Below are 55,362 nucleotides of genomic sequence, written 5' to 3' on the forward strand. Positions count from 1 at the left end.
CATCGACGCCGAGGGCGCGGACACCTCCGAGGAGTGGGTCCTCACCCTCGCCGACCTGGAGGCGCGCGGAGCCGCGTACCTGGAGAAGCACCCCGAGGCGGTCAAGGAGCGGGTCTCCGCGATCACCGCCGAGCAGCTCGCCACCCTCATCTACACCTCCGGCACCACCGGCCGCCCCAAGGGCGTCCGTCTGCCGCACGACAACTGGTCGTACATGGCCAAGGCCATCGCCGCCACCGGACTCGTCACCCAGGACGACGTCCAGTACCTGTGGCTGCCGCTCGCCCACGTCTTCGGCAAGGTCCTCACCTCCGGCCAGATCGAGGTCGGGCACGTCACCGCCGTCGACGGCCGCGTCGACAAGATCATCGAGAACCTGCCGGTGGTCCAGCCGACCTACATGGCGGCCGTCCCCCGGATCTTCGAGAAGGTCTACAACGGGGTCGCCGCCAAGGCCCGCGCCGCCGGCGGCGCCAAGTACAAGATCTTCCAGTGGGCCGCCGGCGTAGGCCGCGAGTACGCCAAGGTCACCCAGGACAACTTCCGCCGCACCGGCACCGCCTCCGCGCCCTTCGGCCTGACCGCCAAGCACAAGGTCGCCGACACCCTCGTCTTCGCCAAGATCCGCGAGGCCTTCGGCGGCCGGCTGCGCGCCTGCATCTCCGGCTCCGCCGCCCTCGCCCCCGAGATCGGCTACTTCTTCGCCGGCGCCGGCATCCACATCCTGGAGGGATACGGCCTCACCGAGTCCTCCGCCGCCTCCTTCGTCAACCCCGGCGAGGCATACCGCACCGGCACCGTCGGCAAGCCGCTCCCCGGCACCGAGGTCCGCATCGCCGACGACGGCGAGATCCTGCTCCGCGGCCCCGGCATCATGGAGGGCTACCACGGCCTCCCCGAGAAGACCGCCGAGGTCCTGGAGGCCGACGGCTGGTTCCACACCGGCGACATCGGCGAGCTCTCCGCCGACGGATACCTCAAGATCACCGACCGCAAGAAGGACCTGATCAAGACCTCCGGCGGCAAGTACATCGCCCCGGCCGAGGTCGAGGGCCAGTTCAAGGCCGTCTGCCCGTTCGTCTCCAACATCCTCGTCCACGGCGCCGACCGGAACTACTGCACCGCGCTCATCGCCCTCGACGAGCCCTCCATCCTCGGCTGGGCCGCCGACCACGACCTCGCCGGCAAGCCGTACGCCGAGGTCGTCGCCGCCCCGCAGACCGAGAAGCTGATCCAGGGGTACGTCGACCGGCTCAACGAGGGCCTCCAGCGCTGGCAGACGATCAAGAAGTTCCGCCTGCTCCCGCGCGACCTCGACATCGAGCACGGCGAGCTCACCCCCTCGCTGAAGCTGAAGCGCCCCGTCGTCGAGCGCACCTACAAGGACCTCATCGACGGGATGTACGCCGGGTCCCGCGAGGTCTGACCGGCACGGAACCCTTCACCTCGGGCGGTGCGGGACAATGGACCCCATGCCTTCCGTACTGCCCGATGGTGAGCCCATGCCCGAGGACGGGGCGCTGCCCGCGCGCGCCCTGGAAGGGGCCGGGGAGCGGCCGCTCGGGTTCTATCTGCACGTGCCGTACTGCGCCACGCGGTGCGGCTACTGCGACTTCAACACCTACACCGCGAGCGAGCTGCGCGGTGCCGGAGGCGTGCTCGCCTCGCGCGACAACTACGCGGGGCAGGTCGTCGAGGAGGTCCGGCTCGCCCGGAAGGTGCTCGGCGACGACCCGCGGCCGGTGCGGACGGTCTTCGTCGGCGGCGGCACGCCGACGCTGCTGGCCGCCGGCGACCTCGTACGGATGCTGGCGGCGATCCGGGACGAGTTCGGGCTCGCCGACGACGCCGAGGTGACCACCGAGGCGAACCCGGAGTCCGTGGACCCCGCCTACCTGGAGGAACTGCGGGCCGGCGGGTTCAACCGCATCTCCTTCGGCATGCAGAGCGCCCGGCCGCACGTCCTGAAGATCCTCGACCGCACCCACACGCCCGGGCGGCCCGAGGCGTGCGTCGCGGAGGCGCGGGCGGCCGGCTTCGACCACGTGAACCTGGACCTGATCTACGGGACCCCCGGCGAGAGCGACGACGACTGGCGGGCCTCGCTGGACGCGGCCATCGGGGCCGGTCCCGATCACGTGAGCGCGTACGCCCTGATCGTCGAGGAGGGCACCCAGCTGGCGCGGCGGATCCGGCGCGGGGAGGTGCCGATGACCGACGACGACGTGCACGCGGACCGGTACCTGATCGCCGACGAGGCGTTCGAGAAGGCCGGGTACGCCTGGTACGAGGTGTCCAACTGGGCCACCTCCGAGGCGGGGCGCTGCCTCCACAACGAGCTGTACTGGCGCGGCGCCGACTGGTGGGGCGCCGGGCCCGGTGCCCACTCGCACGTGGGCGGCGTGCGGTGGTGGAACGTCAAGCATCCCGGCGCCTACGCCGCCGCGCTCGGGGCCGGGAAGTCGCCGGGCGCGGGGCGTGAGCTGCTGTCGGACGAGGACCGGCGGGTCGAGCGGATCCTGCTGGAGCTGCGGCTCCTGGAGGGGTGCCCGCTGGAGCTGCTGCGGGAGCAGGGGCTCGCGGCGTCGCGCCGGGCGCTGGCCGACGGGCTGCTCGACGCGGAGCCCTACGCCGCGGGGCGGGCCGTGCTGACGCTCCGGGGGCGGCTGCTCGCGGACGCGGTGGTGCGGGACCTGGTGGACTGAGACCGGGGCGCGGAGCCCGGGCGGACGAGAGCCGACCGGGCAAGGGCCCGGAGGGCCGGGCGGACGAGAGCCGAGGGCCACGCGGGCCGGGCGGACGAGGGCCGGGCGCACGCGGGCCAGGCGCACCGCGCAGGGGCCGGGAGGGGCGGCGCTACTCCGCCGTCACGAAGTCGATCAGGTGCTCGACCTTGCCGAGCAGTTCAGGCTCCAGGTCCTTGTAGGACGTGACCCGCTTCAGGATGGCCTGCCAGATCGCGCCCGTGTTGTCGGCGGGCCAGCCCAGGGCCCGGCAGGTACCCGTCTTCCAGTCCTGGCCGCGAGGGACCTCCGGCCAGGCGCGGATGCCGAGGACGGACGGTTTCACCGCCTGCCAGATGTCGATGTACGGGTGTCCCACCACCAGCACGTCGGGCGAGCTCACCCGCTCGGCGATGCGGGACTCCTTGGAGCCCGGGACCAGGTGGTCGACGAGGACGCCGAGGCGGGCGTCCGGGCCGGGGGCGAAGTCGGCGACGATCTCCGGGAGGTGGTCCACGCCCTCCAGGTACTCCACCACCACGCCCTCGACGCGCAGGTCGTCGCCCCAGACCCGTTCGACCAGCTCGGCGTCGTGGCGGCCCTCCACGTAGATGCGGCTCGCCCGCGCCACGCGCGCGCGTGCGCCGGGGACGGCGACCGAGCCGGATGCCGTACGGGCCGGGCGGGCGGGTCCGCCGGACGCGGGGCGGACCAGGGTCACCACGCGCCCCTCCAGGAGGAAGCCGCGCGGGTCCATCGGGAAGACGCGGTGCTTGCCGAAGCGGTCCTCCAGCGTCACCGTGCCCGCCTCGCAGCGGATCACGGCCCCGCAGAAGCCCGTCGAGACCTCCTCGACCACCAGGTCCGGCTCGGCGGGGACCTCGGGGGCGGGGGCCTGCTTCTTCCACCGAGGCGTCAGGTCCGGGTCGTAGCTGCGCATTTCGGGGACGCTACGACACCTGGAAGCGGCGTGCCAGTTCATCGCGCTGGCGTCGGACGAAAGCCGCGTCGACGACCGCCCCGTGGCCGGGGACGTAGAGGGCGTCCTCGCCGCCGAGGGCGAGGAGGCGGTCGAGGGCGTCGGGCCAGCGGGTGCCGATCGCGTCGGGGCCGGCCTGGGGTGCGCCGGACTCCTCGACCAGATCGCCGCAGAACACGGTCTCGCGCTCGCCCGGCACCAGCAGGGCCAGGTCGTGGCCGGTGTGGCCGGGGCCCACGTTGGCGAGGAGGACCTGCCGGTCGCCCAGGTCGAGGGTCCACTCGCCGGTCACGGTGCGACGCGGGGCCACCAGCGCCTCCGTCGCCTCCGCCGCGGCCCGCTCGTCGGCCCCGTGCCGCACCGCGTCCTCGTACAGCTCCGCGCGGGTCCTGGCGGAGGCGAGGAGCTCGTCGGTGCCGACCGCGCCGAAGACCTCCGCGCCGGCGAAGGCGGCGGTGCCGAGGACGTGGTCGAAGTGGGGATGGCCGAGTGCGATGTGCGTCACGTGACGCCCGCCGGCGATCGCCTCCGCCTGGGCCCGGATCGCGGCGCCCTCGGCGAGCGAGGAGCCCGTGTCGTACAGGAGCACCGCCCCTTCCCCCACGACCAGTCCGGTCGTCGCGTCCCAGCCGGGGAGCCGTCGCCGGCCCACTCCCGCCGCGAGCCGTTCCCATCCCTGAGCCGCCCAGACGGCCTCGTCGATGTGCATGCCACCGACGCTAGCGGGTCCGCCTCCTTGCCAGGAGCGACGGGCCCGGCCGTACACTGGCCGGGGGTTTCCTGGCACTCGGGCAGGGCGAGTGCCAAAAGCGGAGCAACCGGAACGGCTGGAGCGGGAGGTGTGCGCGTGCTGAGCGAACGCAGACTCGAGGTGCTGCGCGCCATCGTCCAGGACTACGTCGGGACGGAGGAACCGGTCGGTTCCAAGGCGCTCACCGAGCGCCACAAGCTCGGCGTGTCCCCCGCCACCGTGCGCAACGACATGGCGGTGCTGGAGGAGGAGGGGTACATCGCCCAGCCCCACACCAGCGCGGGCCGGATCCCCACCGACAAGGGCTACCGGCTCTTCGTGGACCGGCTGGCCGGCGTCAAGCCGCTCTCCACCCCCGAGCGGCGCGCCATCCACAACTTCCTCGACGGCGCCGTGGACCTCGACGACGTCGTGGGCCGTACGGTGCGGCTGCTCGCGCAGCTGACCCGGCAGGTCGCCGTCGTGCAGTACCCGTCGCTGACCCGCTCCTCGATCCGGCACGTCGAGCTGCTGTCGCTGGCCCCGGCCCGGCTGATGCTCGTCCTGATCACGGACACCGGGCGGGTCGAGCAGCGGGTGATCGACTGTCCGGCGCCCTTCGGCGAGACCTCCCTCGCCGATCTGCGGGCCCGGCTCAACAGCCGGGTCGGAGGCCGTCGCTTCGCCGACGTGCCGCAGCTGGTGCAGGACCTCCCCGAGTCCTTCGAGGAGCCCGAGGACCGAGCCACGGTCTCGACCGTGCTCGCGACCCTCCTGGAGACGCTCGTGGAGGAGCACGAGGAGCGGCTGATGATCGGCGGCACCGCCAATCTCACCCGCTTCGGACACGACTTCCCCCTGACGATCAGGCCCGTCCTGGAGGCACTCGAGGAGCAGGTCGTGCTCCTCAAGCTGCTCGGCGAGGTCAAGGAATCGGGCATGACCGTACGCATCGGGCACGAGAACGCCTACGAGGGGCTGAACTCCACGTCCGTCGTCTCGGTCGGCTACGGTTCGGGCGGCGAGGCAGTCGCCAAACTCGGCGTGGTCGGACCGACCCGCATGGACTACCCCGGAACGATGGGAGCGGTACGCGCAGTGGCACGTTACGTCGGACAGATCCTGGCGGAGTCGTAAGTGGCCACGGACTACTACGCCACACTCGGCGTACGCCGCGACGCGTCCCAGGACGAGATCAAGAAGGCCTTCCGGCGCCTCGCCCGCGAGCTTCACCCGGACGTCAATCCGGACCCGAAGACGCAGGAGCGGTTCAAGGAGATCAACGCCGCCTACGAGGTGCTGTCGGACCCGCAGAAGAAGCAGGTCTACGACCTCGGCGGCGACCCGCTCTCCGCCTCCGGCGGCATGGGCGGCGGAGGCGGCTTCGGAGCCGGTGGCTTCGGCAACTTCTCCGACATCATGGACGCCTTCTTCGGCACGGCCGGGCAGCGCGGGCCGCGCTCGCGGACCCGGCGCGGCCAGGACGCCATGATCCGCCTGGAGATCGACCTCAACGAGGCGGCCTTCGGCACCACCAAGGACATCCAGGTCGACACGGCCGTCGTCTGCACCACCTGTTCGGGTGAGGGTGCCGCCCCCGGCACCTCCGCACAGACCTGCGACATGTGTCACGGCCGCGGCGAGGTCTCCCAGGTCACCCGGTCGTTCCTCGGCCAGGTCATGACCTCCCGGCCCTGCCCCCAGTGCCAGGGCTTCGGCACCGTCGTCCCGACCGCGTGCCCCGAGTGCGCGGGCGACGGGCGGGTGCGGTCGCGCCGCACGCTGACGGTGAAGATCCCGGCCGGTGTCGACAACGGCACCCGGATCCAGCTCGCGGGCGAGGGCGAGGTCGGCCCCGGTGGCGGCCCCGCCGGCGACCTGTACGTCGAGATCCAGGAGACCCCGCACGAGGTCTTCCAGCGGCGCGGCGACGACCTGCACTGCACGGTCACCCTCCCGATGACGGCGGCGGCGCTCGGCACGAAGGTGCAGCTGCAGACGCTCGACGGGCTGGAGGAGATCGACATCCGCCCGGGCACCCAGTCGGGCCAGTCGGTCCCGCTGCACGGCCGGGGCATCACGCACCTGCGGGGCAACGGCCGCGGCGACCTGATCGTCCACGTCGAGGTCCAGACCCCGAGCAAGCTCGACCCCGAGCAGGAGCGCCTCCTGCGCGAACTGGCCAAGCTGCGCGGCGAGGAGCGCCCCACGGGCCAGTTCCAGCCGGGCCAGCAGGGGCTGTTCTCGCGGCTGAAGGACGCGTTCAACGGGCGCTGAGCGGGTGGTCCGTGTGCCGGGGGTCCAGGGGTTGTCTCCCGGGTCGGCACAGTCAGCCTGGCCAGTAGGGGCTGTTCTCGCGGCTGAAGGACGCGTTCAACGGGCGATGGGCCCTGGAGGGGGATGACCCCTGTGTGTGAGAGGGGCGGCACTCTGAGTGCCGCCCCTTTCCCTTGGGCGGGAAGGGGCATGACACGATGCCCATATGTCCACCACCGCGCTGAACGATCTCTTCCGGTACCCGATCGTGCAGGCCCCCATGGCCGGTGGCGCTTCCAGTCCCGCGCTCGTCGGAGCCGTCTGCGAGGCGGGCGCGCTCGGCTTCCTCGCCGCCGGGTACAAGACGGCCGGCGGCCTCTACCAGGAGATCAAGCAGGTCCGCGGACTGACCGGACAGCCCTTCGGCGTCAACGTCTTCATGCCCCAGACCGGCCCCTCGGTGGACCCCGCGGCCGTCGAGGTCTACCGCCACCAGCTCGCCGGGGAGGCCGGCTGGTACGAGACGCCGCTCGGCGAGACCGACGACGGCCGCGACGACGGGTACGAGTCCAAGCTGGCGATCCTCCTGGACGACCCGGTCCCCGTCGTCTCGTTCACCTTCGGCTGCCCGAAGCAGGAGACCCTCCAGGCGTTCGCCCGCGCCGGTACGTACACGATCGTCACCGTCACCTCGGCCGCGGAGGCCCGTACGGCTCAGGCGGCCGGCGCCGACGCGCTGTGCGTCCAGGGCACGGAGGCGGGCGGCCACCAGGGCACCTACCGCGACGACCCGGCCGACGAGCAGCCCGGCACCGGCCTCCTCGCGCTCCTCACCCTGGTCCGGGAGGCCACGGCGCTGCCGCTCGTCGCCGCGGGCGGCCTGATGCGCGGCGCGCAGATCGCCGCGGTCCTCGCCGCGGGGGCCTCCGCCGCCCAGTTCGGCACCGCCTTCCTCGTCTGCCCCGAGTCCGGCGCGCACCCGCTGCACAAGCGGGCCCTGACCGACCCGCTGTTCAACCGCACCGCCCTCACCCGGGCGTTCTCCGGCCGGCCGGCCCGCGGGCTCGTCAACCGCTTCATGCGCGAGCACGGCCCGTACGCCCCCGCCGGCTACCCCGAGATCCACCACCTCACCGCCCCGCTGCGGAAGGCCGCCGCCACCGCGGGCGACGCCCAGGGCATGGCCCTGTGGGCGGGCCAGGGCCACCGGCTGGCCCGTGAGCTGCCCGCCGGGGAGCTCGTCGAGGTGCTCGCCGCCGAACTCGACACCGCCCTCACCGAACTCGCCGACCCGGCCACCAGGAGTGCCTCATGACCGCCCCCGTCTTCGTCGTCGACGCCGTCCCCGGCGCCGGCACCTTCGTCCTGGAGGGGCCCGAGGGGCGGCACGCCGTCTCCGTGAAGCGGCTCCAGGCCGGCGAGGAGCTCGTCCTCACCGACGGCCGGGGCCGCTGGGCGCAGTGCGTGGCGCGGGAGACCGAGGGCAAGGACCGGCTCACCGTGGAGGTGACCGCGGACCACGAGGACCCTCAGGAGCAGCCCCGGATCACCGTCGTCCAGGCCCTCCCCAAGGGCGACCGCGGCGAACTCGCCGTCGAGACCATGACCGAGACCGGCGTCGACGCGATCGTGCCGTGGGCGGCCTCCCGCTGCATCACCCAGTGGCGCGGCGACCGCGGCCTCAAGGCGCTCGCCAAGTGGCGCTCCACCGCCCGCGAGGCCGGCAAGCAGTCCCGCCGCACCCGCTTCCCCGAGGTCGCCGACCTCATGACCACCAAGCAGGTCGCCGCGCTCCTCGCCGGCGCCGACCTCGCGGCCGTGCTGCACGAGGACCGCGACCACCCCAGCGGCGCCCTCGCCACCGCCGAACTCCCCGCGACCGGCTCGATCGTGCTCGTCGTCGGCCCCGAGGGCGGAGTGTCCCCCGAGGAGCTGGCCGCCTTCGAGGCGGCGGGGGCGAAGCCGTACCGGCTCGGGCGCAGCGTCCTGCGCACCTCCACGGCGGGCACGGCCGCCACCGCGCTCGTCCTCGGCCGCACCGGCCGCTGGAGCTAGGGCCGCCCATCGCGAAGGTCCTGCCAGCCCCGCGGGACCCCACGGAGGACGGTTGTCCACAGGGTGGTGCCGGGAGGCGGTTGTCCACAGAGTGGGGGACCCGCTGTCCATGTGTCCGAGGTCTTTTCTAGGCTGACCCGTATGGCCGACGAGTCCCCCCTCCTCCGCAGTCTGCGCGCCGCGATCACCGCCGCGCCCGGCGACGTGCCCCTGCGCCTCCACTTCGCCGAACTCCTCCTCGCGGAGGGGCGGAACGACGAGGCCGTCACGGAGGCCGCCGTCGCGCTCCAGCACGCGCCGGGGGACGCCGACGCCCGGGCGCTGATGGTCCGCGCCATGGGGATGGCGCCGGCCGCCCCCGCCGTCCCGCCCGCACCCGCGCCGGAGCCCCCGGTCGTACGGCCCGAGGCCCCGCAGGCCCCGCAGGCCCCGCAGGCCCCCGCGCCCGCCCCCGTACAGCAGGCGCCTCAGGCCCCGCAGGCCCCGCAGGCTCCGCAGGCGCCCAGTGAGCCGAGGCCTTCCTTCGACTGGGCCGCCGCCGAGGAGCAGGTGTCGGACGTGGTCGGGCCGCGGTTCCTGGAGGAGCCGCAGGCCGAGGGCGGGGACGGGCTCGCCGGGGACGCGGCCGCCTGGGACGTGGACGCGCCCGGAGCCGTGCGCCTCGCCGACGTCGGCGGCATGACGGACGTCAAGGACCGGCTCGAAGCCGCCTTCCTCGCCCCCATGCGCAACCCCGAACTCCGCCGCCTCTACGGCAAGTCGCTCCGCGGCGGACTCCTCCTCTACGGTCCTCCCGGCTGCGGCAAGACCTTCATCGCCCGGGCCGTCGCCGGCGAACTCGGCGCGAGCTTCCTCACCGTCTCGCTCTCCGACGTCCTCGACATGTGGATCGGGGCCTCCGAGAAGAACATCCACGACATCTTCGAGACCGCCCGCAGGCAGGCTCCCTGCGTCGTCTTCCTCGACGAGCTGGACGCCCTCGGCGGCAAGCGCTCCCGCACCCACAACAACGGCCTCCGCAACGTCGTCAACCAGCTCCTGACCGAGCTCGACGGCATCGCCTCCGGCGCGGGCAACGAAGGTGTCTTCGTCCTCGCCGCCACCAACGTGCCGTGGGACGTCGACCTCGCCCTGCGCCGTCCCGGCCGCCTCGACCGCACCCTGCTGGTCCTCCCGCCGGACGCCCCCGCCCGCGAGGCGATCCTCCGCTACCACCTGCGCGACCGGCCCATCGAGGCCGTCGACCTCGGCAAGCTCGTCAAGGTCACCGAGGACTTCTCCGGCGCCGACCTCGCCCACCTGTGCGAGACCGCCGCCGAGGCCGCCCTCCTCGACTCCGCCCGCACCGGCTCCGTCCGGCTCATCACCACCAAGGACCTGCTCGCCGCCGCCAAGCAGCTCCGGCCCTCCACCGAACCCTGGTTCGCCTCCGCCAGGAACGTCGCCATGTTCGCCAACGAGGGCGGTCTCTACGACGACCTGCTCGCCTACCTGAAGCGGAAGCGCAAGCTGTGACCACCCCAGGCACCCCCGCCACGCCCTCCACCCCCGCAGCGCCCTCCGCGCTCGCCCGGGCCGAGGCGCTGTACGAGGCCGGCCGCTACGAGCAGGCCGGGGAGTTCGCCGCCCGGCACCTCGCCGGTGCCCCCGAGGACGCCGACGCCCTCACCCTGCTGGCCCGCTGTCTGCACCGGGCGGGCGACCATCCCGCCGCCCTCGCCGCCGTCGAGCAGGCCCTGCGCGCCGAGCCCGAACTGGTCATGGCGCACCTGATGCGCACCCAGGTCCTGCTCGCCCTCAAGCGGTACGGCGACGCCGAGGCCGCCGCCCGCCGCACGGTCGAACTCGCCCCGGACTTCTGGGGCAGCCACTACGCGCTCGGCACCGCGCTCGCCGAGACCGCCGAGGCCGGCGGCGGCCGCGACCGGGCCCGCCGCGCCGCCGCCTACGAGGCCGCCAGAACCGCCGTCGCCCTCGGCCCGGAGGAGGACGCCGCCCACTTCCTCGTCGGCCTCACCGCCCAGCGGCGCGGCGACCACGCCACCGCCCGGCAGGCGTACGAGACGACCCTGCGGCTCAACCCGCAGAGCAGCGAGGCCCACAACAACCTCTCCCTGCTGAGACTGCGCCGCCGCTGGTTCCGGCGCGGGGCCTGGACCCAGGCCGCCGAGGGCTTCGTCACCTCCGCCGCGCTCGACCTCGACGACCGCAAGGCCCGCTACAACCTGGAGGCGATGGCCTGGGGCACCGCCGCCGGCGCCCGCTGGGTCGCCATGCTCGGCTTCCTCGCCTCCGCGATCGGCGCCGCCCCGGCCCGTACCGGCGCGACCGGCGCCGACGCGGTCGTGCCCCTCGTCATCGGGGCCGCCGTGCTCGCCGGCGCCTGGGGAGGCTGGGCCGTGTGGATCGCCCGCCGGGTCCCGCCGCGGCTGCGCCGCCCGCTGCTGCTCGTCGCCCGCACCTGCCGGCCGGTGCTCGCGATGGCCGCCGCCGTCGGGCTCCTCGGCCTGTTCTCCGCCGTCACCATGGCGCTGTGGACCTACGACACCGGGTTCCTCGGGATCACCCTCTTCTGGGCCGTCGTCATCACGTACTGGGTGAGCCGCTCGGCCCTCAACCGGCGGATGCCCAAGGACTGACCGAAGCCGCCGGATAGCATGCGCACGTACTGACCACCGAGGGCGAGGAGGCCCGCAGCATGGCCGGAGAGCCGCAGAGCGACTGCCTGTTCTGCAAGATCGTGGCGGGGGAGGTGCCGGCGACGCTCGTCCGTGAGACCGAGACCACGCTGGCCTTCCGCGACATCAACCCGCAGGCGCCCACCCACGTGCTCGTCATCCCGCGCCTCCACTACCCGGACGCCGCCTCGCTCGCCGCCGCCGCGCCGGACGTCGCCGCCGACGTGCTCCGCGAGGCCGGCGAGGTCGCCGAGCAGGAGAAGGTGGACGGCAGCGGGTACCGGATCATCCTCAACACCGGCGCCGGCGCCGGCCAGACCGTCTTCCACGCGCACGCGCACGTGCTGGGCGGACGCGGCCTCAACTGGCCCCCCGGATAAGCACGTGTCCGTCCGCGAACTGGTCGTCCTCGGCACCGCCAGCCAGGTCCCGACCCGGCACCGCAACCACAACGGGTACCTGCTGCGCTGGGACGGCCACGGCCTCCTCTTCGACCCCGGCGAGGGCACCCAGCGCCAGATGCTGCGCGCCGGGGTCGCCGCGCACGACCTGAACCGGATCTGCGTCACGCACTTCCACGGCGACCACTCGCTGGGCCTGGCCGGGGTGATCCAGCGGATCAACCTCGACCAGGTCCCGCACCGGGTCACCGCCCACTTCCCGGCGAGCGGACGGCACTTCTTCGAACGGCTGCGGTACGCCACCGCCTACCGCGAGTCCGTCGAGCTGACGGAGGCGCCGGTCGCGGAGGACGGCGTCCTCGCCGTCACCGACGCCTTCACCCTGGAGGCCCGCCGGCTCTCCCACCCCGTCGAGTCCTTCGGCTACCGGCTCGTCGAGCCCGACGGGCGCCGGCTGCTCCCCGAGCGGCTCGCCGCCCACGGCATCGCGGGACCGGACATCGGCCGCATCCAGCGCGAGGGCAGCCTCCGCGGGGTCGGTCTGGAGGAGGTGAGCGAGGTCCGGCGCGGCCAGCGCTTCGCCTTCGTCATGGACACCCGCCTCTGCGACGGCGTGCACGCCCTCGCGGAGGGCACCGACATGCTGGTCATCGAGTCGACCTTCCTCGACGAGGACGTCCGGCTCGCCGAGGACCACGGCCACCTGACCGCCGGACAGGCCGCCGCCGCCGCCCGCGACGCGGGCGTCCGGCACCTCGTCCTCACCCACTTCTCGCAGCGCTACTCCGACCCGTCGGAGTTCGAACGGCAGGCCCGCGCCGCCGGATTCGAGGGCGAGCTGAGCATTGCCCAGGACCTCATGAGGGTCCCCGTACCGAAGAGATAGAGCACCACCCATGCCCCTCCCCAAGGCTGAGCTGCACCTCCACATCGAGGGCACCCTCGAACCCGAGCTGGCCTTCGCGCTCGCCGCCCGCAACGGCGTCGACCTCCCCTTCGCCGACACCGAGGAGCTGCGCGCCGCCTACCGCTTCGGCGACCTCCAGTCCTTCCTGGACCTCTACTACGCCCTGATGGCGGTCCTGCGCACCCCCGAGGACTTCACCGCGCTCGCCGACGCCTACCTGGAGCGGGCCGCCGCGCAGGGCGTCCGGCACGCCGAGATCTTCTTCGACCCGCAGGCACGCACGGCGCGAGGCGTCCCCTTCGCCACCGTCATCGAGGGCCTGGGCGCCTCCCTCGACCGCTCCGAGGAGCGGTACGGGATCTCCACCCGGCTGATCATGTGCTTCCTGCGCGACGAGTCCGCCGAGTCGGCACTCGCCACCCTGGAGTCCGCCAAGCCGTACCTGGACCGGATCACCGGCGTCGGCCTCGACTCCGCGGAGGTCGGCCACCCGCCGGCCAAGTTCCGCGCGGTGTACGAGGAGGCCGCCCGGCTCGGTCTGCGGCGCGTCGCGCACGCGGGCGAGGAAGGCCCGGCGGCGTACGTCAGCGAGGCCCTCGACGTCCTCGGCGTGGAGCGGATCGACCACGGGCTGCGGTCCATGGAGGACCCGGAGCTGGTCGCCCGCCTCGTCCGCGAGAGGATCCCGCTCACGCTCTGCCCGCTGTCGAACGTGCGGCTCCGGGTCATCGACACCCTCGCCGACCATCCGCTGCGGGCCATGCTGGACGCGGGACTCCTGGTCACCGTCAACTCCGACGACCCCGCGTACTTCGGCGGCTACGCCGGAGACAACTACGACGCGGTGCGCCAGGCGCTGTCGCTCGACCCCGAGCAGCTGCGCACCCTGGCCCGCCAGTCCTTCGAGGCCTCCTTCCTGGAGGACGACGAGCCGCGTCGGGCGCGGTACCTGGCCGAGGTCGAGGCGTACGACTTCCCCGCCTGACCCGCTCAGCCCCGGCCCGTCGGACGGGCCAGGCGGAAGGCCGACCGGGTGCGGCGCGCGCCGGTCGCCGGCGGCGGGATCGGGGCGATCTCCTGCTCGGGGGCGCCGACCTGGGGGAGGAGCGCCGTCGTCGCCGGGGCCGCGCCCGCCATGAAGGCCGCGGGCGCGCCGCCGCGGCGGCGGATCGAGCCGGGGACCAGGGGGCGGCCCGAGGCGTGCCGCGCCACCGCCGCCATCGGGGCGGCCACCAGGAGAAGGAGCGCGGCGAGGACCGCGCCCATGCCCGGGTAGCCGGCGGTCTCCGAGAGGACGCTGCCGGCCAGCGGGCCGCAGGCGGTGCCCAGGGAGGACGCCGAGCCGACCAGGACGGCCCAGCGGCCGCGCGGGTCGAGGGAGGCGGCGAGGCCGAGGAGGTACGAGAGGACCACCGGGTAGACGGTGTTCCAGAGGATCTCGCCGGTCGCGAAGGACGCCAGGCCGCCCGCGGTCGAGCTGAGCAGCACGCAGACCGCGATCAGGACCGTGCCCGCGCCGATCGGCACGGCCCGGCCGAGCCGCGAGCCGAGGGCCCCGGCGGCCGTGACGCCCGCGAGGCCCGCGCCGAGCGCCAGGGCGAAGACCGCGCCCACGGTCACCTCGGACAGCCCGGCCTGCCCGGTGCCGATCCGGCCGCTCACGCCCCAGAGGGCGTTCTGGGCGAGGGACCAGCACACGATGCAGCCGGCGAGGACCGCCCCGGCCCGGCGGTACGGCAGCGGGCCGGCGGGCTCCGTGACGGAGGGGGCACCCCGCCACGCGCGCGTGGCGCCCGGCAGCCGGCCCGTCACCGGCCAGACCAGGACGGCGGCCGCGGCGAGGGCCAGGAGCGGCAGGGAGTGGCCGCCGCCGAGCCGCGGCAGCGTCAGGTACAGAGCGCCGGCCGTGGCCGAGACCGACAGCAGGCCCAGCGTCGAGGCCCGCTGCGGGTCCGGCCGGCCGGCGATCCCGGAGGCCGCCACCGCCGTCGCCGTGCCCGAGCCGAAGCCGCCGAGCACCACCCCGGCCACCACCAGCGGCAGGGTGCCGGTCGCTGCGGCGGAGCCGTACCCCAGGGCCATCGCGAGCAGCCCGAGGCGGGCCGCCCGGCGCGGGCCGATCCGTTCCACGCGCGCGGCGAGCGTGAATCCGGCGGAGGCGGAGCCGAGCAGCAGCACCGAACCCACCAGGCCGGCCTGGGACGGGCCGAGGCCGAGTCCGGCGGCGAGCCGGCCGACGACGGTCGGCAGCAGGTACGGGGCGAGATATCCGGCCGAGAAGAGGGCGACGAGGGCGACGAGCGCCCCACGGGCGCGCGGGCGCGACGGCATGGGCGTTCCAGGAACTGAACGGGGGAATGAGACGGCGCCCGGTGATCCACGGGGTCGCGGCACCATGTGTATCAAGCAACCGAATGGGCGGAGAAGGTGCTCTCCCCCGATTCATCCTGTGATACAGGACACAATCGGTTTGGAGTGGGTGGGTCGGGGTAGGCAGCGGCGTTCCGTCGCGTCACCGCCGTCCCCCCGGCCCCATCGGGCACACTGTCCGGATCGGCACCCGGTGCCGATCCCGCCGCACCACGACCGGGGAGTTCGCCGTGAGCACAGCCAGCGGAGACCAGCGCGAAGAGCGGTCCACGGACGCGTACGAGGACCAGGGCCGACGCGGAACGCCGCACCCGGACCGGGACCGGCGCGGAACGCCGTACCCGGACCCGGCCCGCCCCGACGCCCGCCCCGACGCCGGCATCGACCCGCTGGAGACCGTCCGCGAGCCCGCCGACCCGGCCTGCGACGTCTTCCTCACCGGCACCGTCTTCCTTGACATCGTCTTCACCGGCCTCGACAGCGCCCCCGTCCGCGGCACCGAGTCCTGGGCCCGCGGCATGGGCTCCAGCCCCGGCGGCGTCGCCAACATGGCCACCGCCCTCGCCCGGCTCGGCCTGCGCACCTCCCTCGCCGCCGCCTTCGGCGACGACCACTACGGCGAGTATTGCTGGGACGCCCTCGAACAGGGCGAGGGCATCGACCTCTCGCTCTCCCGCACCGTCGAGGGCTGGCACTCCCCGGTCACCGTCTCCATGGCCTACGAGGGCGAGCGCACGATGGTCTCGCACGGCCACGAGGCCCCCCACGCCGACGGGACCGCGGTCCACCCGCCGTTCGCCCGCGCCGCCGTCGCCTCCCTCGCCCCCGGCCGCACCGAGGAGTGGGTCGCCCGCGCCGCCCGTGACGGCGCCCGGGTCTTCGCCGACGTCGGCTGGGACGACACCGGCCGCTGGGACCTGGCGGCCCTGCCCGACCTGGAGCACTGCGAGGCGTTCCTGCCCAACGCCGCCGAGGCGATGCGCTACACCCGCACCGAGTGCCCCCGCGCCGCCGCCCGCGCGCTCGCCGACAAGGTCCGCTACGCCGTGGTCACCCTCGGTGCCGAGGGCGCGTACGCCGTGGACGGCGCCACCGGAGAGACCGCCGAGGTCCCCGCGATCCGCGTCGAGGCGCTGGACCCCACCGGCGCCGGCGACGTCTTCGTCGCCGGCTTCGTCACCGGCACCCTCGCCGACTGGCCGCTCGCCGACCGGCTCGCCTTCGCCGGCCTCACCGCCGCCCTCTCCGTCCAGGAGTTCGGCGGCTCCCTCTCCGCCCCCACCTGGGCCGAGGTCGCCGCCTGGTGGCAGCACGTCCAGCACGACGACCGCCAGGACCCCGAGGCGCTGCGGGCCCGCTACGCATTCCTGGAGGACCTCCTCCCGGCCCCCGCCCGTCCCTGGCCGCCCCGCCGCGCGGTGCCCACCATCGGCTTCCGGGCGGCCGTCCCGTAAACCGCTTCGGACACACCGGTACCAGGTCGTAGGCTGGGTGCGAGAGGTTGTCGAGCAGCGAGAACCCCGCAGCAGGAGGTATGCGCAGGCCAGAGGGCCGGCCCATGACGCAGACACCCACAGCACCCGACGGAGCGCCCGGCGAGGCGCGCGCCCACTTCGCGGTGCCCGCGAAGCACCCCATGGTGACCGTCCTCGGTTCCGGCGACTCCCTGCTCCGCGTGATCGAGCAGGCGTTCCCCCGGGCGGACATCCACGTGCGGGGCAACCAGGTCAGCGCGGTCGGCGACGCCGCGGAAGTCGCTCTCATCCAGCGCCTGTTCGACGAGATGATGCTGGTGCTCCGCACCGGACAGCCGATGACGGAGGACGCAGTGGAACGCTCCATCGCCATGCTCAAGGCGAGCGAGAACGGCGCGGGCGCCGACGAGACCCCGGCCGAGGTGCTCACCCAGAACATCCTCTCCAGCCGCGGGCGCACCATCCGCCCCAAGACGCTCAACCAGAAGCGGTACGTCGACGCCATCGACAAGCACACGATCGTCTTCGGCATCGGCCCCGCCGGCACCGGCAAGACCTACCTGGCGATGGCCAAGGCGGTCCAGGCCCTGCAGTCCAAGCAGGTCACCCGGATCATCCTGACCCGCCCGGCGGTCGAGGCCGGCGAGCGCCTCGGTTTCCTCCCCGGCACCCTCTACGAGAAGATCGACCCGTACCTGCGCCCGCTCTACGACGCCCTGCACGACATGCTCGACCCCGACTCCATCCCCAAGCTGATGGCGAGCGGGACGATCGAGGTCGCGCCGCTGGCATATATGCGGGGCCGTACCCTGAACGACGCCTTCATCATCCTCGACGAGGCGCAGAACACGAACCCCGAGCAGATGAAGATGTTCCTCACCCGCCTCGGCTTCGACTCGAAGATCGTCATCACCGGTGACGTCACCCAGGTCGACCTGCCGAACGGGACGAAGAGCGGTCTGCGGCAGGTCCGGGACATCCTCGACGGGGTCCCCGACGTCCACTTCTCGACGCTCACGTCCCAGGATGTCGTCCGGCACAAGCTCGTCGGCCGTATCGTCGACGCGTACGAGAAGTACGACAGCGCCAACGAGCAGCGCACCGGCCGCAACGGGAAGTAGAAGCACCGCACATGTCGATCGACGTCAACAACGAGTCCGGCACCGAGGTCGACGAGCAGGCGATCCTGGACATCGCCCGCTACGCCCTCGGCCGCATGCGCATCCACCCGCTCTCCGAGCTCTCGGTGATCGTGGTGGACGCGGACGCGATGGAGCAGCTCCACATCCAGTGGATGGACCTCCCCGGACCGACGGACGTCATGTCCTTCCCGATGGACGAGCTGCGCCCGCCGGCCAAGGACGACGAGGAGCCCCCGCAGGGGCTCCTCGGCGACATCGTGCTCTGCCCCGAGGTCGCCAAGAAGCAGGGCGAGGACGCCGAGACCGGGCACTCCATGGACGAGGAGCTCCAGCTCCTCACCGTCCACGGCGTCCTCCACCTCCTCGGCTACGACCACGAGGAGCCGGAGGAGAAGGCCGAGATGTTCGGCCTGCAGGCGGCGATCGTCGACGGCTGGCGTGCCGAGAAGGGCCTCACCGGCCCGTCCCCCGCCCCGACCGTCAACTGACCCCGCGCGCCCGATGAGCATCCAGCTGATCCTCGGCGCCGTCGCCCTGGTCGTCGTCGCCTGGCTCGCCGCCTGCGCCGAGGCCGGACTCGCCCGCGTCTCCAGCTTCCGCGCCGCCGAGGCGCTCCGTTCCGGGCGGCGCGGGGCCGAGAAGCTCGCCCAGGTCGCCGCCGACCCCACCCGCTACCTCAACGTGGCGCTGCTCGTCCGCGTCGCCTGCGAGATGGCGGCCGGCGTCCTCGTCACCTACGCCTGCCTGGAGTACTTCCCCGAGACCTGGGAGGCCCTGCTCGTCGCGATCGGCGTGATGGTCCTGGTCAGCTATGTGGCCGTCGGCGTCTCGCCGCGCACCATCGGCCGCCAGCACCCGATGAACACGGCGACCGCGGCCGCGTACGTCCTCGTCCCGCTGGCCCGGATCATGGGTCCGATCCCGCAGCTGCTGATCCTCATCGGCAACGCGCTCACCCCCGGCAAGGGCTTCCGCAAGGGCCCCTTCGCCTCCGAGGCCGAGCTGCGGGCCCTCGTGGACCTGGCCGAGCAGGAGTCGCTGATCGAGGACGACGAGCGCCGCATGGTGCACTCGGTCTTCGAACTGGGCGACACCCTGGTCCGCGAGGTGATGGTGCCCCGTACCGACCTGATCTGCATCGAGCGGTACAAGACCGTCCGGCAGGCCCTCACCCTCGCGCTGCGCTCCGGCTTCTCCCGCATCCCGGTGACGGGGGAGAACGAGGACGACATCGTCGGGATCGTGTACCTGAAGGACCTGGTCCGCAAGACGCACATCAACCGTGACGCCGAGGCCGACCTGGTCTCCACCGCGATGCGGGCGGCGGCCTTCGTCCCCGACACCAAGAACGCGGGCGACCTGCTGCGCGAGATGCAGCAGGAGCGCAACCACGTCGCCGTCGTCATCGACGAGTACGGCGGCACGGCCGGCATCGTCACCATCGAGGACATCCTGGAGGAGATCGTCGGCGAGATCACCGACGAGTACGACCGGGAGCTGCCGCCCGTCCAGGACCTCGGCGACGACCGGAACCGGGTCACCGCCCGCCTCGACATCGGCGACCTGGGCGAGCTGTACGGCTTCGGCCCGGACGAGTTCGACGACGAGGACGTGGAGACGGTCGGCGGTCTGCTGGCCAAGGCCCTCGGCAGGGTCCCGATCTCCGGCGCCTCCGCCGTCGTCACCCTGCCGGACGGACGGGAGCTGCGGCTGACCGCCGAGGCGCCGGCCGGCCGCCGGAACAAGATCGTCACCGTGCTCGTCGAGCCGGTCGCCCCGGTCGGCGCGGAGGGAGAGGACCCGGCATGACCCCGGAGCAGCTGCGTGCCTTCTGCCTGGAGTTCAACGACGCCACCGAGGAGTTCCCCTTCGGGCCCGACACCTCGGTCTTCAAGGTGGCGGGGAAGCTGTTCGCGCTCTCCTGGCTGGACGGCGAGCCGCTGCGGGTCAATCTGAAGTGCGATCCGGACGACGCCGTACGGCTCCGCGAGGAGCACCCGGCGATCACCCCCGGCTACCACATGAACAAGCGCCACTGGAACACGGTCGAGGTGGCCGGGCTCCCGGACCGGATGGTCCGGGAGCTCGTCGAGGACTCGTACGACCTGGTCGTCGCGGGTCTGCCGAAGGCGGTACGGCTCCGCCTGGACCGGCCGTAGTTCACCGGGCGCGGCGCAGGCCCACGGCGACCAGCACCGCCGCCCCGAGCACGATCGCCGCGTCCAGGGCGATCACCGTGCGCACCCCCTCGTAGAGGCTGGTCCCGGTGGTGGCGAGCACGCCCAGCATCGGGATGCCGACGGTGAGCCCGGCCTGCTGCGTGGTGGTCACCAGACCGGTCGCGAGGCCCTGCTCCTCGTCCCGGACGCCCGAGGTGACCGTCAGGCCGTACGAGATGATCGCGCCGAGGTGGAACATCGAGGCGAGGGTGACCGCGACGGTCGCCACGACCACGCCCGAGCGCTCGCCCACGGCGAGCAGCGCGGCCGTGAGGACCGCCTGTCCGGCGAGTCCGGCGACCAGGGTGCGGCGGGCGCCGAGCCGCCCGATCACCTTCGGCGTGAGCGTCCCGGCGAGGACCGAGAAGACGCCCTGGATCCCGAAGACGACGCCGGTGGCGAAGGCCGACAGGCCCAGCGTCTCCTGGAGGTAGAGGGTCAGGACGAAGATGATCGTCGACATCATCGAGAAGGTCACGAGCCCGCCGATGTTGCCGAAGGCGACGGTGCGGCGGCGCAGCATCGGCAGCGACACCAGCGGGGCGGGGTGCCGGGACTCGACGATCACGAACGCGGTCAGCAGGACCAGCGCGCCGGCCAGGGTGATCAGGACGTCGGCGCCGCCGAAGCCGCGCTCGGCGGCCGTCGTCAGGGCGTAGATCAGGGCCAGCAGGCCGCCGGTGACGGTGACGGCGCCGGGCACGTCCAGCCGGGGGCGGTCCGGCGTGCGGGACTCGGTGAGCAGGCCGGGGGCGAGCGGCAGCACCAGCAGGGCGAAGACGGCGAGCAGTCCCATGGTGGAGCGCCAGCCGAGGGTCTCGGTCATGACGCCGCCGAGGACCATGCCGATGGTGAAGCCCAGCGACATGAGGGTGCCGGAGATGCCGAGCGCCCGGTCGCGCGCGGGGCCCTCGGGGAAGGAGGTGGTCAGCAGCGACATGCCGGTGGGCACGATCGCGGCGGCGGCGAGGCCCTGGAGGGCGCGGCCGGTGAGGAAGGAGGCGGGGTCCCAGGCGACCGTGGCGAGGACGGAGGCGGCGGCGAAGAGGCCGAGGCCGCCGAGGAAGAGCCGCTTGCGGCCGTACAGGTCGCCGATCCGGCCGAAGAGCAGAAGGAAGCCGCCGGAGGGGAGTGCGAAGGCGGTGACCGCCCACTGGAGGGCGGTGCGGTCGAGGCCGAGGTCGGCGCCGAGGACGGGCAGGGCGACGTTGAGGACGGAGAAGTCGAGCGCCACGATGAACTGGGCGGCGCAGAGCACGAAGAGGACGAGCCGGGCCCGTCGGTCGAGGGCGGGGGCGGGCGGTGAGGACAGGGTCGGGGGAGAGGACACGGTTGCCATGGCCGTGACTCTGCTCGGCCGGGAACAACGCCGGGGAGCGGGAACTTATCCTGTTGGCCGCACCACCAGCGTCCGGGGGAGGAAGCACACGTGGGCACAGCAGTGGAGAGCGCCGGCGGCAAGGCGCACCGACTGGCGGAGCTGCGCGAGTTCCTGATGAGCCGTCGGGCCCGGGTCACCCCGGCCGAGGCGGGGCTGCCGGACGGCGGCAGGCGGCGTACGCCGGGGCTGCGCCGCGAGGAGGTCGCCGTCCTCGCCGGGGTCGGGGTCAGCTGGTACCAGTGGCTGGAGCAGGGCCGGGACATCACGGTCTCGCCGCAGGTGCTCGACGCGGTGGCGCGGGTGCTCAGGCTGAGCCCGGCCGAGCGGCGCCACCTGTACGTCCTGGCGGCGCTCAACCCGCCGGCGCTCGAACCGGCCCCGGAGGACCGGGAGATCTGCCACGGGCTGCACCGGCTGATCGACGCGTGGATGCCGTTCCCGGCTCACATCATGGACGTGTACTGGAACACGGTGATGTACAACGACGCGGCGGCCTCGGTGCTCGGGATGCGGCCGGACGTCAGCCGGAACTGCCTGATCGACTTCTTCACCGACGAGCGGTACCGGGCCCGGATGCGGAGCTGGGAGGAGCTGGCGCCGAAGGTCGTGGCGCAGTTCCGGTCGGCCTGCTCGGAGTGCCCGGACGACGAGGGCTTCCGGGCGGTGGTCGAGGAGGCGAAGGCGGTGAGCGCCGAGTTCGCCGAGCTGTGGGAGCGCCGGGACATCCTGCCGGGCGGCCAGAACCGCAAGGAGATGGACCACCCGGTGGCCGGTCTGCTGGTCATGGAGGCCACCCAGCTGCGGGTGCCGGCCCGGCCGGACCTGGTGATCGTGCTGCACACCCCGATGCCGGAGGCGGGCACGGCCGAGAAGCTGGAGTGGCTGGCCTCGCCGGAGGGCCGACGGGGGACGATGCACCCGCTGGCGGGGTGAACGCCTGCCGTCGGGGTGAGCACCCGCTGCCGGGCGGCTCCGGGTGTGCGCCGACCCGGCCGCGCGGTCGACCCGCCGACGGGCCGGGCCGGCGCTCCGACCTATGCTCGGTCCATGACACTCAGCAGTGAGCACGGCGACCTCGGCGCCGAGGACCTCAAGATCATCACGCTGGCGCGCAGCGCCCGCGCCCGCAACGGCGTGCCCGAGGGCGCGGCGGTACGGGACGAGACCGGCCGCACCTATGTGGCGGGCACGGTGGAGCTGGAGTCGCTGAAGCTGAGCGCCCTGCGGACGGCCGTGGCGATGGCCGTGGCGAGCGGTGCGCAGTCGCTGGAGGCGGCGGCCGTGGTCTCCGCCGCCGAGGCCGCGTCCGACGAGGACCGGGCGGCCGTACGGGACCTGGGCGGGCCGGAGACGCCGGTGCTGCTCGCGGGTCCCGACGGGCAGCTGCGTTCGGCCGTCACGGCGGGCTGAGCGCGGCCCCCGCGAGGGGTGGGTCCGGCCGCGGCCGGACCCTTGCGCGTTTGTGAAGGATCTCCGCGACTTCTCTTGCCTTCCCATGCCGTCTGCGCGTCAATAGGCGGCGGACGGTCCGACGGACCGTCAGATCTGCGCCGTTCGACGCAGCGTCCGCACCCCTGCGTTCGTCATCGGAAGGGGTACGAACTCACCATGAGAAGAAGCACCTTGGGTGCGGCCGGAGCGCTCGCCGCGGGCCTCGCCGCCGCCTCGCTCGCCTTCGCCCCCACGGCCTCCGCCGCGGTGTCGCCGGGCACGGCGACAGCCACGTACGACTGCGGCATGTGGGGCGGCGGCACCGCCACCCTCACCATGACCCACTCCGGGAGCACGGGCCAGGTCTCGATCACCGCGCCCGTCACCACGCCGGTCGCCGTCGGCGCGGACACGATCAGCTCCTCGCTGATCCTGGACAACGCGACGGGCCCGGACCGGACCTTCACCGGCAAGAAGAACCCGGCCATCCCGGCCGGCGGCACCGCGAAGCTCGGCCCGCTGACCGCCACCAACGTGGTGGCCGGCGACAGCCTCAACTCCTACTTCGCCGGCGTCGCCCTCAAGCTGGTCATCTTCGGCGTCACGGTGAACTGCGACGCGGTCACGTCGCAGTCCCCGGGGCCGTTCGTCATCAGCTGATCCACCGCACCCTCCACGACCGGTGCCGCCGAGGGCGGCACCGGTCTCCGCCATGCCCCCGGACATACCGGAGAAGTCGGCAGATCGACCGATCTTGCCATGATCTGATGGGTCATCAGTCGATGGCTTCCGTCTCCCTTGACTTCTCTCGGCCCCCGGCCGTCAATGGCGCCCTCTCGACCCTCAGGAGGGGGACCTCACATGGCATTCACCCGAACCCGGGCGGCGGTCCGAAGACGGCGCTGGACCGCCGTCCTCGGCGCCACCGCCCTCGCGTTCGCGGCCGGCGGCGCGCTCGCCGCCCCGGCGCAGGCGACCGGCGCCGGACAGTCGGTGGAATTCCCCACCCGCTGCGTCCCGCCGCCGATCGCCGGCATCCCGCCCATCGAGGGCGTCACCACCGCCGTGATCTCGGTCGACAAGGCCAACCCCAAGGTCGGCGACACCGTCAGCGTCACCTACGCGATCACCAAGCCGGCGGCGTCGAACCCGGTGGACCTCGCGCTCCCGGCGGACATCCTCACCCCCACCGGGAAGGTCGTCCTCGGCGGCGCGCAGACCGGTTCGTTCAACGTCACCGGCCCCAAGAAGAACCCGCCGGTCCCCGGCAAGGGCGCCTTCCCCGGCTTCTCCATGACCGGCAGCTTCACGGTCACCAAGGCCGGCGAGATCACCCTCTCCCCGGGCGACTACAACATCCACACCAGCTACATCATGGAGCTGGACACCCCCTGCACGGTGCTGAACCCGCCCGCTCCCGTCTCCCAGCGGGTCCAGGCCGGCGACCAGCCCGTGCCCAACCAGCGGACCCTCGAACTCGGCTCCGGCACCGGCGCCCCCGGCGCCCGGGTCACCGTCACCGGCGCCAAGTTCACCCCGCTCGCCGAGGTGACCGTGGCCGCCCGCGCCGGCGCCGCGGAGACCGCCGACCGGATGACCGTCACCACCGACAGCCAGGGCGGCTTCGTCGCCCGGCTCAAGGTGAACGACCTGGCCACCACCGGCGTCGTCGCCTACGAGGGCGCGTCCTGGAACGCGGAGAAGGGCGCGGGACCGATCCCGTACCAGGTGATCGACGACACCCCGACCCCGCCGAACAGCCAGAAGATCACCGCCACGGTCACGGCGGGCGAACTGTCCATGACCCAGGCCGGGGACGCCGTCGCGCTCTCCGCGGTCGACTTCGGCCAGGGCGGCGCGGCCACCGGAGCCCTGCAGACGGTGACGGTCAAGGACTTCCGCGGCGGCCCCGCGGGCTGGTCCGTGACCGGCAAGGTCACCGACTTCGCCGGACCGGGCGGCGCCATCGGCGCCGACCGGCTCAGCTGGACCCCGGCCTGCGTCGCCAAGGAGGGCAGCCCCAGCGCCTGTACGGCCGGCACCGCCGGACCCGTCGGCGCCGGCGCCACCCTCGCCTCCACGGCGAACGGCACGGTCACCGGCGGCGAGTTCACCGTCGACGCCCAGCTCTCGCTGGACGTCCCGGCGTTCACCGCGCCCGGCAGCTACGCGGGCGTGCTGACGCTGACCCTGTCCTGACCGCGGCCCACGGCCGGCCGGGCGCACCCCCGGCCGGCCCTTCGCCGCCTCCCTCCCTCCCACCGCACCCGGGGGTTCCGCACCGTGCGACGCAAGCTGTACGTCCTCCTCCTGAGCGCCGCCCTGCTGCTCCTCGGGGCCCCGGCGGCCCGGGCCGCCGAGAACGGCGAGTGGGCCGTCTACCCGGCCGCCCCCCGACTCGGCGAACGCCCCTACTACTTCCTCACCGCCGACCCCGGCGCCACCCTCCGCGACAAGGTCACCGTCGCCAACAAGACGGCCGAGCCCCTGACCTTCCGCCTGTACGGCGCCGACGCCTACAACACCGAGCGCGACGGCGGCTTCGCCATCCGCACCCTGAAGGAGCCGCGGACCGGCGCCGGAGCCTGGATCAGGCCCGAGCGCACCACGGTCACCGTCCCGCCGCGCTCCGCCGTCACGGTCCCCTTCACCCTCACCGTCCCCGCCGACGCCGACCCCGGCGACCACCCCGGGGCCGTCGTCGCCCTCGACGAGCGGATCACCCCCGGCGGCGGCGCCGTCGCCATGGGGATCCAGCGGGCCGTCGCCGCCCGCGTCTACCTGAAGGTCAACGGCCCGGCCGTGCCCGCGCTCGCCGTCGAGGACGTCACCCTGGAGCAGGACCGTCCGGTCGTCCCCGGCACCCGGGAGAGCACCGCGCTCGTCACGTACACCCTCCACAACCGCGGCAACGTCACCCTCAACCCCAAGGTCGTCCTCACCGCGGAGGGGCTCTTCGGCCGGACCCTGCTCGACCGGGACCTCGCCCAGGTGCCGTCCGAGCTGCTGCCCCGGCAGCGGATCCGGCTGACCGAGAAGTGGATCGGCGCGCCGCAGCTCGACTGGGGCGAGGTGACCCTCGTCGCCACCGCCCAGGACGTCCGCGAGAGCGCCGGCGTCTCCTTCCTCGCCCTGCCCTGGCTGGTCGCCGCCGTGCTCGCGCTGGGCGGTGCCGGCGGCCTCGCGGGGTGGCGGATCCGGCGCCGCCGGGCCCGGCCGGGACACTGAGTACGTGACGGGGCCGCTCATCGGGGACAATGGCCCCCATGAGCGTGCGCCGTGATGAGACCGATGAGAACACCGCCCCCCACCGGGCGGGCTTCGCCTGCTTCGTCGGGCGCCCCAACGCGGGCAAGTCCACCCTCACCAACGCTCTGGTCGGACAGAAGGTGGCGATCACCTCCAACCGCCCCCAGACGACCCGGCACACCGTGCGGGGCATCGTGCACCGCCCGGACGCCCAGCTGATCCTGGTGGACACCCCCGGCCTCCACAAGCCGCGCACCCTCCTCGGCGAGCGGCTCAACGACGTCGTCCGCACCACCTGGGCCGAGGTCGACGTGATCGGCTTCTGCCTGCCCGCCGACCAGAAGCTCGGCCCCGGCGACCGCTTCATCGCCAAGGAGCTCGCCGAGATCAAGAAGACCCCCAAGGTCGCCATCGTCACCAAGACCGACCTGGTGGACTCCAAGACCCTCGCCGAGCAGCTGATCGCCATCGACCAGCTCGGCCGCGAGCTCGGCATCGAGTGGGCCGAGATCGTCCCGGTCTCGGCCGTCGGCGACAAGCAGGTCCAGCTCGTCGCCGACCTGCTCATCCCGCTCCTGCCGAAGTCCCCGCCGCTCTACCCGGAGGGCGACCTCACGGACGAGCCGGAGCAGGTCATGGTCGCCGAGCTGATCCGCGAGGCCGCGCTCGAAGGCGTACGCGACGAGCTGCCGCACTCCATCGCGGTCGTCGTCGAGGAGATGATCCCGCGCGAGGGCCGCCCCGCCGACCGGCCGCTGCTCGACATCCACGCCAACGTCTACATCGAGCGCCCCAGCCAGAAGGGCATCATCATCGGCCCCAAGGGCAGCCGCCTGAAGGAGGTCGGGATGAAGTCCCGCAAGCACATCGAGGCCCTCCTCGGCACGCCCGTCTTCCTCGACCTGCACGTCAAGGTCGCCAAGGACTGGCAGCGCGACCCCAAGCAGCTCCGCCGCCTGGGCTTCTAGCGGTGCTCGACGAGGGGACGGAACGCTTCGTCGCGGCCGCCGCCGCCCTGCCGCCGGCCGCACTCGCGACGGCCGACGAGCGGTTCCTCGACAACTGGGTCGTGGGCGGCCGGGAGGCGAGCGACGCGGCGCGGCCGTCGGCGGCCCAGCAGTCCGTGCTGAACCACCGGATCCGCTCCGCGCTCCTGCCCCGCGCCGACGAGCTGGACGCGCACCTCGCCGGGCTGTACTCCGACGCGGTCACGACGATCGGCATCGCCTCCCGCGCGGTGCTCAAGCGCGGGAAGCTCACCCCGGAGCAGTACGCCCTCCTGGTCACCCCCCTCACCGCCCTGGGAGTCCCCGGGCCCCCGCACCCGGCCATGGACCCGCCCAGGGACGACATGCCGGCATGACGAAGATCGACAAGGGGGAGGGCCTGCGCGGCCGCTAGCTCACGCGCCCTCCTTCAGCACCCTCGTCACGAGGGTCCGCTGCGCCTCCGTCAGGTGGGGGTCGGCGCAGCGGACCGTCCGGCCGTCGACGGTGATCTCGTACGAGAAGCCGTCCGGGACGACCCGGGTGGCCTCCGGCGCCGCGAGGACGGCGGAGGCCAGGGACTCCCACTCGGGGCCCGAGACCTCCACCTCCGCCGACCGCTCGATGCCCGCGAAACCACCGGTGCGCCGCACTCGAATCCGCATGGGCCCCTGTCTACCAGCCCGCTCAGTCGGTCGGCACGCCCACGGCCGCCCACGCCTTCGTGACGGCCTGGATCTCCGCCGCGTCGCCGTACCGCGCCTTCGCCGCCGCCACCGTGGCCACCGCGAACTCGGAGAAGCGGGTGTCCGGGGCGAGCACCCCGCTCGTCATGACGTCGTACCAGATCCGCCCGGCCCGCTCCCAGGCGTGGCCGCCGAGCTCGGTCGCCGCCAGGTAGAAGGCGTGGTTCGGGATGCCGGAGTTGATGTGCACACCGCCGTTGTCCCGGCCGGTGCGCACATAGTCGTCCATGTGGGCGGGCTGCGGGTCCTTGCCGAGCACGTCGTCGTCGTACGCGGTCCCCGGCGCCTTCATCGAGCGCAGCGCCGTCCCCTCCACGTCCGGGTGGAAGAGGCCCTCGCCGATCAGCCAGTCGGCCTGCTCGGCGGTCTGGCCGAGCACGTGCTGCTTCACCAGCGCGCCGAAGACGTCGGAGACGGACTCGTTGAGCGCGCCGGACTGGCTGAAGTACTCCAGGTTCGCCGTGTACTGGGTGAAGCCGTGCGCCAGCTCGTGCGCGATGACGTCCACCGGCAGGGTGAAGTCGAGGAAGATCTCGTCGTCACCGTCGCCGAACACCATCTGCTCGCCGTTCCAGAAGGCGTTGCCGTACTTTTCGTCGTAGTGGACGGTCGCGAGCAGCGGTAGCCCGGCCCCGTCCATCGAGTCGCGGCCGAAGGCGTCCCGGAAGAGCGTGAAGGTGGCGCCCAGACCCGCGTAGGCGCGGTTGACGGTGGCGTCGGCGGTCGCCTCCCCGCCCTCGTCGCGGACCTTCACGCCGGGCAGCTCGGTACGGCGCTGCGCGTCGTACACGGTCCGGCGCGGGGCCGCGGGCTCCGCCGGCGCGGCGGACGGGGCGGCGGACGGGCGGGGGAGGACCCGGGCGGTACGGGCCGAGGCGTCGGCGATCAGGGTGCGGCGGGCTGCCGCGGCCACGGAGGGGTTCGCGGAGGCCGCCAGGTGCTCCAGGAGGTGGGGCGGCACGATCGTGCAGAAGGGGGAGGTCATACCCGGAAATGTGGCAGTGGGTGACGCACTTGTCACGGGAGGCGACGAAGATTGGCGAAATGGAGTGATGAGTCACCTTTCGGCCTTGACGACACCGCCGTCCCGCATACTGAAACAGACGTCCGCCTTCCCCGGCCCTGGGCTATGGTGACGCACATCATGCGTTTCGGGCTGCTTCTCCTTAGCTGCCGCGGCGAGGGCCTGTAGTCGTAGGCCGACCCCCTCCCCGCGGGTTTCGGTGTTGCGTTCGACAGTCGGCCGTCCCCCGTGAAGGACCCGAGGAGCCCTACGCAATGTCCCAGTCTCCGTTCGTCAGCCGGCCCACGCCCGTCACCAACGCGACGCACGCGCAGAAGCCGTCCGGGATGCCGATCCACAAGTACGGCCGCTACGAGGCCGTCGAGATCCCCGACCGCACCTGGCCCGAGCAGCGCATCACCCAGGCGCCCCGCTGGCTCTCCACCGACCTGCGCGACGGCAACCAGGCGCTGATCGACCCGATGTCGCCGGCCCGCAAGCGCGAGATGTTCGACCTGCTGGTACGCCTGGGCTACAAGGAGATCGAGGTCGGCTTCCCGTCCTCCGGCGAGACCGACTTCGCCTTCGTCCGCTCCATCATCGAAGAGGGCGCGATCCCGGACGACGTCACCATCTCCGTCCTGACCCAGGCCCGCGAGGACCTGATCGAGCGGACCGTGGAGTCGCTGGTCGGAGCCAGGCGCGCCACCGTCCACCTGTACAACGCCACCGCGCCGACCTTCCGCCGGGTCGTCTTCCGCGGCTCCAAGGACGACATCAAGCAGATCGCCGTCGACGGCACCCGCCTGGTGATGGAGTACGCCGAGAAGCTGCTGGGCCCGGAGACCGCCTTCGGCTACCAGTACAGCCCCGAGATCTTCACCGACACCGAGCTGGACTTCGCCCTGGAGGTCTGCGAGGCGGTCTGCGACGTCTGGCAGCCCGGCCCCGGCCGCGAGATCATCCTCAACCTGCCCGCCACCGTGGAGCGTTCGACCCCCTCCACGCACGCGGACCGCTTCGAGTGGATGTCCCGCAACCTGACCCGCCGCGAGCACGTCTGCCTGTCGGTCCACCCGCACAACGACCGCGGCACCGCCGTCGCCGCCGCCGAGCTGGCCATCATGGCCGGCGCCGACCGCATCGAGGGCTGCCTGTTCGGGCAGGGCGAGCGGACCGGCAACGTCGACCTGGTCACCCTGGGCATGAACCTCTTCAGCCAGGGCGTCGACCCGCAGATCGACTTCTCGCAGATCGACGAGATCCGCCGCACCAGCGAGTACTGCAACCAGATGGAGGTCCACCCGCGCCACCCCTACGCGGGCGACCTGGTCTACACCGCCTTCTCCGGCTCCCACCAGGACGCCATCAAGAAGGGCTTCGACGCCATGGAGGCCGACGCGGCCGCCCAGGGCAAGACCGTCGACGACATCGAGTGGGCGGTCCCGTACCTGCCCATCGACCCCAAGGACGTCGGCCGCTCCTACGAGGCCGTCATCCGGGTCAACTCGCAGTCCGGCAAGGGCGGCATCGCCTACGTCCTGAAGAACGACCACAAGCTGGACCTGCCCCGCCGGATGCAGATCGAGTTCTCCCGGATCATCCAGGCCAAGACCGACGCCGAGGGCGGCGAGGTCACCCCGGCCGCGATCTGGTCCGTCTTCCAGGACGAGTACCTGCCCAACCCGGAGAACCCGTGGGGCCGCATCCAGCTGCGCGCCAACCAGTCGACCTCCGACACCGACGGCACCGACACCCTGAAGGTCGAGGCGGTCGTCGACGGCGTCGAGACCGTCCTGACCGGTGCCGGCAACGGCCCGATCTCCGCCTTCTTCGACGCCCTGCAGTCGGTCGGCGTGGACGCCCGCCTGCTGGACTACCAGGAGCACACCATGAGCGAGGGCGCCTCCGCGCAGGCCGCCTCGTACATCGAGTGCGCCATCGACGGACGCGTGCTGTGGGGCATCGGCATCGACGCCAACACCACCCGCGCCTCCCTGAAGGCGGTCATCTCGGCGGTCAACCGCTCGGCCCGCTGACCTCGCGCGCACCCGGCGCCCCGCCCCTCCGAGAGGGGGACGGGGCGCCGTCTTTTTGTGAAGTGCGTCACGGTTTCAGATGCACTTAAGGAAGATCATGGGGATATGCCGGAATCCCTGTCATATGAGGGCAGTTGACGGCACATCAAGGTCTGACGGATGGTACGGACCATCCTCCCCCGTACTCCCTGACCTGGAGTTCCGCATGCGCACGTCCGCTGCCGTCGCCACCGTCCTCGCGGTGACCGGAGCCGCCCTCGCCTGGGCCCCCGCCGCTTCCGCCGACCCCGCGCAGTGCACGCCGAATCCGCTCGGCACCGCCGGTCTCTACGCCGAGTTCGTCGAGGGCGACTCGGTGCGGCACTCGGACTCCGAGGGCGCGGTGGCGGTCGGCGGCGACGCGACCTTCGGCGACCCGGCCCTGTCCTCCGGCTTCTCCGTCGGCTACCAGCTCACCCCCGGCGACCTCGGCAGGCTCCCCGGCGGCCACAGCCTCGTCGTCGGCGGCACCCTCTCCGCCAACCAGGTCGTCATCACCAAGGGCACCGGCATAGCCGGCAAGGTCGTCAACGCCTCCGGCGGCAAGAACTTCGGCGTCGACGGCCCGATCACCGAGGGCGCCTCCCCGGTCGACTTCGGCAAGGAGTTCGCGAACCTGCGCGCCCTCTCCGCCGGCTGGGCGGGCGAGAAGCCCAACGGCTCGGTCTCCGCCTCCGGCGACGGCCTCTTCCTCACCGGCACCGACGCCACGCTCAACGTCTTCGCCGTCGACGCCGCCGACCTCCAGAAGGCCCGCGCGATCACCTTCGACGTGCCGGTCGGCGCCTCGACCCTGGTGAACGTGCTCGGCGCCACGTACGACATGAACACGAACGCCACCTACGGCGTCTACTACAAGAACCTCGCCGGCGGGCTGCCCGTCGTCGACGACTACAACGTGCCGGACCAGGCCTACCGGACCATCCGCTCCAAGCTGCTGTGGAACTTCCCGCAGGCCACCACGGTGAAGAAGAACTACACCTCCTGGCCCGGCACGATCCTGGCGCCCGGCGCCACCGTCCACATGGGCGGCCCCGGCGTCGGCCCCGGTCACGTCAACGGCGCCGTCATCGCGAAGAACCTCGTCACCGTGCCCGGCGCCGAGACCCACCAGATGACCTTCGCCGGCTGCCTCCCCGGGACGACCACCCCCGGCCCGGTCGTCACCCCGGAGACCCCGAAGCCGACCGACACCCCGGTCCCGACCCCGCCGGCCACCACCGAGCCGCCCGCCGCCACCACCTCGGCCCCGGCGCCCACCACCACCGCCCCCGGCACCCCGGAGACCACCGCGCCGGCACCGTCCGGGTCGGCCTCCCAGGAGCCTTCGGAGCAGCCCTCCGGCACCCCCTCCGCGAGCACCGCCCCCGCCGGGACCCCGGACGAGACCGGACCGACGCCGGCCCCCTCCGCGACCACCCCGGAGGGTGATCTCGCGACGACCGGTTCGGCCATCGGGCCCGGTGTCATCGGGGCCGCCGTCGGCGCCCTGCTGCTCGGCGGAGGCTTCCTGGCCTTCGCGAAGCGCCGCCGCCGGGCCTGAATCCCCGGTGTCGTGTCTCGGCCATCTCCGGTGCGAAGTACGGACGAGGTGCTGACGTCACATCATGGATGTGGCTAACATCACGCCAACGCACCGGCAGTGCAGCCGGGCCGTTGAGGAGGTGCGCGTGCGTTCTGCCCGGAAAACACGTGGTGGGAAGCTGACCGTCTGCGGCATTCGCACCTCCTGGAACACCATCGGCGACGGCGAGTTCTTCTGCGAGGAGTGCGGCGGGGACCGCGGTTACCGGCGGCGCACCGGCCGCCGCCGGTTCGCCGTCCTCGGTGTCCCGCTGCTGCCCCGGGGCTGTACCGGGCCGGTCGTGGAGTGCGCCGCCTGCCACACCCACTTCGGCACCGAGGTGCTGGAGCGGCCGACCACCGGCCGCTTCTCCGGGATGCTGCGGGACGCCGTCCACACCGTCGCCCTCGCCGTGCTGGCGGCGGGCGGCACCGGCTCCCGCGAGGTCCTCGACCGGGCCGTGTCCGCCGTCCGGTCCGCCGGCTACGCCGACTGCACGGCCGTCCAGCTCGTCGACCTGGTCGAGGCGCTGGAGGCCGACACCGGCCGCTTCATGCCGGAGATCAACCCCGAGGGCGCCCTCCTCGCCATCGAGATCCACGAGGCCGTCGCCCCGCTCACCCCGCACCTGGAGCCCGCCGGACGCGAGGCGCTGCTGCTCCAGGCGGCCCGGATCGCCCTCGCCGACGGCGGCTACAGCCCGGCCGAGCAGGAGGTCCTGGGCACCGTCGGGACGGCGCTCGGCCTCCCGCCCGAGGACGTGCTGCGGCTGCTCGCCTCCGCCCGCACGGTCTCCTGAGCCGAGGCCCCGGCCGGCTCCTTCTCTTCCGCGACCGGCCGCGGCGCCTGACGGCTGAGGGCCAGCAGGTCGGGGCTGCCGGAGGCTTCGGCGAGTCGGGTCATGCGGCCGGTGGCGGCCAGCGCGGCGGCCCCGTCCCCGCGGGCGATCGCCTCCTCGGCGTCGGCCCAGGCGAGGAAGGACTGCTCGGGGCAGGCGGGCAGGCCGTCCAGGTGGTGGCGGGCGCGGTGCAGCCAGCCGGCCGCGACGGCGGGCCGGCCCAGCCCCTCGTACTCGTGGTGGAGCCACCAGGCGGCCAGCCCCGCGCCCCGGTGGTCTCCGGCCGCCACATGGGCGGAGTGCGCGCGCAGCCGGGCGGCGACGGACTCGTCGAGATGCCCGGACCACCAGGCGGCGTCGGAGAGCGCGCCGAGGTCCTCGGGGGTCAGCGCCTCGTCCGGGTGCCGGTCGCGGGCGTGCAGCAGCGTGTACGCCTCGGCCCACCGCTCGTGGGTCACCGCGTCGCGGGCCCGGCCGGCGCGGTCGATCACGGGTGCGGACACGTGCCTCACCCCTTCCGGTCCCTCCAGCGTAGGACCGGACGCGGGAAGGGGGCACCCGGTGGATGCCCCCTTCCCGCTCCGCGGTGTCGCGCCGCGTCAGCCGATGGCGCCGCTCGCGCGGATCATGTCCTCGCGCTCGACGATCTTCACGCGCTCGCGGCCCTGCGGCTCGCCCAGCGCCTTCTCGGCGGCGTCGAGGGCGTACCAGCCCTCCCACGTCGTGTAGGTGAGGCCCTTGCCCTCCAGGAAGCCGACGATCGCGTCGGTCTCCGGGCTGGCGGGGGTGAGGAGGCGGCCGGCGGCGAAGTCCTCCAGGAGGTTCGCGACGGTCTCGTTGGCGTCGCCCTTGGTGTGGCCGATGAGGCCGACCGGGCCGCGGCGGATCCAGCCGGTGACGTAGGTGGAGGCCATGTGCTCCTCGCCCTCCATCACCCGGCCGCCCTCGTCCGGGACGGTGCCGCTGACGGTGTCCCAGGGGAGCTTGGGCAGCTCGTCGGAGAGGTAGCCGACGGCGCGGTAGACGGACTTCACGTCCCAGTCGGTGGTGACGCCGGTGCCCTTCACGTTCCCGGTGCCGTCGAGCTCGGTGCGCTCGGTGCGCAGGCCGACGACCTCGCCGTTCTCGCCGAGGATCTCGACGGGGGACTCGAAGAAGTGCAGGAAGAGCTTGTGCGGGCGGTCGCCGATGTCGCGGATCGCCCAGTTCTCCAGGGTCTTGGCGACCATGTCGGTCTGCTTGTTCTTGCGGCGCTCGGCGATCGAGCCCTCGTCGTAGTCGATGTCCTCGGGGTTGACGATGACCTCGATGTTCGGCGAGTGGTCCAGCTCGCGCAGCTCCATGGGGCTGAACTTGGCCTGGGCGGGGCCGCGGCGGCCGAAGACGTGGATCTCGACGGCCTTGTTGGCCTTCAGGCCCTCGTGGACGTTGTCCGGGATCTCGGTCGGCAGCAGCTCCTCGGCCGTCTTGGCGAGGATGCGGGCGACGTCGAGGGCGACGTTGCCGACGCCGAGGACGGCGACCTTCTCGGCGGAGAGGTCCCAGGTGCGCGGCACGTCCGGGTGGCCGTCGTACCAGGAGGCGAAGTCGGCGGCGCCGAAGGAGCCGTCCAGGTCCACGCCCGGGATCTTCAGCTCGCGGTCGAACATGGCGCCGGTCGAGAAGACCACGGCGTCGTAGAAGGAGCGCAGGTCGTCGAGGTGTATGTCGGTGCCGTAGTTCACGTTGCCGAAGAGGCGGACCTGCGGCTTGTCGAGGACCTGGTGGAGGGCGGTGATGATGCCCTTGATCCGCGGGTGGTCGGGGGCGACGCCGTACCGGATGAGGCCGAAGGGGGCCGGCATCCGCTCGAAGATGTCGATGGACACGCCCGGCTCGGTGGCCGTGTCGGACTTCAGCAGCGCGTCGGCGGCGTAGATGCCGGCGGGGCCGGCGCCGACGATCGCGACCCGGAGGGGGCGGGGCATGACTGGGTTCCCTTCGCATACGGCGTGCGGCGGAGCCGCCGACACTTAGGCCACCCTAATTAACATCGGGCGAAGAGTGGTACCCGACCCCGGTCTATGCCCTCATAAGGCTGACTTATGACTTCTCAAAGCGCTCCTGAGAAGAGGGCGGCCGACATCGCCCCGAGGCCGATCGTCAGCACGGCCGCGGCGAGGACGAGGAAGGGGCCGAGGAGGGAGTTCGCCAGATCGGTGAGGGGCTTGGACAGCACCAGCGCGTCCCCCGGGGCGTCCGCCGGGAACGCCACCGTGAGGGCCGGGTCGTCGTCGCCGTGCAGGAAGCCGCGGTAGGCGCCGGTCCCGTCGGGGTACATGTAGCCGCCCCGGCTGGTGGTCCGGACGGCGGTCGCCAGGACGCCGTGCCGGCGCAGCCACCTCTCGCGCCGGCTGCGCGCGGCCCCGTACCAGCCCATGGCGAGGCACAGCCAGCCGAAGCCGCCGAGCACGACCGTCGCGGCGACCACGTCCCAGTGGCCCGTCGCGCCGCCGGCCACCGCCAGGGCCAGCAGTGCCAGCAGGTGGGCGAGCAGGCCCCGCGCGAGCCGGCGGTGGAAGCCCTTCCGCCAGGTCGGCCCCAGATGGCGGATGACGGCGAACCGGGCCCCGTCGACGTCGTCGTCGTCCACCCGCCTCGCCAGCGCCTCGTTCAGCTTGTCGGCGAAGAGGCGGGCGTCCCGCTCGTCGACGTCGTCGATCCGGTGGACGACCGGCGTCGTGCCCTTCCTGGCCCGCAGCTCGATGAGGACCGACCGCCCCTCCACGCGCAGCCGCCCGAGTCCGTCAGGCGTGAAGGTGACCTGCTCCCGCGGCAGGTCGAGGACCAGGCAGAGTTCCTCGGCCGTCAGGACGGCGCCGTCGCGGCCCCGGAGGACCGGGAAGGAGGGCAGGGGGCTCGGCATGCGCATGATCGTAGAGGGAGGCCGTCCGCCGCGTCAGCCCCGTCCCGCCGCGCTCCGGCGCCTGCCGCGTCCCGCCGTCACCGGCAGGCCCGCCCCGCGGGGGTTCAGGACCTCGGTCGCGTCCTGTACGCGAGGAGGCCGCCGGCCGCGGCGGCCGCGGCCACGAGCCAGAACACCACCGCGTACGCGCCCCGGGAGGTGTTCAGGGCGAGGAACGCGCCCAGCGCGACGAGCGGCACGGCGGCTGCCGCCGCGGCCGTCCGCCGACGGGTGCGCGGGGGCTCCGGGGCCCGGGGGGCGCGGGTGGTGACGAGCTCGGCGCCGTCGGGGGCCGGGTCCTCGGGCAGGGCGGCGGTGACGGCCTCCGCGAAGGCGAGCGCGCCGGCCTCGCTGACGTCGGTGACCCGGTAGATGGTCGGCTCGTTCGCGCCCGACGCCGTCAGGACGATGGCGACGGACGTGCCCTCGGCGTGGACGAAGGAGATCGCCGCCAGCGGTATGTGGTGCTCCTTGTCCGCGCGGTGCAGGGTCACAGGCCCGCCCGCGAAGCGGAGAACCGATTCGCCACCGCGCAGGACCAGAGAGGGGGTGGCCGTCATCGTCCGTCTTCCTCCGCCGCCGTCGCTTCGGTCCCGGGGCGTCTCCGGGCGACAGGGTGACGCTCCCTCGCCGATCGTAGGGGCACCGGCCCGCCCCGCACCACGTCCGGGGTCCCGCGGCGGGTTCCGGGCGGGACCGCTCCGCGCGCCCCCTTCACGCGCCCCGGCGTGCGCCGGAGCGAAAACACGGGGCCCCGGAGAACAATTCCCCGACACGTAGGGACGGCCGTTCGAGAATCCCCCGGATTTACGGGACTTCACCGATTCCACGCCCGACCCGACGGCCGCGAATCGAATTCTCCGCTCGAACATCCCGCCCCGGTGGCGTGCGGGAACGTCCCGAACTCCCTTGGTGCGTCCGACGATTCTACGGATCACCGACCGGCCGGGAGTGGGGAAGGGGGAAATGGATTCAGAAAGGCATACGTTGGTGAAGGAAGACACCAGGAGAGAACGACCGCGGGGGAAGTCGGAGCGGCGCGGCGCGCGGAGCCGGAAAACCGCGGGAACGGCACGGAGGCGATCCCCCGCCGGACCCGGCGTCCGGACCGCGGCACCGCCGTCCCCGCGGCCGCTCGTTCGCAAGGGACACCGCACGGCGGACCCGGCCGGCCCCGCCGGACCGGGACCGCCGGGGAGGAGGGGCCGGTCATGGCACTGCCGATCGGGGCGTACGTCGTGGAGATCCGCACCGGGCGGGTCGCGAGAGTGATGGGCCACGAGGGGCCCTACGTCCAGATCCGCCCGCTCGGCGGAGGGCGCGAGTGGGACGTGGACCCCGAGGAGGTCCGCGAGGCCACCTCCGCGGAGCGCCTCAGCGCCGCCACCGCCCACGCCAACGCCCGCAGCCGCGGAGAGGTCCCCTGAACCCCCGGCCCCTCCGCCGCACCCCCCGCCCCTCCGCCGCACCCCCGGCCCCCTCCGCCGCACCCGCCCGGGCCCCGGCGTGACCGGGCCCACGGCCCGCTCCTGCGGCCCGGATCCGCAGACGCGGCCGGGAGCGGCCCCGCGTACGGGAGAATGGGTCCATGAGTCTGTTCCGCGACGACGGCATCGTGCTGCGCACCCAGAAGCTGGGCGAAGCGGATCGCATCATCACGATCCTCACGCGCGGGCACGGCCGGGTGCGCGCCGTCGCGCGCGGGGTGCGGCGGACCAAGTCCAAGTTCGGCGCGCGCCTCGAACCCTTCTCCCACGTGGACGTGCAGTTCTTCGCCCGCGGGAGTGAGCTGGTCGGACGCGGGCTGCCGCTCTGCACCCAGAGCGAGACCATCGCCGCGTACGGCGGCGGCATCGTCACCGACTACGCCCGCTACACCGCCGGCACCGCCATGCTGGAGACCGCGGAGCGCTTCACCGACCACGAGGGCGAACCGGCCGTGCAGCAGTACCTGCTGCTCGTCGGCGGGCTGCGGACCCTCGCCCGGGGCGAGCACGCCCCCCACCTCATCCTCGACGCCTTCCTGCTCCGCTCCCTCGCCGTGAACGGCTACGCGCCCTCCTTCTCGGACTGTGCCAAATGCGGACTGGACGGCCCGAACCGGTTCTTCTCGGTCGCGGCGGGCGGAGTCATATGCGGCGACTGCCGGGTGCCCGGAAGCGTCGTACCCTCAGCGGAGGCCATCGGCCTGCTCAGCGCGCTGCTCACCGGCGACTGGGCGACGGCGGACGCGTGCGAGCCGCGTCACGTCAGGGAGGGCAGCGGACTCGTGTCCGCCTATCTGCACTGGCACCTGGAGCGCGGCCTGCGCTCCCTGCGTTATGTGGAAAAGAGCTAGGAGAGACCACGCCATGGCCATCGCACGACTCCTCGGGCGGCAGCGTCGGGAGTACAGGACCCCCGATCCGCATCCGTCCGGTGCCCGCCCGCCGAAGCTCCAGTCCGAGTTCGTGCCGGAACACGTCGCGATCGTCATGGACGGCAACGGCCGCTGGGCCAAGGAGCGCGGACTGCCCCGCACCGAGGGGCACAAGGTCGGCGCCGAGCAGGTCCTCGACGTCCTCCAGGGGGCCATCGAGATGGGCGTCGGCTCGATCTCGCTGTACGCCTTCTCCACCGAGAACTGGAAGCGCTCGCCCGAGGAGGTGCGCTTCCTGATGAACTTCAACCGCGACTTCATCCGCAAGACCCGCGACCAGCTCGACGAGCTCGGCGTCCGGGTGCGCTGGGTCGGCCGGATGCCCAAGCTGTGGAAGTCGGTCGCCAAGGAGCTCCAGATCGCCCAGGAGCAGACCAAGGACAACACCCGGCTCACCCTGTACTTCTGCATGAACTACGGCGGCCGCGCCGAGCTCACGGACGCCGCGCAGGCGCTCGCCGAGGACGTGAAGGCCGGCCGGCTCGACCCGTCGAAGATCACCGAGAAGACGGTCCAGAAGTACCTCTACTACCCGGACATGCCGGACGTGGACCTGTTCCTGCGCCCCAGCGGCGAGCAGCGCACCTCCAACTACCTGATCTGGCAGAGCGCGTACGCCGAGATGGTCTTCCAGGACGTGCTCTGGCCCGACTTCGACCGCCGCGACCTGTGGCGCGCCTGCGTCGAGTTCGCCGAGCGCGACCGCCGCTTCGGCGGGGTGGACCCGGCCGACCTGGCCGTCCTCGACAAGGCCTGACGGCAGACGTGAGGGCCCGCGCCGGAGCGATCCGGCGCGGGCCCTCACGCATGTATGTCAGGTCTCAGCTCACTTCGCCGCGCAGTCCGCGCAGGTGCCGAAGATCTCGACGGTGTGCGCCACGTTCACGAAGCCGTGCTCGGCGGCGACCGCCTCGGCCCACTGCTCGACCATCGGGCCCTCGACCTCGACGGCCTTGCCGCAGGAGCGGCAGACCAGGTGGTGGTGGTGGTCGTCCGACGAGCAGCGGCGGTAGACCGTCTCGCCGTCGCTGGTGCGCAGCGCGTCCACCTCGCCCGCGTCCGCCAGGGACTGGAGGGTGCGGTAGACGGTGGTGAGGCCGACGGAGTCGCCGCGGTGCTTGAGCATGTCGTGCAGCTCCTGGGCGCTGCGGAACTCGTCCACCTCGCTGAGTGCTGCCGCCACGGCGGCCCGCTGCCGGGTGGAGCGGCCGCGTACGGGGGGTCCTGCCGTCGCCACGGGGGCCTCCTAGATGTATCCGTTACCCCCCACATTCTGCCAGCCCCCCTCCGTGCCGCGGGCGGCCGGAGACACCTCCCTGCTCAGATCCTGACGTCGTCGGCCGGCTTCCGGCCCGCCGGGAGGGCGGTGTCGCACCCCTCGACGGCGGCGGCCTCGGCGGCCCGGGCCCGCCGTCGGGCGAGCGGCGTGGCGAGCAGCGTCAGCAGGACGAAGACCCCGATCGCGTACAGGACGATCGTCGCTCCGGGCGGGACGTCCTGGTAGTACGAGGTGACCGTGCCGGCCAGCGTGACCGTGACGCCCGTGGCCACGGAGAGCGCGAAGGTCGCCCGGAAGGACTTCGACAGCTGCTGGGCCGCCGCCACCGGCACGACCATCAGCGCGCTGACCAGCAGCAGGCCGACGACCCGCATGGCGACGGTGACGGTGACCGCGGCCGTGACCGCGATCAGCAGGTTGAGCAGCCGCACCGGCAGGCCGGTGACGCGGGCGAACTCCTCGTCCTGGCTGACCGCGAACAGCTGCCTGCGCAGGCCGACCGTGACGAGGACGACGAGGGCGGCGAGGAGGCTGATCGCGGTGACGTCCTCGGTGGAGACCGTGGAGAGCGAGCCGAAGAGGTACGACTGGAGATTGGCGTTGGAGCCGGTGTCCGAGAGGTTGATCAGCAGCACGCCGCCGGCCATGCCGCCGTAGAAGAGCAGGGCGAGCGCGAGGTCGCCGCGGGTCTTGCCGTACGCCCGGATCAGCTCCATCGCGACCGAGCCGGCGACGGCGACGGCGGTGGCCATCCAGATCGGGCTGGTGTTCAGCAGGAAGCCGAGGCCCACGCCGGTCATGGCCACGTGCCCGATGCCGTCGCCCATCAGGGCCTGGCGGCGCTGGACGAGGTAGATGCCGATGGCGGGCGCGGTGACGCCGACGAGCACGGCCGCGAGCAGCGCCCGCTGCATGAAGGCGGGTTCGAGGAAGTCCATGGTCAGGTCAGCAGTCCCGTGCGGAGCGGCTCGCCGGCCGCGTGCGGATGTACGTGGTCGTGTCCGGGCAGCGCGTGCTGGCCGACGCCCTCGGGCGGCGGGCCGTCGTGGACGACGCAGCCGTCGCGCAGGACGACCGCGCGGTCGATGAGCGGCTCCAGCGGGCCCAGCTCGTGCAGGACGAGGAGGACGGTGGCGCCGCCGGCGACCTGCTCGCGCAGGGTCGTGGCGAGCACCTCCTGGCTGGCGAGGTCCACGCCGGCCATCGGCTCGTCCATGATCAGGAGCTCGGGCTCGGAGGCGAGCGCGCGGGCGATGAGGACGCGCTGGTGCTGGCCGCCGGAGAGCGCGGAGACGGAGTCCCTGGCGCGGTCGGTGAGGCCGACGAGCTCGATGGCCCGGTCGACGGCGGCCCTGTCGGCCCTGGTCATGAAGCCGAGGCGGCGACGGGCGAGCCGACCGGAGGAGACGACCTCGCGGATGGTGGCGGGGACGCCGGAGGCGGCGGTGGTGCGCTGGGGCACGTAGCCGACCCGGGCCCAGTCGCGGAACCGCTGCCGCTCGGTGCCGAAGAGCTCGATGGCGCCGCCGGTCAGCGGGACCTGGCCGATGACCGCGCGGACGGCGGTGGACTTGCCGGAGCCGTTGGCGCCGAGCAGGGCGACGACCTCACCGCGCCGGACGGTGAGGTCGACGCCCCGGAGGACGGGGCGGGCGCCGAGGGCGGCCGTGGCGCCACGGACGGATATGACGGGCTCGTCGCTCACGGGTGCCTCCTGCGTGCGGGGGTGGATCACTTCGCGCCGAGGGCCTTCTGCAGCGCGGCGAGGTTGGACCGCATGACCTCGATGTAGTCATCGCCCTTGGACTGGTCCGTGATTCCCTCCAGCGGGTCGAGGACGTCGGTCTTCAGGCCGGTGTCCTGCGCGAGGGTCTTCGCGGTCTTGTCGCTGGCGAGGGTCTCGAAGAAGACGGTGGTCACCTTGTCGTGCTCCGCGATCTCCTGGAGTTCCTTGATGCGCGCGGGGCTCGGATCGGCCTCGGGGGAGACGCCGGCGATGCTCTCCTGCTCCAGGTGGTAGCGCTCGGCGAGGTAGCCGAAGGCGGAGTGGGTGGTGATGAAGGTGCGGGTCGTGGTGTTCTTCAGGCCCGTCTCGAAGGCGGTGTCCAGGTCGCCGAGCTTCTTCACCAGGCCGGCGGTGTTCTTCTCGTAGTCGGCGGCGTGGTCCGGGTCGGCCTTCGCGAAGGCGGCGCCGACGCCCTTGGCGACCTCGGCGTACTTCACGGGGTCGAGCCAGACGTGCGGGTCCTGGCCGCCCTCGGTCTCGTGGGAGTGGCCCTCGTGGGACTCCTCGCCCTCGTGGGCGTGCTCCTCGCCTTCGTGGGCGTGCTCCTCGCCCTCGTGGGCGTGGCCGGCCTCGGTGCCGTGGGTCTCGAGGGAGGTGAGGGTGCCGGCGTCGATCGTGTTCTTCACGCCGGCCTGCGTGATGGCGTCGTCCACGGCGGGCTGGATGCCCTTGAGGTAGAGGATGACGTCGGCGTCGCCGAGCGCGGCGATCTGCTTCGGCTTGAGCTCCAGGTCGTGCGGCTCGACACCGGGCTTGGTGAGCGTGTCGACGGCCACGTGGCCGCCGCCTATCTGCTCGGCCAGGTACTGCATGGGGTAGAAGGACGTGACGACGTCCAGCTTGCCGCCGTCGTTCTTCTGAGCCGCGTCGGAGGTTCCGCCGCAGGCGGAGAGGGTGACGAGTCCGAGGGCGACGGCTCCGGTGACGGCGGTGGCGGGTATCAGACGGCGTACGTTCATGACTCTCATTTTCAACAAAAGTGGAAACGGTTGTCAATTGCCGTATCTGTGGCACGGGCCACTGCCCCCCGGCGGCCGTCGGGCACCGAACCGATTTGATACGGGGGGTGCGGGCGCCGGTAACCTGTGGCATTCGCACTTCGTCGTCGTAATGAAGAGAGCACCGTGGCCGCCGACAAGATCGACACCATCGTCAGCCTGAGCAAGCGCCGTGGCTTCGTCTACCCGTGCAGCGAGATCTACGGCGGTCAGCGTGCCGCCTGGGACTACGGACCGCTGGGTGTCGAACTCAAGGAGAACATCAAGCGCCAGTGGTGGCGTTACATGGTCACCGCGCGCGAGGACGTCGTCGGTATCGACTCGTCGGTCATCCTGGCGACCGAGGTCTGGGAGGCGTCCGGTCACGTCGCCACCTTCACCGACCCCCTGACCGAGTGCACCTCCTGCCACAAGCGCTTCCGCGCCGACCACCTGGAGGAGGCGTACGAGGAGAAGCACGGCCGCCTCCCCGAGAACGGCCTGACCGACCTCAACTGCCCGAACTGCGGCAACAAGGGCACCTTCACCGAGCCCAAGAACTTCTCGGGCCTGCTCTCCACCCACCTCGGCCCGACCCAGGACTCCGGCTCCGTCGCGTACCTGCGTCCCGAGACGGCCCAGGGCATCTTCACCAACTACGCCCAGGTGCAGACGACCTCGCGCAAGAAGCCCCCGTTCGGCATCGCGCAGATGGGCAAGTCCTTCCGGAACGAGATCACTCCGGGCAACTTCATCTTCCGGACCCGTGAGTTCGAGCAGATGGAGATGGAGTTCTTCGTCAAGCCGGGCGAGGACGAGGAGTGGCAGGAGTACTGGATGCAGCAGCGCTGGAACTGGTACACCAACCTCGGCCTGCGCGAGGAGAACATGCGCTGGTTCGAGCACCCGCAGGAGAAGCTCTCCCACTACTCGAAGCGCACCGCCGACATCGAGTACCGCTTCTCCTTCGGCGGCAGCGAGTGGGGCGAGCTGGAGGGCGTCGCCAACCGCACCGACTACGACCTGAGCGCCCACTCCAAGGCGTCCGGCGCCAACCTGACGTACCTGAACCAGGAGACCGGCGAGCGCTACACGCCGTTCGTCATCGAGCCCGCCGCCGGTGTCGGCCGCACCATGCTCGCCTTCCTCCTCGACGCGTACACCGAGGACGAGGCGCCCAACGCCAAGGGCGTCATGGAGAAGCGCGTCGTGCTGCGCCTCGACCACCGCCTGGCCCCGGTCAAGGCCGCCGTCCTGCCGCTCTCCCGTAACGCGCAGCTCTCCCCGAAGGCCAAGGGCCTCGCGGCGGACCTGCGCCAGAACTGGAACATCGAGTTCGACGACGCCGGCGCCATCGGCCGCCGCTACCGCCGCCAGGACGAGATCGGCACCCCGTTCTGCATCACCGTCGACTTCGACACCCTCGAGGACGACGCGGTGACCGTGCGCGAGCGCGACACCATGAAGCAGGAGCGCGTCTCCCTCGGCCAGATCCAGGGCTACCTGGCCAGCCGCCTCATCGGCTGCTGACCCTCCGCCCGTAAGGGAAAGCCCCCGGTCCGAGACTCGGACCGGGGGCTTTCCCGTGGGCGGGCGGCCGCTTCAGGCCCGGCGCAGGGCCCTGAGGACGAGGGAGAGGACCGCGTCGAAGGCGGTCTCGATGCCGGGCGCGGACCAGTCGGCGGCGTGCGCCGGGTCGTGGAAGCGGTCGGTGGCGTCGAAGACGGCCCGGGCGGTGGTGGTGAGGTCGGGGTCCGCGGCGGAGAGGGTCCCGTCCCGGACGCCGTCCGCGAGGATGGCGGCGATCTGCTCCACGAGGTGGTCCACGTGCCGGTCGACCACCGCGCTGTTCTCGCCGATGAGGACCATGTACGTCGCCATCAGCTCCGGGTCGCCGCCCGCCTTCTGCCGCTTGAGCGCGAAGAGCCGGCGCAGCCAGCCGCTCAGCCGCTCGTCGGCGGGCCCCGGGCCCTCGGCGTACGGGCGGAGCTCGATCACGTTCCGCTCCAGCCACCGCTCGGTGACCGCCTCGCGCAGGGCCGCCTTGGTGCGGAAGTGGCGGTAGACGCTGCCGTGGCTGACGCCGAGAGCCCTGGCCACGTCCACGACCGTCGCCTTCGCGGGGCCGTACCGCCGCAGCACCTCCTCGGTGGCTTCGAGGATGCGCTCGGCGGTGAGGGTTTCGGTGGCGGCCATGGACCGACAGTACCCGTCAGTGCTCGCTGTCCAGGTGGGCCATCTGGGCCGCCGGGTAGCGCTCGCCGGCCGCCGCGCCCGCCGGGACGGCCCGCTCGATCGCGGCGAGGTCGGAGGCGTCGAGGACCACGTCGAGCGCGCCCAGCGCCTCGGTGAGCCGGGCCCGGGTGCGGGCGCCGACCAGCGGCACGATGTCGTCGCCCTGCGCCAGGGCCCAGGCGATCGCGGTCTGCGCCACCGAGACCCCCTTGGCCTCGGCGACGGCCCGCAGCCGGTCCACGAGGGCGAGGTTCCGGTGCAGGTTCTCGCCCTGGAAGCGGGGGCTCATGCCGCGGAAGTCGCCGGGGGCGAGCGCCCGGTCGCGGGTGAAGTGGCCGCTGATCAGGCCGCGCGAGAGGACGCCGTACGCGGTGACGCCGATGCCCAGCTCGCGGGCGGTCGGCAGGATCTTCTCCTCGATGCCCCGGGAGACCAGCGAGTACTCGATCTGGAGGTCCGCGATCGGGGCCACGGCCGCGGCCCGGCGCAGGGTGTCCGCGCCGACCTCGGAGAGGCCGATGTGCCGGACGTGCCCGGCCTCGACCAGCCCGGCGATGGCGCCGACGGTCTCCTCGATCGGCACGTCGGGGTCGACGCGGGCGATCCGGTAGACGTCGATGTGGTCGGTGCCGAGCCGCTGGAGCGAGTACGCGGCGAAGTTCCGCACCGCCGCGGGCCGGCCGTCGTAGCCGGTGAAGCCGCCCTCGACGGTCCGCAGCGCGCCGAACTTCACGCTGGTCAGTGCCTGCTCGCGCCGTCCGGCGGGGGCGGTTCGCAGGGCTTCGGCGATCAGCAGCTCGTTGTGCCCCATGCCGTAGAAGTCGCCGGTGTCGAGCAGGGTCACGCCGGCCTCCAGGGCCGCGTGGATCGTCGCGATCGACTCGGCCCGGTCGGCCTCGCCGTAGAGCGCGGACATTCCCATGCAGCCGAGACCGAGCGCGGAGACGGCGGGGCCGGTGGTGCCGAGGGTGCGGGTGGGAAGCATGGCGGTCTCCTGAGGGGGGAGGGAGGGGTGCCCTTCAACCATGACATGTGCGATGACAGATTTCAATATCTGTCATTCGAATCGGCGGGGGCGTGCCGGAAAACCGGGTGCACCGGTCCGCGCGGCCCCGGTACCGTGCGGGCATGTTTGCTCACCTCCCGATCTACGAGTGAGACGGCGCGCAGGCCGATCCACCGACCACCGCCCACCTCATCGAAGGGGAGACCCCCATGGCGAAGAGCCGCAACAACCTCCTCGGCGTCGGCGGACAGCGCAAGAAGCTGTCCCGCGCCGACCAGCAGGGCGGCGCGCAGAGCCGCGCCGCCGACCGCCGCTCCGCGGAGGACAAGAAGCAGGACCTCCTGAGGAAGATGCGCGAGCGCACCCAGGACGCCGCCACCACCGAGTAACCGCCGAGACGAGGGGCCCGGACCGCACCAGCGGCCCGGGCCCCTCGCCGTACCCCCTCTCAGCCCGCCGCCCTCGGCAGCCGGAGGGCGTACGCGCCCGTCAGCAGGGCCAGGACCAGCTGGATCAGCAGCGTCACCGCCAGCGCCGTCCCCATCGAGCCCGTCGCCGCCAGGGACAGGAAGAGCGAGCCCAGCGTCGCCACGCCCAGGGCCAGCGCCGCCTGCTGGGTCGTCACCATCACGCCGCTCCCCACACCCGCCCGGTCCGCCGGCACCTCGGCGAGCACCACCCGGAAGAGGACCGGCAGCTGGAGCCCCTGGCCCAGGCCCGCCACCGCCATCCCCGGCGCCAGAGTCCAGGGGGAGACGTCCGGCCAGGAGCGCCAGGCCGTCCACGCCAGCATCCCGAGACCCGCCGCCTGGACCAGCGCGCCCGCCGGGATCACCCGCGTGCCCCAGCGGGCCACCAGGCGCGGACCGGCCAGCGAGGCGGCGAAGAAGGCCAGCGCCATCGGGGCGAGCGCCGCGCCCGAGGCGATCGGCCCCAGCGCCAGACCCCGCTGGAGAGCCACCGCGACCACCAGCATGAAGCCGCCGAAGCCGCCCGAGAGCGGCAGCACCAGGACCAGGCCCCGGCGCAGCGGCGCGAGCCGCAGCAGCGACGGCGGAACCAGCGGGGTGCCGCCCCGGCGCTCGGTGCTCCGCTCCGTGCGCCAGAAGGCCGCCGCAGCCAACGGGAACGCCGCCAGCGCGCACCACGTCCACGGCGGCCACCCCGCCGCCCTGCCCTCCGTCAGCGGGGCGAGCAGCGCGGTGAGCGCCACCGCGAGCAGCGCCGTGCCCCGGATGTCGAGCGGTGCGGGGGCCGCCGCCCGGGTCTCCGGCACCGCGCGGCGCGCGAGCGGCAGCGCCAGCAGCACCACCGGCACGTTCACCAGGAAGGAGGCCCGCCAGCCCAGCCCCGCCACGTCCGCCGCGACCAGCAGACCGCCCAGGATCTGGCCCGACACGAACGCGAGCCCGTTGGTCGCCCCGTACAGACCCAGCGCCTTGGCCCGGCGGGCCCCCGCCGTCGAGGAGTGAAGGGTCGCCAGCACCTGCGGCAGCAGCAGCGCCGCCGCGGCACCCTGTGCCACCCGGGCCGCCACCAGGCTCCAGGCGGTCGGCGCCACCCCGCAGAGCAGCGACGTCACGCCGAAGGCCACCAGGCCCGCCAGGAAGAGCCGGCGCCGCCCGTGGAGGTCGCCGAGCCGCCCGCCGAGCACCAGCAGCACCGCGTACGACAGGCCGTATCCGGCGACGACCAGTTCGAGCAGGGCCTCGTCCGCCCCGAGGTCGTGCCCGATCGACGGCAGGGCGACGTTGACGATGAAGAAGTCGACCAGGGGGAGCGCCGCCCCCAGCAGGACGGTGAAGAGGCCGAGGGGGCCGAGGGCCGGGCCGGGCGGCCGGGCGAGCGGTGTCGTCGTCGTGGTCACGCCTCGACGATCGGCGCCCCGCCTCCCTGGTACCAGAGCCTCCTCATCCTGGTACCAGGAGTGCCTGGCACCAGGCTCCCCGGACGGGCAGGCTGGGCGCATGAGCATCGACGGGACCACCGGACCCGACGCCCGCAGGCGGGAGCTCGCCGCCTTCCTGCGCAGCCGGCGCGAGCGCATCACCCCCGAACAGGTCGGCCTCGTCCCGGGCCGCGGGCGCCGCACCCCCGGCCTGCGCCGCGAGGAGGTCGCCCAGCTCTCGGCCGTCGGCGTCACCTGGTACACCTGGATCGAACAGGCCCGGGACATCCAGGTCTCCCCGCAGGTCCTCGACGCCCTCGCCGGCGCCCTCCTGCTCGACCCCACCGAGCGCGCCCACCTCTTCGCCCTCGCCGGCCGGCCCGACCCCCGGCCGGGCACCCCCAGCCCCGCCGTCACCCCGGCGGTGCGCGCGCTGCTCGACCAGCTGGAGCCGGTGCCCGCCGCCGTCCAGAACAGCCGCTTCGACCTCCTCGCCCACAACCGCACCTTCGGACGGCTCTTCCGCGACCTCGACGCGCTGCCGCCGGAGGACCGCAACACGCTCTGGCTGGCCTGCACCGACCCGGAGTTCCGGGCCGCCGTCACCGACCTGCCCGAGCTGATCGCGCTGCTCGCGGGCAAGCTTCGCGCCCAGATGGCCGAGCACCTCGCCGAACCCGCCTGGAAGCGGCTGGTCCACCGGCTCGAAGCGGCCTCGCCCGAGTTCCGCGAGGTCTGGGCCCGGCACGACGTGGTCGCCCCCGGCGGCCGCACCAAGGTGATCCGCAACGCCCTCGTCGGCCCGCTCCGCTTCGACCACACCAACCTCTGGCTCGGCCCCGCCGCGGGACCCGTCCTCGTCACCTACGTACCGCTCGACGAGGAGACCCGTGCGGGCTGTGCGCGCCTCCTCGGCCTGGTGGTCGGGGAGCAGGCCGGGCGCCCGCTCGCCGCCGCCTGAGCCGCGGGTCCCGGCGGGCCGCGGCCGGGACCCCCGGCCGGCCCCTTCCGCGGTGCGGGACAATGGGGTCCATGACCGCGTTCTCCCCCCTCTCCATCGGCCCGCACGTCGTGCAGCCCCCGGTGGTGCTCGCGCCCATGGCCGGCATCACCAACGCCCCCTTCCGGACCCTCTGCCGCGAGTTCAGCGGAGGCAAGGGCCTCTTCGTGAGCGAGATGATCACGACCCGGGCGCTGGTGGAGCGCAACGAGAAGACCATGCAGCTCATCCGGTTCGACGCGACGGAGCGGCCGCGCTCGATCCAGCTGTACGGGGTGGACCCGGTCACCGTCGGCAAGGCGGTGCGGATGATCGTCGACGAGGACCTCGCGGACCACATCGACCTGAACTTCGGCTGCCCGGTGCCCAAGGTGACCCGCAAGGGCGGCGGCTCCGCGCTGCCGTACAAGCGCCCGCTGCTGCGCGCGATCCTCCACGAGGCCGTGACGAACGCCGGCGACCTGCCGGTCACCATGAAGATGCGCAAGGGCATCGACGACGACCACATCACCTACCTCGACGCGGGCCGGATCGCCGTCGAGGAGGGCGTCACGGCGATCGCCCTGCACGGGCGGACCGCGGCGCAGCACTACGGCGGTACGGCCGACTGGGACGCGATCGCGCGGCTCAAGGAGCACGTGCCGGAGATCCCGGTGCTGGGCAACGGCGACATCTGGTCGGCGGACGACGCCGTGCGGATGATGCGCGAGACCGGCTGCGACGGCGTGGTCGTGGGCCGCGGCTGCCTGGGCCGGCCGTGGCTCTTCTCGGACCTCGTGGCGGGTCTGGAGGGCACCGGCGGGTACCGGACGCCGGGGCTGCGCGAGGTCGCCGACGTGATGGTGCGGCACGCGACGCTGCTCGGGGAGTGGATCGGTGACGAGTCGCGCGGTGTCATCGACTTCCGCAAGCACGTGGCCTGGTACCTGAAGGGGTTCGCGGTCGGTTCGGAGATGCGGAAGCGGCTGGCGGTCACCTCCTCCCTGGACGAACTGAGCGCTCAGTTGAGCGAGCTGGATCTGGACCAGCCGTGGCCGGTGGGTGCGGACGGCCCCCGGGGTCGTACGTCCGGAAACAACCGGGTTGTCCTGCCGGACGGCTGGCTGAAGGACCCCTACGACTGCGCCGGAGTGAGCGAGGACGCGGAGCTGGACACGTCCGGCGGCTGAGATTTTCGGCCTTTCGAGGGAGTGATCCTCGCCACCCCTGAGGGGGATGGTGCTCAGATGAGCATGTTACGGGCAACTGCACCACCTGAAGGGGTGGCACTGGGTGCCACCCCTTTTGCGTTCAAGAGTTGAACGCAAATGGGCGAGGTTGGCGCTCATCTGAGCGTCTAGTCCCTGGATTGGGTCAAGCGGGCTTCGGGGCGTGAAAGCGGAAGCTTCGCCTCGGTAACTTTCGAAGTGGGGGCGGACGGGTGGTTAAGACCGTGTGACCGGTAGGCGTACCTCCCCAGAAGCCTTCGATCTGGGTATGTTCCTCGCCGTCAGGGCAGCCAACCGAGTCGTCGAGGAGTCGGGACCCGTGTCGGAAAACAATGATCAGAAGTTCGTGTACGACTTCACCGAGGGCAACAGGGACCTGAAGGACCTGCTCGGTGGCAAGGGGGCCAACCTCGCCGAGATGACCAACCTCGGTCTTCCGGTCCCTCCGGGCTTCACGATCACCACCGAGGCGTGCAAGGTCTACCTCGAGTCCGGCTCGGAGCCCGTCGCCCTGCGCGACGAGGTCTCCGCCCACCTCGACGCCCTTGAGCGGCAGATGGGCAAGAAGCTCGGCCAGGCCGACGACCCGCTGCTCGTCTCGGTCCGCTCGGGCGCCAAGTTCTCCATGCCGGGCATGATGGACACGGTCCTCAACATCGGCCTCTCCGACGAGTCCGTGAACGGCCTCGCCCGCCAGGCGGACAACGAGCGCTTCGCGTGGGACTCGTACCGCCGGCTCATCCAGATGTTCGGCAAGACCGTCCTCGGCGTCGAGGGCGAGCTCTTCGAGGACGCCCTCGACGAGGCCAAGGCCGCCAAGCGGGTCGCCAGCGACACCGACCTGGACGCCGCCGACCTCCGCGGGGTCGTCGAGCACTTCAAGGCGATCGTGAAGGCCGAGACCGGCCGCGACTTCCCGCAGGACCCGCGCGAGCAGATGGACCTCGCCATCGAGGCCGTCTTCAACTCGTGGAACACCGACCGCGCGAAGCTGTACCGCCGCCAGGAGCGCATCCCCGGCGACCTCGGCACCGCCGTCAACGTCTGCTCCATGGTCTTCGGCAACCTCGGCCCGGACTCCGGCACCGGCGTCGCCTTCACCCGTGACCCCGCCTCCGGTCACGAAGGCGTCTACGGCGACTACCTCCAGAACGCGCAGGGCGAGGACGTCGTCGCCGGCATCCGCAACACGGTGCCGCTCGCCGACCTGGAGTCGATCGACAAGAAGTCGTACGACCAGCTCATGCAGATCATGAACACGCTGGAGACCCACTACAAGGACCTCTGCGACATCGAGTTCACGATCGAGCGCGGCCAGCTCTGGATGCTCCAGACCCGTGTCGGCAAGCGCACCGCCGGTGCCGCCTTCCGCATCGCCACGCAGCTCGTGGACCAGGGCCTGATCGACGAGGCCGAGGCGCTCCAGCGCGTCACCGGCGCCCAGCTCGCCCAGCTGATGTTCCCGAAGTTCGACGAGAACGCGAAGGTCGAGCAGATCGGCCGCGGCATCGCCGCCTCCCCGGGCGCGGCCGTCGGCAAGGCCGTCTTCGACTCCTACACGGCCGTCAAGTGGTCCCGCTCCGGCGAGAAGGTCATCCTGATCCGCCGCGAGACCAACCCGGACGACCTGGACGGCATGATCGCCGCCGAGGGCATCCTGACCTCGCGCGGCGGCAAGACCTCGCACGCCGCCGTCGTCGCCCGCGGCATGGGCAAGACCTGTGTCTGCGGCGCCGAGGAGCTGGAGGTCGACACCAAGCGCCGCCGCATGACCACCGCCTCCGGCGCGGTCATCGAGGAGGGCGACGTCGTCTCCATCGACGGCTCCACCGGCAAGGTCTACCTCGGTGAGGTACCCGTCGTACCGTCCCCGGTCGTCGAGTACTTCGAGGGCCGCATGCACGCCGGCGCCGACGACGCCGACGAGCTGGTCCAGGCCGTCCACCGGATCATGGCCTACGCCGACCGCGTCCGCCGCCTGCGGGTCCGCGCCAACGCCGACAACGCCGAGGACGCCTCCCGCGCCCGCCGCTTCGGCGCCCAGGGCATCGGCCTGTGCCGCACCGAGCACATGTTCCTCGGTGAGCGCCGCCAGTACGTCGAGCGCCTGATCCTCGCCGACACCGACGCCGAGCGCGACGAGGCCCTCAAGGCCCTGCTGCCGCTCCAGAAGACCGACTTCGTCGAGCTCTTCGAGGCGATGGACGGGCTGCCGGTCACGGTCCGCCTGCTCGACCCGCCGCTCCACGAGTTCCTGCCCGACATCACCGAGCTGTCGGTGCGCGTCGCCCTCGCCGAGTCCCGCAAGGAGCCGCACGAGAACGACCTGCGCCTGCTCCAGGCCGTGCACCGGCTGCACGAGCAGAACCCGATGCTGGGTCTGCGCGGCGTCCGCCTCGGCCTGGTCATCCCCGGCCTGTTCACCATGCAGGTCCGGGCGATCGCCGAGGCCGCCGCCCAGCGGATCGACGCCAAGGGCGACCCGCGCGTCGAGATCATGATCCCGCTCGTCGGCACCGTCCAGGAGCTGGAGATCGTCCGCGAGGACGCCGAGCGGGTCATCGCCGAGGTCGTGGCGGAGACCGGCGTGGAGCTGAAGCTGGCGCTCGGCACCATGATCGAGCTGCCCCGCGCGGCCGTCACCGCCGGCCAGATCGCCGAGGCCGCCGAGTTCTTCTCCTTCGGCACCAACGACCTCACCCAGACGGTCTGGGGCTTCTCCCGGGACGACGTGGAGGCCAGCTTCTTCACCGCGTACCTGGAGAAGGGCATCTTCGGCGTCAGCCCCTTCGAGACCATCGACAAGGACGGCGTCGGCGCCCTGGTCCGCTCCGCGGTCGAGGCCGGCCGGGCCACCCGCCCGGACATCAAGCTCGGCGTCTGCGGCGAGCACGGCGGCGACCCGGAGTCGGTGCACTTCTTCCACGAGGTCGGCCTCGACTACGTCTCCTGCTCGCCGTTCCGGATCCCGGTGGCGCGCCTGGAGGCGGGCCGCGCGGCGGCCGAGTCGAAGGGCAGCGACAGCCGCTGACCCGAGGGGCCCCCGGGCCCCGCGAAGCCACCGGGACCGCTGTCGGCCATCCCTTCCGAACCCTCACCGGCGGACGGCGGTCCCGGATCCGAAAGAGACGGGACGGACACCTTGTGCGGAGGTGTCCGTCCCGTCGTTTTCACGTCAGATTCATGCGCAATTACGTCCGCATTGAATTATTGGAAATTGAACGTCTGTGTTTGCGGCTGTTTCGGCTGCGGCCCCCGGATCCCCACCCGGGGGCCGCACCCTTTTTCATGTGTCGGGCAGGTGAGCCGCAACCCTCGCCGACCGCCGCCGGACGGGCAAAGCCCCCCACGGTCTTCACCACGTCACCTCGGTCCTGAAGGTTTCCTGCCCGACCTGCACAGCATTTCCGTTGGGCCGTGTTCGCCGCGATGCTTTTCAACTGTGGCTGAAACACCCTGGTAACGTGCAGTGATGGTGTGCATACTCGACCGCGGGGTGGTTGCGAGTGCACAGGTGGGGACTTCATGCTTCGTATTCATTTCACCGCGGACGATCTGGCGGGGGTGCGGATCGCCGCCCGTCCTGACGTCCTGTGGGAAACGATTCTCAGCTTTCACCGTTTAAGGGACCGGCGCGGCCCGGTGGTCTTCGGCGGATGGCGCACGGAAACGAGGGCGCGGCTCGGCGGGGAGACCCGGCTCCTCGCCGCCCTCGTCCCGAGCCGCGGCTATTTCCCCGATTTCCTGACCCCCGCGGAGGGCCTGCACGGCCTCGACGACGGCCTCCAGGCGCTCCGCGCGACCGCGCCGGGCCGGCTCCGCTCGGAGCTCTCCCTGCTGGCGGCGGACCGGTCCGGCGGCCGTACGGTGCCGCACTCGCTGCGGGCTCTCGCCGACGGCGGCCCGGAGCCCTTCGACCGGCTGCTCGGGGCGCTGCGCAGCTACCACCGGGCGGCCGTGGAGCCGTACTGGCCGCACATCCAGGCCCGGGTGGAGGCGGACAGGGCGTGCCGGGGCCGGGCCGTCCTGGACGGCGGCGCGGAGGAGCTGCTCGACTCGCTGCCGCCGATGCTGGCCTGGCGGGCGCCGGTCCTGGAGGCGTCCTATCCGGTCGACCGGGACGTGCACCTGGACGGGCGGGGGCTGCTGCTCCAGCCCTCGTACTTCTGCCGGGGGACGCCGGTGATGCTGCGGGACCCGGCGCTGCCGCCGGTGCTCGTCTACCCGGTGACGCACGGGGAGTCGCCGACGGTCCGCCCGCCCGGCGTCTCCTCCCTGGCGAAGCTGGTGGGCCAGACGCGGGCCGAGGTCCTCCAGGCCATCGGGGACGGCGGGACGACGAGCGAGCTGGCCCGGCGGGCCGGGGTGTCGCTCGCCTCGGCCAGCCAGCACACGGGGGTGCTGCGGGAGGCCGGTCTGATCGCCACCCTGCGGCACGGGAACGCGGTGCTGCACACGCTGACGCCGCTGGGCGCCGCCCTCCTCGGAGGGGGCGGGGCCCACCGGCGCCGCGTGGAGCGCTGCTACGCGCGGAACGGGCCGGTCACCTCGTAGGTGATGCCGCCCGAGGAGCTGCCGGTGGTGCCGCGCTGGCTGGAGAAGTACAGCCGGGTGCCGTCGGGGGAGAAGGCCGGTCCGCAGATCTCGGAGCCGGACTGGCCGTTGATCCGCAGGAACGGCGACACGACGTCGTCCGGCGTGATCAGGCAGATCTCCATGTTGCCGCCGTCCTCGGCGATGTACAGGTCGCCGGAGGAGGTCCCGGTGACGTTGTCCACGCCGGTGAGCGGGGCGGCGCCGCCGGGCACCAGGGAGTCGTCGTAGGCGAGCTCGTAGGTGTTGTTCGCGAGGTTCAGCTGCCAGAGGCGGTTGTCGCCCTTGGTGGTGAACCAGACCTTGTCGTCGGCGTAGTGGCAGCCCTCGCCGCCGTTGAACTTCTTCGCGCCGGAGACCTGGGTGCGGGTGGTGGTCGGCGAGCCGTCCGGGTCGGGCACGTTCTGCCAGGTGAAGGAGCCGGAGGTGGCCGTGCCGGCGACGAGGACCTGGAGGGTGCCGGAGGCGAGGTTGCCCCAGGTGGTCGGGACGAAGCGGTAGAAGCAGCCGCTGGACTCGTCCTCGGTCAGGTAGATCACCCTGCGGACCGGGTCGGCGGCGGCGGCCTCGTGCTTGAAGCGGCCCATGGCGTCCCGGCGGACGGCCGCGTTCACGCCGTACGGGTCGGCCTCGTAGACGTACCCGAGGCTGACCTCCTCGCAGGAGAGCCAGGTGTTCCACGGGGTCTTGCCGCCGGCGCAGTTCTGGCGGGTGTTCGACAGGATGCGGTAGGCGCCGGTGACGGTGCCGGCCGAGCTGAACCGCAGCGCGCTCGCGCCGCCGCTCGGGTTGATCTCCGAGTTGGAGACGTATATC

Annotated in this window: 53 protein-coding genes (2 of these 53 cut by a window edge); 35 read left to right on the forward strand and 18 right to left on the reverse strand. The window is 72.7% G+C overall.

Annotation, left to right across the window (positions count from 1 at the left end; translation table 11 throughout):
* Positions 1–1,426: the 3' portion of an AMP-dependent synthetase/ligase gene (locus tag ACFYT9_RS01945; protein WP_376599116.1), read on the forward strand. Its footprint begins 452 nt before the window's first position; only the last 1,426 of its 1,878 coding nucleotides appear in the window; the start codon falls outside the window, past its left edge; its stop codon occupies positions 1,424–1,426.
* Between the two features lie 37 nt (positions 1,427–1,463).
* Entirely contained in the window at positions 1,464–2,705 is a 1,242-nt protein-coding gene (hemW, locus tag ACFYT9_RS01950) for a radical SAM family heme chaperone HemW (protein ID WP_389160315.1), read from the forward strand.
* A 151-nt stretch (positions 2,706–2,856) separates the two neighbouring features.
* Here the strand turns inward: hemW and ACFYT9_RS01955 are convergent, their stop codons facing one another.
* On the reverse strand, positions 2,857–3,663 hold the full coding sequence (locus tag ACFYT9_RS01955; RefSeq protein ID WP_376599120.1) for a DUF3097 domain-containing protein: 807 nt from the start codon (positions 3,661–3,663) through the stop codon (positions 2,857–2,859).
* A gap of 10 nt (positions 3,664–3,673) precedes the next feature.
* Positions 3,674–4,411 carry an MBL fold metallo-hydrolase gene (locus tag ACFYT9_RS01960; RefSeq protein WP_387270566.1) on the reverse strand — a complete coding sequence of 246 codons (738 nt, stop codon included), beginning with the start codon at positions 4,409–4,411 and terminating at the stop codon, positions 3,674–3,676.
* 138 nt (positions 4,412–4,549) lie between these two features.
* On the opposite strand from ACFYT9_RS01960, the gene hrcA reads away from it, so the two are divergent.
* The 9 genes from hrcA (at position 4,550) to ACFYT9_RS02005 (ending at position 13,714) form a co-directional block, all read left to right on the forward strand.
* On the forward strand, positions 4,550–5,569 hold the full coding sequence (hrcA, locus tag ACFYT9_RS01965; RefSeq protein ID WP_319013895.1) for a heat-inducible transcriptional repressor HrcA: 1,020 nt from the start codon (positions 4,550–4,552) through the stop codon (positions 5,567–5,569).
* Positions 5,570–6,709, forward strand: coding sequence for a molecular chaperone DnaJ (gene dnaJ / locus ACFYT9_RS01970; RefSeq protein WP_376599126.1), 1,140 nt, complete (start codon positions 5,570–5,572; stop codon positions 6,707–6,709). It abuts the gene before it with no gap.
* 205 nt (positions 6,710–6,914) lie between these two features.
* A complete protein-coding gene (locus ACFYT9_RS01975; protein ID WP_389160319.1) occupies positions 6,915–8,003 on the forward strand; it encodes a nitronate monooxygenase in 1,089 nt (362 codons plus the stop codon).
* Positions 8,000–8,743 (forward strand): 16S rRNA (uracil(1498)-N(3))-methyltransferase, encoded by a 744-nt coding sequence (locus tag ACFYT9_RS01980; protein ID WP_389160322.1) that lies wholly within the window; start codon positions 8,000–8,002, stop codon positions 8,741–8,743. The genes ACFYT9_RS01975 and ACFYT9_RS01980 overlap by 4 nt, the downstream gene beginning before the upstream one ends.
* A gap of 141 nt (positions 8,744–8,884) precedes the next feature.
* Positions 8,885–10,258: an AAA family ATPase gene (locus tag ACFYT9_RS01985; RefSeq protein WP_389160325.1), complete on the forward strand. Its 1,374-nt coding sequence runs from the start codon at positions 8,885–8,887 to the stop codon at positions 10,256–10,258.
* A complete protein-coding gene (locus ACFYT9_RS01990; protein ID WP_389160327.1) occupies positions 10,255–11,382 on the forward strand; it encodes a tetratricopeptide repeat protein in 1,128 nt (375 codons plus the stop codon). Before ACFYT9_RS01985 ends, ACFYT9_RS01990 begins: the two co-directional genes overlap by 4 nt.
* 59 nt (positions 11,383–11,441) lie before the next feature.
* Entirely contained in the window at positions 11,442–11,801 is a 360-nt protein-coding gene (locus tag ACFYT9_RS01995) for a histidine triad nucleotide-binding protein (RefSeq protein WP_376599136.1), read from the forward strand.
* Between the two features lie 4 nt (positions 11,802–11,805).
* Positions 11,806–12,708, forward strand: coding sequence for a ribonuclease Z (locus ACFYT9_RS02000; protein ID WP_376599137.1), 903 nt, complete (start codon positions 11,806–11,808; stop codon positions 12,706–12,708).
* A 10-nt stretch (positions 12,709–12,718) separates the two neighbouring features.
* Positions 12,719–13,714, forward strand: coding sequence for an adenosine deaminase (locus ACFYT9_RS02005; protein WP_389160329.1), 996 nt, complete (start codon positions 12,719–12,721; stop codon positions 13,712–13,714).
* Between the two features lie 5 nt (positions 13,715–13,719).
* Here the strand turns inward: ACFYT9_RS02005 and ACFYT9_RS02010 are convergent, their stop codons facing one another.
* Positions 13,720–15,060, reverse strand: coding sequence for an MFS transporter (locus ACFYT9_RS02010; protein ID WP_389160331.1), 1,341 nt, complete (start codon positions 15,058–15,060; stop codon positions 13,720–13,722).
* Between the two features lie 419 nt (positions 15,061–15,479).
* Between ACFYT9_RS02010 and ACFYT9_RS02015 the strand changes: the two genes are divergently transcribed.
* From ACFYT9_RS02015 to ACFYT9_RS02035, 5 genes are all read left to right on the forward strand, one after another.
* On the forward strand, positions 15,480–16,553 hold the full coding sequence (locus ACFYT9_RS02015; protein ID WP_387270613.1) for a PfkB family carbohydrate kinase: 1,074 nt from the start codon (positions 15,480–15,482) through the stop codon (positions 16,551–16,553).
* Between the two features lie 104 nt (positions 16,554–16,657).
* Entirely contained in the window at positions 16,658–17,695 is a 1,038-nt protein-coding gene (locus ACFYT9_RS02020; RefSeq protein ID WP_376602345.1) for a PhoH family protein, read from the forward strand.
* Between the two features lie 11 nt (positions 17,696–17,706).
* Positions 17,707–18,204 carry an rRNA maturation RNase YbeY gene (gene ybeY, locus ACFYT9_RS02025; RefSeq protein ID WP_376602346.1) on the forward strand — a complete coding sequence of 166 codons (498 nt, stop codon included), beginning with the start codon at positions 17,707–17,709 and terminating at the stop codon, positions 18,202–18,204.
* Positions 18,205–18,217: 13 nt separating this feature from the next.
* Complete coding sequence (locus tag ACFYT9_RS02030; protein WP_387270552.1) at positions 18,218–19,525, forward strand: hemolysin family protein; 1,308 nt, start codon at positions 18,218–18,220, stop codon at positions 19,523–19,525.
* Positions 19,522–19,875, forward strand: coding sequence for an MmcQ/YjbR family DNA-binding protein (locus tag ACFYT9_RS02035; RefSeq protein WP_376602348.1), 354 nt, complete (start codon positions 19,522–19,524; stop codon positions 19,873–19,875). Before ACFYT9_RS02030 ends, ACFYT9_RS02035 begins: the two co-directional genes overlap by 4 nt.
* A 1-nt stretch (position 19,876) precedes the next feature.
* On the opposite strand, the gene ACFYT9_RS02040 is transcribed toward ACFYT9_RS02035, so the two are convergent.
* A complete protein-coding gene (locus tag ACFYT9_RS02040) occupies positions 19,877–21,274 on the reverse strand; it encodes an MFS transporter (RefSeq protein WP_387270549.1) in 1,398 nt (465 codons plus the stop codon).
* 90 nt (positions 21,275–21,364) lie between these two features.
* On the opposite strand from ACFYT9_RS02040, the gene ACFYT9_RS02045 reads away from it, so the two are divergent.
* The 7 genes from ACFYT9_RS02045 (at position 21,365) to ACFYT9_RS02075 (ending at position 27,359) form a co-directional block, all read left to right on the forward strand.
* On the forward strand, positions 21,365–22,249 hold the full coding sequence (locus ACFYT9_RS02045) for a helix-turn-helix transcriptional regulator (RefSeq protein ID WP_387270547.1): 885 nt from the start codon (positions 21,365–21,367) through the stop codon (positions 22,247–22,249).
* Positions 22,250–22,363: 114 nt separating this feature from the next.
* Positions 22,364–22,726, forward strand: a complete 363-nt coding sequence (locus ACFYT9_RS02050; RefSeq protein ID WP_031005048.1) for a cytidine deaminase — start codon at positions 22,364–22,366, stop codon at positions 22,724–22,726.
* A 198-nt stretch (positions 22,727–22,924) separates the two neighbouring features.
* Positions 22,925–23,407 carry a hypothetical protein gene (locus tag ACFYT9_RS02055; protein ID WP_376602351.1) on the forward strand — a complete coding sequence of 161 codons (483 nt, stop codon included), beginning with the start codon at positions 22,925–22,927 and terminating at the stop codon, positions 23,405–23,407.
* A gap of 201 nt (positions 23,408–23,608) precedes the next feature.
* Positions 23,609–24,946 carry a beta-xylosidase gene (locus ACFYT9_RS02060; RefSeq protein WP_389160337.1) on the forward strand — a complete coding sequence of 446 codons (1,338 nt, stop codon included), beginning with the start codon at positions 23,609–23,611 and terminating at the stop codon, positions 24,944–24,946.
* Positions 24,947–25,030: 84 nt separating this feature from the next.
* The gene (locus ACFYT9_RS02065) at positions 25,031–25,975 is read left to right on the forward strand and encodes a DUF916 domain-containing protein (RefSeq protein WP_389160339.1); all 945 of its coding nucleotides are present in this window, start codon (positions 25,031–25,033) and stop codon (positions 25,973–25,975) included.
* Positions 25,976–26,004: 29 nt separating this feature from the next.
* Positions 26,005–26,964 (forward strand): GTPase Era, encoded by a 960-nt coding sequence (era, locus tag ACFYT9_RS02070; RefSeq protein ID WP_387270543.1) that lies wholly within the window; start codon positions 26,005–26,007, stop codon positions 26,962–26,964.
* 2 nt (positions 26,965–26,966) lie between these two features.
* Complete coding sequence (locus ACFYT9_RS02075; RefSeq protein ID WP_387270542.1) at positions 26,967–27,359, forward strand: hypothetical protein; 393 nt, start codon at positions 26,967–26,969, stop codon at positions 27,357–27,359.
* A 39-nt stretch (positions 27,360–27,398) separates the two neighbouring features.
* Here ACFYT9_RS02075 and ACFYT9_RS02080 read toward each other — a convergent pair whose 3' ends face one another.
* Positions 27,399–27,647: a protealysin inhibitor emfourin gene (locus tag ACFYT9_RS02080; RefSeq protein WP_376603934.1), complete on the reverse strand. Its 249-nt coding sequence runs from the start codon at positions 27,645–27,647 to the stop codon at positions 27,399–27,401.
* Positions 27,648–27,669: 22 nt separating this feature from the next.
* A complete protein-coding gene (locus ACFYT9_RS02085) occupies positions 27,670–28,713 on the reverse strand; it encodes a M4 family metallopeptidase (protein ID WP_387270541.1) in 1,044 nt (347 codons plus the stop codon).
* A gap of 293 nt (positions 28,714–29,006) precedes the next feature.
* Here ACFYT9_RS02085 and leuA point away from each other — a divergent pair, with 293 nt between their 5' ends.
* The 3 genes from leuA (at position 29,007) to ACFYT9_RS02100 (ending at position 33,172) form a co-directional block, all read left to right on the forward strand.
* Positions 29,007–30,770, forward strand: coding sequence for a 2-isopropylmalate synthase (leuA, locus tag ACFYT9_RS02090; protein ID WP_376603930.1), 1,764 nt, complete (start codon positions 29,007–29,009; stop codon positions 30,768–30,770).
* A gap of 205 nt (positions 30,771–30,975) precedes the next feature.
* Complete coding sequence (locus tag ACFYT9_RS02095) at positions 30,976–32,352, forward strand: choice-of-anchor A family protein (protein ID WP_389160345.1); 1,377 nt, start codon at positions 30,976–30,978, stop codon at positions 32,350–32,352.
* A gap of 127 nt (positions 32,353–32,479) precedes the next feature.
* On the forward strand, positions 32,480–33,172 hold the full coding sequence (locus ACFYT9_RS02100) for a TerB family tellurite resistance protein (protein WP_376600370.1): 693 nt from the start codon (positions 32,480–32,482) through the stop codon (positions 33,170–33,172).
* Here the strand turns inward: ACFYT9_RS02100 and ACFYT9_RS02105 are convergent.
* The 4 genes from ACFYT9_RS02105 to ACFYT9_RS02120 form a co-directional block, all read right to left on the reverse strand.
* On the reverse strand, positions 33,067–33,714 hold the full coding sequence (locus ACFYT9_RS02105) for a hypothetical protein (protein ID WP_389160348.1): 648 nt from the start codon (positions 33,712–33,714) through the stop codon (positions 33,067–33,069). The genes ACFYT9_RS02100 and ACFYT9_RS02105 overlap by 106 nt on opposite strands.
* A gap of 96 nt (positions 33,715–33,810) precedes the next feature.
* Positions 33,811–35,178 (reverse strand): FAD-dependent oxidoreductase, encoded by a 1,368-nt coding sequence (locus tag ACFYT9_RS02110; protein ID WP_376600373.1) that lies wholly within the window; start codon positions 35,176–35,178, stop codon positions 33,811–33,813.
* A 125-nt stretch (positions 35,179–35,303) separates the two neighbouring features.
* A complete protein-coding gene (locus ACFYT9_RS02115) occupies positions 35,304–36,116 on the reverse strand; it encodes a hypothetical protein (RefSeq protein WP_389160351.1) in 813 nt (270 codons plus the stop codon).
* Positions 36,117–36,220: 104 nt separating this feature from the next.
* On the reverse strand, positions 36,221–36,715 hold the full coding sequence (locus ACFYT9_RS02120; RefSeq protein ID WP_389160353.1) for a hypothetical protein: 495 nt from the start codon (positions 36,713–36,715) through the stop codon (positions 36,221–36,223).
* Positions 36,716–37,366: 651 nt separating this feature from the next.
* Between ACFYT9_RS02120 and ACFYT9_RS02125 the strand changes: the two genes are divergently transcribed.
* The 3 genes from ACFYT9_RS02125 (at position 37,367) to ACFYT9_RS02135 (ending at position 39,331) form a co-directional block, all read left to right on the forward strand.
* Complete coding sequence (locus tag ACFYT9_RS02125; protein WP_389160356.1) at positions 37,367–37,582, forward strand: hypothetical protein; 216 nt, start codon at positions 37,367–37,369, stop codon at positions 37,580–37,582.
* A gap of 161 nt (positions 37,583–37,743) precedes the next feature.
* Entirely contained in the window at positions 37,744–38,493 is a 750-nt protein-coding gene (recO, locus tag ACFYT9_RS02130; RefSeq protein ID WP_031005024.1) for a DNA repair protein RecO, read from the forward strand.
* A gap of 13 nt (positions 38,494–38,506) precedes the next feature.
* Positions 38,507–39,331, forward strand: a complete 825-nt coding sequence (locus tag ACFYT9_RS02135; protein ID WP_387270534.1) for an isoprenyl transferase — start codon at positions 38,507–38,509, stop codon at positions 39,329–39,331.
* A 69-nt stretch (positions 39,332–39,400) separates the two neighbouring features.
* Here ACFYT9_RS02135 and ACFYT9_RS02140 read toward each other — a convergent pair whose 3' ends face one another.
* The 4 genes from ACFYT9_RS02140 to ACFYT9_RS02155 form a co-directional block, all read right to left on the reverse strand.
* Positions 39,401–39,811 carry a Fur family transcriptional regulator gene (locus ACFYT9_RS02140; RefSeq protein WP_376600381.1) on the reverse strand — a complete coding sequence of 137 codons (411 nt, stop codon included), beginning with the start codon at positions 39,809–39,811 and terminating at the stop codon, positions 39,401–39,403.
* Positions 39,812–39,894: 83 nt separating this feature from the next.
* Positions 39,895–40,791: a metal ABC transporter permease gene (locus ACFYT9_RS02145; RefSeq protein ID WP_376600383.1), complete on the reverse strand. Its 897-nt coding sequence runs from the start codon at positions 40,789–40,791 to the stop codon at positions 39,895–39,897.
* 2 nt (positions 40,792–40,793) lie between these two features.
* Positions 40,794–41,558 (reverse strand): metal ABC transporter ATP-binding protein, encoded by a 765-nt coding sequence (locus ACFYT9_RS02150; protein WP_389160360.1) that lies wholly within the window; start codon positions 41,556–41,558, stop codon positions 40,794–40,796.
* 26 nt (positions 41,559–41,584) lie between these two features.
* Entirely contained in the window at positions 41,585–42,598 is a 1,014-nt protein-coding gene (locus ACFYT9_RS02155; RefSeq protein ID WP_389160363.1) for a metal ABC transporter substrate-binding protein, read from the reverse strand.
* A 165-nt stretch (positions 42,599–42,763) separates the two neighbouring features.
* Here ACFYT9_RS02155 and ACFYT9_RS02160 point away from each other — a divergent pair, with 165 nt between their 5' ends.
* A complete protein-coding gene (locus ACFYT9_RS02160) occupies positions 42,764–44,146 on the forward strand; it encodes a glycine--tRNA ligase (RefSeq protein WP_387270531.1) in 1,383 nt (460 codons plus the stop codon).
* Positions 44,147–44,218: 72 nt separating this feature from the next.
* On the opposite strand, the gene ACFYT9_RS02165 is transcribed toward ACFYT9_RS02160, so the two are convergent.
* Complete coding sequence (locus ACFYT9_RS02165; RefSeq protein WP_387270530.1) at positions 44,219–44,812, reverse strand: TetR family transcriptional regulator; 594 nt, start codon at positions 44,810–44,812, stop codon at positions 44,219–44,221.
* Positions 44,813–44,828: 16 nt separating this feature from the next.
* Complete coding sequence (locus tag ACFYT9_RS02170) at positions 44,829–45,836, reverse strand: aldo/keto reductase (RefSeq protein WP_389160367.1); 1,008 nt, start codon at positions 45,834–45,836, stop codon at positions 44,829–44,831.
* 230 nt (positions 45,837–46,066) lie between these two features.
* Between ACFYT9_RS02170 and ACFYT9_RS02175 the strand changes: the two genes are divergently transcribed.
* Positions 46,067–46,246 carry a DUF6243 family protein gene (locus tag ACFYT9_RS02175; protein WP_376605934.1) on the forward strand — a complete coding sequence of 60 codons (180 nt, stop codon included), beginning with the start codon at positions 46,067–46,069 and terminating at the stop codon, positions 46,244–46,246.
* A 59-nt stretch (positions 46,247–46,305) separates the two neighbouring features.
* Here the strand turns inward: ACFYT9_RS02175 and ACFYT9_RS02180 are convergent, their stop codons facing one another.
* Complete coding sequence (locus tag ACFYT9_RS02180) at positions 46,306–47,724, reverse strand: MFS transporter (RefSeq protein ID WP_389160370.1); 1,419 nt, start codon at positions 47,722–47,724, stop codon at positions 46,306–46,308.
* 100 nt (positions 47,725–47,824) lie between these two features.
* On the opposite strand from ACFYT9_RS02180, the gene ACFYT9_RS02185 reads away from it, so the two are divergent.
* From ACFYT9_RS02185 to ACFYT9_RS02200, 4 genes are all read left to right on the forward strand, one after another.
* Positions 47,825–48,706: a helix-turn-helix transcriptional regulator gene (locus tag ACFYT9_RS02185; RefSeq protein ID WP_389160373.1), complete on the forward strand. Its 882-nt coding sequence runs from the start codon at positions 47,825–47,827 to the stop codon at positions 48,704–48,706.
* Between the two features lie 71 nt (positions 48,707–48,777).
* On the forward strand, positions 48,778–49,914 hold the full coding sequence (gene dusB, locus ACFYT9_RS02190) for a tRNA dihydrouridine synthase DusB (protein WP_376603320.1): 1,137 nt from the start codon (positions 48,778–48,780) through the stop codon (positions 49,912–49,914).
* A 358-nt stretch (positions 49,915–50,272) separates the two neighbouring features.
* On the forward strand, positions 50,273–52,984 hold the full coding sequence (gene ppdK, locus ACFYT9_RS02195) for a pyruvate, phosphate dikinase (protein WP_389160376.1): 2,712 nt from the start codon (positions 50,273–50,275) through the stop codon (positions 52,982–52,984).
* 494 nt (positions 52,985–53,478) lie between these two features.
* Complete coding sequence (locus ACFYT9_RS02200) at positions 53,479–54,507, forward strand: ArsR/SmtB family transcription factor (RefSeq protein ID WP_389160379.1); 1,029 nt, start codon at positions 53,479–53,481, stop codon at positions 54,505–54,507.
* Here the strand turns inward: ACFYT9_RS02200 and ACFYT9_RS02205 are convergent.
* Positions 54,477–55,362 carry the 3' portion of an alkaline phosphatase PhoX gene (locus ACFYT9_RS02205; RefSeq protein WP_389160382.1) on the reverse strand. Its footprint extends 275 nt past the window's final position, so 886 of the gene's 1,161 nt are visible here — the last part of the coding sequence; the start codon falls outside the window, past its right edge; its stop codon occupies positions 54,477–54,479. The genes ACFYT9_RS02200 and ACFYT9_RS02205 overlap by 31 nt on opposite strands.

The organism is Streptomyces sp. NPDC004435 (genome assembly GCF_042873895.1).
Lineage (GTDB): Bacteria > Actinomycetota > Actinomycetes > Streptomycetales > Streptomycetaceae > Streptomyces.

Excerpts from the sequence above, each read along its gene's own strand:
- hemW (WP_389160315.1), top strand. The coding sequence starts at position 1,464 with ATGGACCCCATGCCTTCCGTACTGCCCGATGGTGAGCCCATGCCCGAG.
- ACFYT9_RS01955 (WP_376599120.1), bottom strand. The coding sequence starts at position 3,663 with ATGCGCAGCTACGACCCGGACCTGACGCCTCGGTGGAAGAAGCAGGCC.
- ACFYT9_RS01960 (WP_387270566.1), bottom strand. The coding sequence starts at position 4,411 with ATGCACATCGACGAGGCCGTCTGGGCGGCTCAGGGATGGGAACGGCTC.
- ACFYT9_RS01975 (WP_389160319.1), top strand. The coding sequence starts at position 6,915 with ATGTCCACCACCGCGCTGAACGATCTCTTCCGGTACCCGATCGTGCAG.
- ACFYT9_RS01980 (WP_389160322.1), top strand. The coding sequence starts at position 8,000 with ATGACCGCCCCCGTCTTCGTCGTCGACGCCGTCCCCGGCGCCGGCACC.
- ACFYT9_RS01985 (WP_389160325.1), top strand. The coding sequence starts at position 8,885 with ATGGCCGACGAGTCCCCCCTCCTCCGCAGTCTGCGCGCCGCGATCACC.
- ACFYT9_RS01995 (WP_376599136.1), top strand. The coding sequence starts at position 11,442 with ATGGCCGGAGAGCCGCAGAGCGACTGCCTGTTCTGCAAGATCGTGGCG.
- ACFYT9_RS02005 (WP_389160329.1), top strand. The coding sequence starts at position 12,719 with ATGCCCCTCCCCAAGGCTGAGCTGCACCTCCACATCGAGGGCACCCTC.
- ACFYT9_RS02010 (WP_389160331.1), bottom strand. The coding sequence starts at position 15,060 with ATGCCGTCGCGCCCGCGCGCCCGTGGGGCGCTCGTCGCCCTCGTCGCC.
- ACFYT9_RS02020 (WP_376602345.1), top strand. The coding sequence starts at position 16,658 with ATGACGCAGACACCCACAGCACCCGACGGAGCGCCCGGCGAGGCGCGC.
- ybeY (WP_376602346.1), top strand. The coding sequence starts at position 17,707 with ATGTCGATCGACGTCAACAACGAGTCCGGCACCGAGGTCGACGAGCAG.
- ACFYT9_RS02030 (WP_387270552.1), top strand. The coding sequence starts at position 18,218 with ATGAGCATCCAGCTGATCCTCGGCGCCGTCGCCCTGGTCGTCGTCGCC.
- ACFYT9_RS02035 (WP_376602348.1), top strand. The coding sequence starts at position 19,522 with ATGACCCCGGAGCAGCTGCGTGCCTTCTGCCTGGAGTTCAACGACGCC.
- ACFYT9_RS02040 (WP_387270549.1), bottom strand. The coding sequence starts at position 21,274 with ATGGCAACCGTGTCCTCTCCCCCGACCCTGTCCTCACCGCCCGCCCCC.
- ACFYT9_RS02050 (WP_031005048.1), top strand. The coding sequence starts at position 22,364 with ATGACACTCAGCAGTGAGCACGGCGACCTCGGCGCCGAGGACCTCAAG.
- ACFYT9_RS02055 (WP_376602351.1), top strand. The coding sequence starts at position 22,925 with ATGAGAAGAAGCACCTTGGGTGCGGCCGGAGCGCTCGCCGCGGGCCTC.
- ACFYT9_RS02060 (WP_389160337.1), top strand. The coding sequence starts at position 23,609 with ATGGCATTCACCCGAACCCGGGCGGCGGTCCGAAGACGGCGCTGGACC.
- era (WP_387270543.1), top strand. The coding sequence starts at position 26,005 with ATGGCCCCCATGAGCGTGCGCCGTGATGAGACCGATGAGAACACCGCC.
- ACFYT9_RS02080 (WP_376603934.1), bottom strand. The coding sequence starts at position 27,647 with ATGCGGATTCGAGTGCGGCGCACCGGTGGTTTCGCGGGCATCGAGCGG.
- ACFYT9_RS02085 (WP_387270541.1), bottom strand. The coding sequence starts at position 28,713 with ATGACCTCCCCCTTCTGCACGATCGTGCCGCCCCACCTCCTGGAGCAC.
- leuA (WP_376603930.1), top strand. The coding sequence starts at position 29,007 with ATGTCCCAGTCTCCGTTCGTCAGCCGGCCCACGCCCGTCACCAACGCG.
- ACFYT9_RS02095 (WP_389160345.1), top strand. The coding sequence starts at position 30,976 with ATGCGCACGTCCGCTGCCGTCGCCACCGTCCTCGCGGTGACCGGAGCC.
- ACFYT9_RS02110 (WP_376600373.1), bottom strand. The coding sequence starts at position 35,178 with ATGCCCCGCCCCCTCCGGGTCGCGATCGTCGGCGCCGGCCCCGCCGGC.
- ACFYT9_RS02115 (WP_389160351.1), bottom strand. The coding sequence starts at position 36,116 with ATGCCGAGCCCCCTGCCCTCCTTCCCGGTCCTCCGGGGCCGCGACGGC.
- ACFYT9_RS02120 (WP_389160353.1), bottom strand. The coding sequence starts at position 36,715 with ATGACGGCCACCCCCTCTCTGGTCCTGCGCGGTGGCGAATCGGTTCTC.
- ACFYT9_RS02125 (WP_389160356.1), top strand. The coding sequence starts at position 37,367 with ATGGCACTGCCGATCGGGGCGTACGTCGTGGAGATCCGCACCGGGCGG.
- recO (WP_031005024.1), top strand. The coding sequence starts at position 37,744 with ATGAGTCTGTTCCGCGACGACGGCATCGTGCTGCGCACCCAGAAGCTG.
- ACFYT9_RS02135 (WP_387270534.1), top strand. The coding sequence starts at position 38,507 with ATGGCCATCGCACGACTCCTCGGGCGGCAGCGTCGGGAGTACAGGACC.
- ACFYT9_RS02145 (WP_376600383.1), bottom strand. The coding sequence starts at position 40,791 with ATGGACTTCCTCGAACCCGCCTTCATGCAGCGGGCGCTGCTCGCGGCC.
- ACFYT9_RS02155 (WP_389160363.1), bottom strand. The coding sequence starts at position 42,598 with ATGAACGTACGCCGTCTGATACCCGCCACCGCCGTCACCGGAGCCGTC.
- ACFYT9_RS02165 (WP_387270530.1), bottom strand. The coding sequence starts at position 44,812 with ATGGCCGCCACCGAAACCCTCACCGCCGAGCGCATCCTCGAAGCCACC.
- ACFYT9_RS02170 (WP_389160367.1), bottom strand. The coding sequence starts at position 45,836 with ATGCTTCCCACCCGCACCCTCGGCACCACCGGCCCCGCCGTCTCCGCG.
- ACFYT9_RS02175 (WP_376605934.1), top strand. The coding sequence starts at position 46,067 with ATGGCGAAGAGCCGCAACAACCTCCTCGGCGTCGGCGGACAGCGCAAG.
- ACFYT9_RS02185 (WP_389160373.1), top strand. The coding sequence starts at position 47,825 with ATGAGCATCGACGGGACCACCGGACCCGACGCCCGCAGGCGGGAGCTC.
- dusB (WP_376603320.1), top strand. The coding sequence starts at position 48,778 with ATGACCGCGTTCTCCCCCCTCTCCATCGGCCCGCACGTCGTGCAGCCC.
- ACFYT9_RS02200 (WP_389160379.1), top strand. The coding sequence starts at position 53,479 with ATGCTTCGTATTCATTTCACCGCGGACGATCTGGCGGGGGTGCGGATC.